The organism is Spirulina major PCC 6313 (genome assembly GCF_001890765.1).
GTDB classification, from domain to species: Bacteria; Cyanobacteriota; Cyanobacteriia; order Cyanobacteriales; family Spirulinaceae; genus Spirulina; species Spirulina major.
The window spans coordinates 2,233,051-2,288,582 of the sequence record NZ_KV878783.1; the positions used below are offsets into that span (position 1 = coordinate 2,233,051).

Genomic DNA, 55,532 nt, shown 5'->3' on the forward strand with positions numbered 1-55,532 from the left:
TTTATTTGAAAAAAGTGCGTGAGGGGGTGCATCGGGGCCCGCAGTTGATTGTGTCACGGGCGGCGGCGGGCCTCGTGGTGGAACTGTTTGCCACGGAAGTCCCGGAAATTGAAGAAGAAATTGTGCGGATTGTGGCGGTGGCGAGGGAAGCGAATCCCCCCTCACGCTATGTGGGGCCGCGCACCAAAATTTCCGTGGATACCCTGGAGCGGGATGTGGACCCGGTGGGGGCTTGTATCGGGGCGCGGGGATCGCGGATTCAAGCGGTGGTGAATGAGTTGCGGGGGGAAAAAATCGACGCGATTCGCTGGTCGCCTGATCCGGCCACTTATATTGCCAATGCCCTCAGCCCGGCTAAAGTTGATGAAGTCTTGCTTGTGGATGCCGAAGAGCGGCAGGCGTTGGTGTTGGTGCCGGAAAATCAGCTTAGTTTAGCGATCGGGAAAGAGGGGCAAAATGTCCGTTTAGCCGCTCGCCTGACGGGGTGGAAAATTGACATCAAGGATACGGCTCGCTATCGTGCGGAGTTTGAGCATCGGGCCGGTGCTGGGGTGGGTGTTGGCGAAGAGGAATAGGGGCGCGATCGCGTCGTCTGTCGGTCGCGGTGAGGGTCTCTACCCACGGATCGGTTGAGTTCAGAGTTGAGGAGGAAAACGGTTTGCATCAAAATTATCGACGGTGTTTAGCCTGCCGCACCTGTGGGCCGAAAGTGATTTTTTGGCGAATTGTCCGCCTCCATCCCACTCGGACGGTACAATTAGACGAAGGGATGGGGCGTTCTGCGTACCTCTGTCCGACGGCGGATTGCTTGCAAGGTGCTCAAAAAAAGAATCGCTTGGGGCGATCGCTTAAAACCAATATTCCCGACGCTATCTATGATGCGCTTTGGGAGCGACTGAATCAGTCGTCCTCATTGGCGGACTGTCCGACTGTCAAGAATCCACAGAACTGACTAGGATAGAACTAAGACTTTCATTGCACTGTAGGAATGCAGACAGTGAGACCAGACAAACCTCCAACCCGAACCACAGCAGACCATTCAATCACCAAACACCAGCACAATACTCACCTTTTTGAAAACACACACGGGGCATAGTGGATGAACAACGGAAAAACGAGAATTTACGAACTATCCAAAGAGTTAAATTTGGAAAACAAAGACATCATCACCATTTGTGAAACTCTGAAGATTGCGGTCAAAAGCCACAGCAGCACAATCACCGAAGAAGAGGTGACTCAGATTCGGGCGGCGGCCCAGAGCTATCAACCCAACCCTCAAGACCAAGGGGCGATCGCAACCCCAGCCATCAAAAAAGCTGAACGCGGCCCCCGCAAACCACAAATTCGGGGCATTGTCCGTCATCAATCTGAGTCTGGCACCCTCAACAAACCCAAGACTCCCCCCGAAGCCACCCCAGATGACTCCGAAGCCGGGAGTGATGCTCGACTCATTTCGCCACCCAGCCGTCCCAGCAAACCGGCCAGTGGCAAAACCGCGCCCTCTCCCCGACGACCCGATAGAGGCGACAAAGGCGACAGTCCTAGCCCCTCCGGCGGCAAACCCAAAAACCCCGCCCCACCCCCGGAACGTCCATCAGAACGCATGGCCAGTCGGGACAACGCCCCTAGTAACGATGACGACAGTTCCCTCGAACTGCTCTCACCCCCGGCGCGGCCCAGGAAGCAGAAAGCAGCGCGAACCACAGGCAATGAACTCCCAAGCGCCAGTTCTCCAGCCAAACCGGTCAAACCCAAATTACCCCAACGGGATCGGCGCAGTTCCCCGGCTGCCTCAGAAACAGCCCCCGCTGCTGCCGCGCCGCGTCCGAAAAAACCCGATGTGGTGCAACTGGTTAAGCCCAAGGCGAAGCCGGAGTCCGTCGATCTAGACGATCAGGATGATGACACCATCACCCCCGACGATGCACCGCAGAAAACGCTCCTCGCGCCGCCCGAACGCCCCCAACCCAAACCCAAGCGGCCTAGCACCCGCAAAGGCAAAGATTGGGACGAAGAGGACGATGATGCCGATAAAGCGAAACTTGGTAAGGCCGCGAAGACCAAAACCGGCACCAAAGGGAAGCGGAAACCCCTCCTGATCGAGGATGACGATGATGAATTTGATCTCGATCAACAGGGTGAAGACGATACCTCAACGGCGGTGAGTATCTCCATTGCCCGGCCACCGAAGCCCAACCAGTCCAAATCCAACACGCCGCAAATTATGCCCAAGGGGCGTAAACCCAGCCGGCCGACGAAGGATCGCTCTGAATCCAACAATCGCAATGCTGCCCGCGAGCAACAAAAAGCGGCGGCGAAGCCACCGGAAGTGGTGACCCTGACCGGCAGCATGAGCATGCGGGAACTGTCTGAACTGATCAAGATTCCAGAAACGGAAATCATTCGGGATCTCTTTACGAAAGGAATTGCGATTAACATCACCCAAACCCTGGATCTAGAAACCTCCACCAAGGTGATCCAAGAGTTGGGGATTGAAGTGGAAACCCCTGAGGCGAAATCGGCAGCCACCAAGAGCGAAATGCTCGATCTCGATGATCTCGAAAACCTGCAAACTCGTCCTCCGGTGGTGACGATCATGGGTCACGTTGACCATGGGAAAACGACACTCCTCGACTCGATCCGCAAAACAAAAGTGGCTCAAGGCGAGGCCGGTGGCATCACCCAGCATATTGGTGCGTATCACGTTGATGTGGAGCACAATGGCAAGGTGCAGCAGGTGGTGTTCCTCGATACACCGGGTCACGAAGCCTTTACGGCGATGCGGGCCCGGGGAACGAAAGTCACCGATATCGCGATTTTGGTGGTGGCGGCCGATGATGGCGTGCAACCCCAAACCCGTGAGGCGATTAGCCATGCGAAGGCGGCGGGTGTGCCGTTGATCGTGGCGATTAACAAGGTGGATAAGCCGGATTCAGAACCCGATCGCATTAAACAGGAACTGACCGAACAGGGGTTAGTGCCGGAAGAGTGGGGCGGTGAAACGATTATGGTTCCCGTCAGTGCGATCAAGGGGGATAACCTCGATACCCTGCTGGAGATGATCCTGCTGGTGTCGGAAATGGAAGAACTGTCGGCGAATCCGGATCGACCGGCTCGCGGTACGGTGATCGAAGCGCACCTCGATAAGTCGCGGGGGCCGGTGGCGACGCTACTGATTCAGAATGGGACGCTGCGCGTTGGCGATAGTGTGGTGGCAGGGGCAACCCTGGGTAAAATCCGCGCTATGGTGGACGATCGCGGCGATCGCGTCGAATCGGCCACGCCATCCTTTGCGGTGGAAGTTCTGGGGATGAACGATGTGCCCTCAGCCGGGGATGAGTTCAGCATCTTCGCCAGTGAAAAAGAAGCGCGGGCGGTGGCCGATGAACGGGCCGCCGAACGACGGGAAAATCGTCTCCAGCAGGCGATGTCCCGCCGCGTGACCTTGAGCAGCTTGTCTGCTCAGGCCCAAGAGGGTGAGTTGAAAGAACTCAACCTGATTCTGAAAGCGGATGTCCAAGGGTCGGTGGAGGCGATCGCGGCCTCCCTCGAAAAACTGCCCCAAGGTGAAGTCCAAATCCGGATGCTCTTAGCGGCTCCGGGTGAGATTAGCGAGACGGATGTGGATCTCGCGGCGGCCTCTGGCGCGGTGATCATCGGGTTTAATACTGACCTGGCATCGGGCGCGGCCAGTGCTGCGGATCGTGAAGGGGTGGATATTCGTGAGTACACGATTATCTACAACCTCTTGGATGATGTGCAAGCGGCGATGGAAGGTCTCCTCGAACCGGAAGAAGTGGAAGAATACCTCGGTACGGTGGAAGTTCGTGCGGTCTTCCCGGTGGGTAAAGGATCAGTGGCGGGGTGCTATGTGCTCTCCGGTAAGGTGATTCGGAACCGTCGGATGCGGGTGATGCGGGGTGACCAAGTCATCCACGATGGCATCATGGATTCGCTGAAACGGATCAAAGAGGATGTGCGTGAGGTGAATGCAGGTTACGAATGCGGGATCGGCTCGGATAAGTTTAACGACTGGCAAGAGGGCGATCGCATCGAAGCGTACCAAATGATCATGAAACGCCGTACCCTCTCCATGGTCTAATGCCCATTGCGATCGCGTTCTTGTCGGAGCGCGATCGCTCATTTTTTAGATTGCACCATGACTTCTTTTCGTTCCGACCCGTACCTGTGGCTCCACCTCTCGGGCCTTGCGGCTGTGCCCCTCTGGCTCTTCGTCGCTTGGTTAGGCATTGCCGCCGGCTACCCCATTGCCCCGACGCTGCTCGAAATGATTCTGCTCGTCAGTGTGGGCATCGTGCCGATTCTCGTGATGCAATGGAAACGCCCCTTTTCCCCCTTTGGCCTGTTGTTGTTGTCCCTGCAACCGAGTCAACTCAGCCTGGAGCAGCGCAAAATGTTGCAGCGCCTCCAGAGCAATCGCACCCACATTTTGACCGGCTTGGGCGTGATTCCGATGATTTGGGTGATCGGTCAACTCTATGCCCTCGCTCCCTTGGCCCAAAGTGCGACCCCGATTCCCAACCATGTTTTAGGGCTGGGCGTTGCAGCGATCGCCCTCCTCGCCGCTAATCTGTTCTGGCAAGTACCCCTCAGTGTGGTGGGGGTCCTACTCACTCGCCCGTCCCAATTTGACGCGACCGAACCCTATCCCGTCGCCGCAATTTCTGCCGCCTTCACCAGCCCAGGTTTTCCCGTCCAAAAGATCTTACCGGTCGTCTCGTCGGCCAGTCCTGCCGTTGCTCCCCCTCCTGCCCCCGTCTCGACAGCACCAGAGCCTGAGGAATCAGAGACTGATGCGATCGCTATCCCAACCCCTGACGATTCACCAGACCCGTCAGAACCACCCTTAGCATCCGTCAAGACCGCCGTTGAAGCCTCGGCATCTGTTGAACCAGCCGCTGCCGTTGCGGAAACAGCAGAGCTTCCCGCCGAAGCAGAACCCACCACCGCAGAGGAAGCATCGGTAACAGACGCAGAGTCAGCAACTGCCGCAACCACCCCCACCGCAGACGAATCCGCAACGGATGAGATGACATGACGGGATCACCCGATTGTGATCATGATCCGTTTTGTGTTCCTTGCATCATAATGAAGCTCTAGACTACAGTATGGTTGATGAGAAAGTGTAAACCTTTGTAACCTTCGGAGGTGCAAATGTCGAGTTCTACGGTTCCATCTGCCGCCTGGGCTAGTGACCAAGATGTCTGGCCTAGCCTCAAACAAGCGATCGCCAACAGTTCAGGTTTTGGCCGGTGGCAAAGCTTAAAACAAGCCAGCGATACCCCCCTCTCGGATAATTTGGACGAGCAAGTCCGTCGCTATTTGCGGGAAACCTTAGCGACCTTAGCCTACTAGTTGATTCATCCTCCTTGATCGGGATCGGGTTCGGGATTTGGTGTGAGGATCGACCCCGATATAGCAACAACCCAGCATCCTGATTGAGTCCTACACATCATGGTAAAAATCATTCACCGTCGCGCCCTACCCCCTCAGTCGGTTTACGACATTGGTGTAGAGCGCGACCATAATTTTCTACTGCCATCGGGGTGGGTCGCGTCCAACTGCTTCAATAAATCCCACTCCACCGCCTACGCCTACGTCACCTATCAAACGGCGTACCTGAAAGCTAACTACCCGATCGAGTACATGGCAGCGTTGTTGACGAGCAACAGCGGCAATAAAGATAAGGTGGAAAGCTACATCAACACCTGTAAGCGGATGGGAATTAACGTCGAGCCGCCGGATATTAACCGCTCCGATGTGGACTTTACCCCTTGTGAAGCGTCGATTCTGTTTGGATTCTCCGCTGTGCCGAGCTTGGGGGATGGCGCGATCGAAAATATTCTCAATGCCCGGTCGGCCGCGGGGGGCGCGTTCCAATCCTTCGCGGACTTTTGTAGTCGGATTGACTCGCGCACCGTGAACCGTCGCACCATTGAAACCCTGATTAAATGTGGCGCATTCCAAGGGTTGAATGACAATCGCAATCAGTTGATCGAAGCGATCGATACGATGCTGGCCTGGGCGCAACAGCAGGCCAAGGATCGCGATAGTGGTCAGATGAGTCTGTTTGGCAGTTTAGACGCGACGACGGCGGCCAGTAATGGCTTTAATGCCGCGCCGACGCTGCCCAATGTGCCCGATTTCCCGTCGGCGGAAAAACTGAAGCTCGAAAAAGAATTACTGGGGTTCTACGTGTCTGAACATCCTCTCGATGCCCTGCGTCCGGCGTTAACGGTGATGGCTCCGATTAACCTGGTGGATTTGGGGAATTATGGCAAACGTCACCGCCTCAGCACGATCGCAGTGGTGAATACAATCCGGGTGATCAACACGAAAAAGGGCGATCGCATGGCCTTCCTTGGCCTTGAAGATCAATCCGGGGAAGCCGAAGGGGTAATTTTCCCCCGTACCTTTGAAACCCTAGAACCGTTGCTCCAAGAGGATGTCCCCTTTATCCTGTGGGGCAAGGCGGATCGGCGCGATGATAAAGTGGCGCAACTGTTGATCGACGATGCCGAACCCGTCGAAGTGGCCCAAATGATCCTCGTGGAATTGACCCCCCAACAAGCCACCGATCCCAAAGCCCAAACCACCCTCCGCAGTATTCTCAATTCCCATAGCGGCGAACAGCAAAAACAACACGCCAAAGTCCCCGTGATTGCGGCGATTGGCGATGGGAGCGATCGCAAATTTGTCCGCCTCCCGCAACAACTTTGGTCCCAAAACTATAACAGCGTCGTCGCCGACCTCCAAAAGAACCACTACAGCGCCCAAGCTCAACCCCTAATGCCGCACCGCTCACCCTAACTGGCTGAAATCTATGACGTTACATCAGATTAAAGACCTTGCCCAAACCCTGGCCCCGCGTCTGATTGAAATCCGCCGCCACCTCCACGCCCATCCGGAACTCAGCGGCCAAGAATATCAAACTGCGGCCTATGTGGCGGGGGTGTTGTCCTCGTCGGGCTTGCAAGTGGAAGAAGCTGTGGGCAAAACCGGCGTGGTGGGTCACTTAACCGGCCAGAATAGCGACTCGCGGGTGTTGGCGATTCGGACGGATATGGATGCCCTGCCGATCGCCGAGCGGACAAATCTTGAGTTTGCCTCGCGCCATCCAGGGGTGATGCACGCCTGTGGCCATGATGTGCATACGACGGTGGGCCTAGGGGCTGCGATGGTGTTGGCCCAACTCCAGGACAAGCTACCGGGGACGGTGCGGTTTTTGTTTCAACCAGCGGAGGAAATCGCCCAAGGTGCAGGCTGGATGGTGCGGGATGGGGCGATGCGGGATGTGACCCATATTCTGGGGATGCATGTGTTTCCGTCGATTCCGGCGCGATCGCTCGGTGTCCGTTACGGGGCATTAACTGCTGCCGCCGATGATCTGGAAATTTTTATCCAAGGGGAATCGGGCCATGGTGCGCGTCCCCACGAAGCCAAGGATGCGATCTGGATTGCCGCTCAGGTGATCACCACCCTCCAGCAGGCGATTAGTCGCACCCAAAACCCGCTGCGTCCGATTGTGCTCACCATCGGCCAAATTAGCGGCGGTCGCGCCCCCAATGTGATCGCCGATCAGGTGCGGATGGCGGGAACGGTGCGATCGCTCCACCCCGAAACCCATGCCGACCTGCCCCAATGGATCGAGCATCTCGTCACGAGCATCTGTACCCAATACGGGGCTACGGGCGAGGTCAACTATCGGCGCGGTGTCCCCTCGGTGCAAAATGATCCCGCCATGACCCAATTGCTGGAACAGACCGCCGTGGATCTGTGGGGGCGCGATCGCGTTCAACTCTTGCCTGACCCCTCCCTCGGTGCGGAAGATTTTGCCCTCTACCTCGAACACGCCCCCGGCAGTATGTTTCGCCTCGGAGTCGGTCGCCCTGATCAATCTAATCCGCCCCTGCACCATCCAGAATTTTGTGTGGATGAAGATGCGATCGTCACGGGGGTAGTCACCTTCGCCGCCGCTGCTTGGAACTATTGGCAGTTCCACGGTTAGCCCACCTCTATACAACGTATGGAAGTATCCATGCTTATGGTTTAATGAAAAAATCCCAACGCGGGAGTTGGGATTTTGTTCGGTAATGAGATGAGCAGAGCACTGGTTCAGATTGCACGCCGATCCAGTGCTCTCTCTTCATTCATGAAAAAATCGAGTAGATTGCTCGCTAGGGGAGAACCTACATTAAGCCCCAGAAGTGCAGCAATCCTTTACCGCTGGCGAGTTCAATGATCAGAGCAGTGGCGAAACCAATCATGGCAAGGCGGCCATTCCAGTTTTCTGCACCTTCGGTAAATCCGAACTTGAAGTTGTTGCGATCTTGGCTTTCCATAGTATGACCTCTTTGGATAAGAACTTGAGTGCTTTATTTGTAAAGCATCTGTAATTAAATTTAACGAAAATCCCTAAAACCTGCAACAATGCTTCACCTTTAGGTTATGAATTGATGATGTATCGCGATCGCCACAGCGGTTCAGGCATTCGCAGCCTTAGCAAACAAGGGGCTGAAGCCGCTTTGTCTGTTTTGATGCATGGCTGGCGGCTAGACCTCTGATCGGGGGAATGTGCGATCGCACAACTGCCGCGCTGCTTCTTGCAATGCCCCCGTGGATAAATCCGTGAGGGTGATCCGGTGGGCCTGGGGGGGGAAATGTCGCGCCATCGAGGTTGCATAGGATGGGTCGTAATGGGTGATGAGGAGATCGGCAATCAGGGCGGGCCATTGAGCCGCATCAATCCACTGATTCCACTGGGTAATTTTGTCGCGTCCGTAGCGGCGTTGGAGGCGAGCGAGTTGGGTTTTGAGGAAGTCTGGCTGTTGGGTGAGGTGGGGATAGGTGGCGAGGAGAAAGTCTACCCTGGCGGTGAGGGGGGCATAGAGTTCGATGCAAGTGCCCTGCTGCATCTGATGCCAGAGGGCGGGCGGGAGGTAGACCGTGCCGATCTTGTGGCTTTCGGCTTCCACCCAAACCGGTTGAGCGGGGTCGAAGTGGCTGAGGGTGTGATGGAGAATGCTGTCAAAACGTTTTTGGCTGGGCTGGGGCTGGTGGGGTTCGCGGCCTAGGAGAGAGCCGTGATGGTGGGCGATCGCTTCTAAATCCAGCACTTGCGCTTGGGGATTACTCTGGGCAAGGTGGTGCAGTAGTTTCGTTTTGCCGCTGCCGGTGAGGCCACAGAGAATGCGGAACTGGAACCGGGTCGGCAAGGTGGTTAACTGGTCTCGCACATGGGCGCGATAGGTTTTATATCCGCCCTCAATTAGGGTGACTGACCAGCCGATTTGCTGCAACACGAGGGCGAAACTGTGCGATCGCATTCCCCCCCGCCAACAGTAGATCAAGGGGTGATAGTCCGCCGGTTTCGTCGCGAAATGATGGTGAAGATGGGTCGCAATATTCGCCGCCACATAGGCCGCCCCCCGTTTCCGCGCTTCAAACCCCGACACCTGTTGATGCAGCGTCCCCACTTCTGCCCGCTGTGCATCGGTCAAGACGGGTAAATTAATCGCTCCCGGTAGATGGTCGTCGGCATATTCAGAGGGCGATCGCCCATCGACCACCTCACTATAGGATTCACACCACGGCATCGCCGTCCAACGGAGCGGAGCAGGCATTACTAATATTGACCCATAAACGCTATTTCCATGACGGGCTTATTACCACTAAGTTGTCCAGTCTTCTACCTTAAGAGTATCAACACGATTGAACTCGCGAGTGTTGTTAGTAAAACGAGATCTAACCTGAGCGCATGAGCTGCGATCCGCGTTGAGTATTGTTTGACGGCTTCACCGATAATTTCTAGCAGTTTGACGATCGCGAGCAATTTCTCGCGGTTCTGCTGAAATTCCACGAACGATACGCCTTGCATGAACTGTTCAATCTCAGTGATCGCCCTGGCAATATCCTCCACAAATGCACCGACAGAACGCGGATTTATAGGGGGATGGCCTCGGCTAGGATGCGATCGCGCCACTGGGGTTTTAAGCTGGGTTGCGTCACCACATCAACGGCCAACCCCCACAGATGGCTAAGGTAGTCGCGCAGTTCAGACAGCATCCACAGGGTCGGCGCATTGCTGGTTTCGGTTTGTTCGCCCCGTGCATAGGAGCCAAACACGGCAATCTGAGTAATCCGAAAATGCTCTCGTAAATAGTCGCGGTGGGCTTGTATCTGGTCGCGCACCTCTTGCAGGGTTTTCATCGGTCTCGCGGTGGGTTTCTCGCCATTCTAACCAAGGGGGGCGGGGTTATTCTTCCTCTACGCGATCGCCGAGGTAGAGTTTAACGAAAGGTTTGGCGGTGGCGGGGTTGAGGGGTTCAGGACAGCAATTTGATCAAGTCGTCTTTACTGAGGGCTGCATCGCGCAGGATTTTCAGGAGGAGTCCTTTACCGAGAGTTTTACCGGCATGAGTCGGAACGGTGACAACACGCCCATCGGGGTGTTTGAGGCGAACATGACTCCCTTTTTGGCGAATGAGGTCAAACCCAATTTTTTGGAGGGCTGCCATCAATTCTGTTCCAGTAATCGGGGGAAGTTTTGGCATCACACGACGACGGTTTGCACGCCAATGAACTCGTTCACTGAATCATCGTCCATTTCTTCTAGACAGAGTTCAATCACTTCGCGGATGTTGACCATCAGTTCTTCGATGGTTTCGCCTTGGCTGTAGCAAGCTTTGAGTTGGGGGACTTCGCCTACATACAGTCCATCTTCATCGCGTTCGATGATCACGTAAAATTCTCGATTGGCTGGCATGAGGATCACGGTTTGGGGGGTGAGAATTTTTGTCGCATCTTTTGGGCTTGGGCGAGGATGCGATCGGTTTTTTGCAATATGGTTTTGCGGCGTTGTTGAAATTCGGCTAATTTTTGCTGACAGTGCTGTATCTCTTGCTCTGGGCTGAGGGTCTGTTCTGTGGCTTGCTCGTGATTCATCGGTGGGCTGCTTTGGTGTTTTCGCTATTTTAACCAAGGGGGGCGGGGTTATTCTTCCTCTACGAGGTCGCCGAGGTAGAGTTTCACGAAGGTTTTGGCGGCGGCGGGGTTGAGGGTTTTGAGGGCTTCGACGATCTGCACGACGGTTTCGGAGTTGGGGTCGCGGCTATCGTTAAACCACCGATAAACGTTCGCACGTTCAATACCCAGTGTCTTAGCGAGACGATACTGGGTGATTTCGTATTGTTCGAGAGTTTGTTTTAGTGCTTGGTTGGCTCTGCCCATAGCCGTTAATGGTGTCAGATTTTAGGATAGAGTGAGCAAATAACAGGGGCAATGTCCAGCCATGCCGATCCAGGATTTAGCATTCTACTGTAAAAAATTCGCAAAGCTGCGCGTAGACCGAGCGCGAGGCATTGCCCCCCATAAGCCCATCCTGTTACTCGCAGTTATGGAACTGATCGAGCGGGGAGAAATCACCCAAAACCGCATCTATCCAAGCCCCGGATTGATTGCCGCATTTTTAAAATACTGGAGTTATTTAGGCTCCGAGAATCATCATTCTCAGATGTATTTACCCTTTTATCATCTCAAGGGTGATAAGTTTTGGCATCTTTGCACTAAACCCGGTTTAGAAGACATTCTCTCTAGTTTTAAGCCGAAAAGTTTAGAGACCCTTAAAAAGGTGGTGGTCTATGCGTATATGGATGATGAATTATTTTTATTAATGTGCGATCAAAATTCTCGTCACACCTTGATAAACACACTCATTGATGCTTGGTTTTCAGATAAGTCTGATCAGTTGCCAAAACTGTTTAAAGTGGATGCGTTTCAAACCTGGCAAAACCGATTAAAGGAAAGCGGTGGCACAATCTACCGTGTTGAAGACCTCGAAGATGAGCAGCAAAATATTGTCAGAGATGCGGCATTTCGGCGGGTCGTGGTATCCATTTACGAGCAACGCTGTGCATTGTGTCGGCTCCAAGTCATCGCGCCCAACGGTCAAGGCATCGTAGACGGCGCACACATCCGCCCCTTCTCAGAGTTTCACGACGATCGCATTGTTAACGGTCTCTCACTCTGCAAAAACCATCACTGGGCCTTTGATCGTGGTTGGTTCAGTATCGATCCAGATGGTTATCGTGTGGTGGTTGCATCCGGTCTTCAGGAGGATTCACCGAACGGAGCCGGGTTGAAGTCATTCCACGGGGGCGCGATCGTACTTCCCAACCGACGCGATTATTACCCCGATCCGGTTGCGTTAGCGTGGCATAGACAGATAAGATCTAAAGTAACCAAAAATTTTAGTAACGCTAACTTCTAAGTTCAAACATAATAGAATATGAAACCTTCTATCTATGACAGTACAGCAATAAGTAGACCAGGCTTGAAATAGTCAACTATAATTCTGTTGGCAAATCAAGCTCAAGCCCTTGCCAGATAAGGAATACAGTCAAATTCACATTTTACAGTCTGCATGGGCTTTTCTACCCCGACCTACTTAGCATCTTTTTAAAGAACTAAGAAAATCATACAGATACAACGTTACCAACAAAAAAATACACATGGAATTCATTAGAGTTGAAAATCTAAGATGCTTGTCCGACACAGGTAAAATAAGAATAAAACCACTCACTATATTGTTAGGGCAAAATAGTTCGGGAAAAAGTACATTTCTTAGAGCGTTTCCTTTATTCAGACAAAGCATTGAGGTAAGAACAAAAGGCCCTATTCTTTGGACAGGAGACTTTGTCGATTTTGGTGAATATAGTGATGTAAAACAATTTCAGAATGACCAAGGAAATATCGCGTTTTCGCTTGGATTTTTACTGGAAAACACAGCAATAAATGTCAATTTAATGGAAGATGAAGAAAGATTCTTTTTTTACGCATCCAGAATGTTGAATATTATTCAGTCTGGAGGCTTACTTCTTGAAGCAAGGATTAGCTTGATTGAAGATCATAACAAGGAATCAACAAAGATTCATGCACTACAAGTACATATTGGAGATAACTCAATTCAAATAGAAACCGATAAAAGTGGTGCAGTGCGTAAATTTTTAGTAAATTCCACAGATATGTTAAGCTCTGATATACACTATGTTTTAACTGATAGAGATACTTGGTCTATATTACCTCAAATTGAAGAAAAATCTTTAGACAAGAAAGAAAAATCAGAAATCTCTGATTCAGCAGATTCACTAAATTTATTATATATTTCCAGAATAGTATCTCGTGGATTAACAAAGACAACAGAAAAGCTTATTGAAAAGGCAAAAAGTTTGGATAATTCTCGAACTGGATTAGAGAAAATAATAGAAATGGTTGTTTCTTTTGGAATTGGTGATTCTCAAAGTATGTTAGAAGATATCAAGAAAATAAAAAATTGCACTAAGACATGGACAAAAAACACAAGCTCTTGGAGTCTTGAAAGCCAAGATTTTCGGACATTGAGAGACTTGATTATTGCCATGAGAGTTCCACTCATTCTAGAAACATTAGACCATAAAATCAAAGACTACTTTACCCATGTTATATATATCGGGCCTGTTCGAGCAACAGCTTTAAGGTTTTATAGGACTCAAGCTTTTGCGGTTGAAGAAATTGATCCGCAGGGACAAAATCTTGCAATGTTTCTTCGTAATTTAAAAAAAGAAGAAATGAAAAGATTCAATAAATGGACTGAAACAAATCTTGGTTTTTCAGTACATATAAATAATAGCAAAGGATTAGTTTCAGTTGAAATAAAAAATTCAGATGGCAATCAATTTAATATTGCGGATACTGGATTTGGATTTTCTCAGCTACTGCCAATTGTCACACAGTTGTGGTATCTTATCGATCAACCTAAAAGAAACACTCGGCGTAGGCACACTTTTCTTTCAAGAGATAAAATTATAACTCTTGCAATTGAACAACCAGAACTACATCTTCACCCTCGTCTTCATAAATTACTTGCTGACGTTTTTGCTCTTGCTGTCAAAGAATCGAGAAAACAAAATAGAAGCTTAAAAATATTAATAGAAACTCATAGTGAGGTACTAATTAACCGTTTAGGGATGTTAATAGAGAAAGATCCTGAGCTATCTAAGGAAGTTAATATAGTTTTATTTGAACCTAGTGATGATCCAATGAAAACTTCTGTTAGGACTACAGGTTTTACACGAGATGGGTTTCTGGAGAGCAGTTGGCCACTCGGTTTCTTTGATATGGAGTAAAAGCATGTAAAGAATCATAGTTAAGATATCGAATTTTATATAGTCACTAAAACCGATGTTGATCAACATACACAAATCTATATTGAATAATGTCTGTAGTTCTACCGTAAATTCACTTGAACTTTTAGCATGTGCTCATCGTGAAGGTAAACATGTAATCATGGCTTCAAATCGAGAGACATTATCTTCTATCACTCAAATTCAAGAACTATCTTCTACAGCAATTGCCACTTACAAGAGAATTCTCTATGAGCTGACTACTATAATGGTCTACTTTTCTATAGTTAAACGATATATTGAAGTAGTTTATCCTTGTTATTCAAGTTCGGTAAAAGAAGATTCTGGTAAAACCATAATTCAAGTTTCTCCCAGCTTTTTTAGCGATTCTAGTCAAATACAAAAGACTATATTTCTTTGTGAAAATTTAGATGATTCAAGATTCTATAAGTTCATTGTAAAATGTTTTCTGATCCATAAAAATCAATCACGTGTAAAAATTACATTCAATGAAAGGGGAGGAGGAGGACATACAATTAGTCAAGAATTCAAAAAAATACGAGACTCTAATCCTAAACAGTTAGGCATTTGTATCGTAGATAGTGATAAATTTTTCCCAAAAAGTAAGCTAGGAAATACAGCATGTACAATCAAAAAAGAGTGGAGACCTGAACATGATTTGCATGTATATTTATGTGTTTTGAAGTCTAGAGAAATAGAAAATCTAATCCCTTGTCAAATTTTCTTTGACTATATTTCAAAGCAACAAGGAGACAAAGATAGAGAGTCTTTTTTGAAATTTCTGAAATTCGTCAAAGATCAAAATATATCTGATATCAAAATGTTTATTGATATAAAATGTGGAACTAAATTATTTGATATTTTTGAATCTAAAGAAAAGCAATGGATATCCAAGATATTAAAGCTTCAGGGTGCTTCTTTCACCGCTCTTGACGAAAATTGTTTAAGTGCTTCAAGATGTCTGAAAAATCAATCTAAAGCATGTTCTTGCCTTATATGTCCACGCTTTGGCGAGCATACTATGGCCAACATAATTAACTATATTGACAATGAAAGTAATCACAAGATATATCAGTCATGCAAAGCAGAATTAGTCCAAGATGGTGTAATAAATGAAGAATGGGAAGATATTGGACAATTAATCTTAGACTGGTGTATAGCAACAGAAGGAAAAATCACTTGATGTTGTGAATAAATAGAATCGAAAGTCGAAGAAAAACACGAATTTGAAGACAGCTTGCCCCGGATTTATGCCGAAAGCACCGGCGAACCCTTCCCCTTTCCCGAAGGCGAAACAGCGCGGCTCTTGGGAACCGAAGAATGGTAAGTCCTCGAAGAAATTTGCACCGATGCCATGCACCTAGAACTGATGGCCAAACTCCTCGACACCGAGCGGAAATATCGCACCAAAGGCAAGCGAATCGGGATTTTCGATGACCTAGAGAAATGTTTTCACACCAGTTCCCGCACCGAAGCCGAAGCCATCCAACAGGCCCAAGATCGCTATGCCCTCAAAGGTGCGATCGCTTCCGGAGACCTCCACACCGTCCGCCAGCTTACCCTCAACCACGCCCCATCTAACAACAAACCCACCACCTGGGGCGACGCAAAATTCGGTAAAAAATCGTGATTTTCCAACGCCTAACCCTGCAAAACTTTGGCCCCTATGCCGGTTGCCAAACCCTCAACCTCGCCACCGATGCCACCCAGCCGATTATCTTGATCGGCGGCATGAATGGCGGCGGCAAAACCACGATCATGGATGCCCTGCGCCTCGTGTTGTACGGTCAACGCGCCCAATGTTCTAACCGGGGCAACCTCGCCTACAGCGACTTTTTAAACCAGTGCATTCATCACCACACCCCACCCCGCGCCGAAGTTGCGATTGAACTGGTGTTTGAACACGCCCTAATCGGTGAGCCGGTGCATTATCGCCTGCGTCGGGCGTGGGAAAACCACGCCACCCCAAAAGAAACCCTCAGCGTTTTTACCACCCATCTGGAGACACAAACCGAAATTCCCGATCAAGCCTTGGCGAAAATTTGGGACGAACGCATTGAAGATTTATTACCCTTGGGAATTTCTAATTTATTCCTCTTTGATGGGGAGCAAATTAAAGAACTGGCCGAACAGGAGACCCCGCCCCCCGATGTGATTAATGCGATTCAATCCTTGCTGGGGTTGGAGTTGCCCGATCGCTTGGGGTTGGATTTGAAAATACTGCGCGATCGCAAACAAAAAGCGATCGCCCAACAGGACGAACAAGACCAACTCCACCGCCTCGAAACCGAAATCGACCAACACCAACAGGCCTATCAAAAAGCCTATCAAGACCTCGGCAACCTCCAAAACCAAATCGACAAAGCCGCCAACGAATTAGAGATCGCCACCCAGATGTTTAACATTCGCGGCGGTGAAATTAGTGCCCAACGCGCCACCCTCGAAAGCCAACTCCAGCAACTCAACCAAGAAGCCCAACACCACCAAGATCACCTCCGCCAATGGGCCGCCCAAGTTCTCCCCTTGGGGCAGATTGCGCCCCTCTTAGAGCGAGCGCGGCAACAGGGTCATGGGGAATTGAACGCTGCCCAAGTTGCGATCGCCCACCAACAGATCAACGACCACGATCGCGCCCTCCTCGACTTCGCCCAAACCCAAAATATTCACCCCGAATCCTTACAACAACTCCGGGACTTTATCACCCAAGAACAGACGAAACGGGAAAGCGCGATCGCCCAGATTCAGCCCTATTTAAACCTCGATGCCCAAACCCTCCAACGCCTCGATTACCTGCTTAAGCACCAGCTCCCCCACGCCCAAGCAGAGGTGAAAACCCTTTGCGATCGCCTCGAAGTCGTCGCCATTGAAATCGACAACACCCAGCGCCAACTGGCCGCCGCTGCCACCCCAGAAGAATACGCCCAACTCGGCGCGACCCTCAGCCAAGCCGCCGCCCATCACGCCACCCTCACCGCCGCCCACCACACCCAAACCCAAACCGTCAAACACCTGCGCGACACCCTCAACACCAGCAAAGCCCAATTGCTCAACTACAGTAATGCGATCGTCTCCCGGCAAAATGATCAGCACATTTTAAAATCTATCGATCGCGTTCAAAACACCCTAATTGAATTTCGCGATCGCCTCAAACTCCGCAAAGTCGATCAGTTAGAATCCGCCGTCACCGAATGTTTTCGCTATCTCCTCCGCAAAACCGACTTCATTAGTCGCGTCACCGTCGATACCGAAAAATTTACCCTCACCCTCTACAACACCACCGGCCAAACTATCCCGAAAAAACGCCTTTCCGCCGGAGAAAAACAAATCCTCGCCACTGCCTTTCTCTGGGGCCTCGCTCGCGTTTCCGGTCGCCATTTACCCGTCGCCATTGATACCCCTTTGGGCCGCCTTGATTCTTCCCATCGCCACAATTTAATTGAGCGTTATTTCCCCGTAGCCAGCCATCAAGTGATCCTCCTGTCCACGGATACGGAAATCGGCGCGATCGAAGTCGAACAACTGCGCCACAACCAAACCATCACGCGAGAATACCGCATTGACTACGATCCGATGGAACGGAAGAGCGCGATCGCGCCGGGGTATTTTCCCAATCTAGATCGCGTCACCACCCCCAAACTCTAGTGCAGCGTCAATTCTAAGAATTAGGAGACTCGTAGGGTGCTGAAGCGCGAAGCGTAACGCACCGTCACGTTGAGCTAGGCTAAAATCAACACAATCAGCGGCGTTCAATGCGTGAGTTATGAATCAAAAACTAGCGGAATCATTAGCGGGGGCAGTGGCATCCTTGTCGCCGGACGACTACAACACCTTTCAAACGTCATTCATTCGGCAAGCTATTCAAAAAACGCCGGGTGTCTGTGGGGGTCATGCCCGGATTCGGAATACACGCATTCCAGTTTGGACAATCATTTCGTTACAAAAACAAGGGGCAGATGCACAGGAAATTCTGACAAACTTTCCCAGCCTAACACCGTTTGATATATTAATCACCCAGTCCTATTACGATCAAAATCAAACAGAAATTGATGATTTACTTGTAGCGTATCATCATGACGATGAATCGGGTATTTGAATTATATGCCAACGAAAATTTGGCTTTCGTGATGGTTGAACAATTACGCCACTTGGGTCATGACGTGCTCACCTCTCTAGATGTAGGCAATGCCAATCGAGCGATCGCAGATGACGATGTTTTAAGGTATGCCACCACGAATCAACGAATTGTTGTGACCTTCAATCGTGATGATTTTATTCAACTCCACAAAAGCGGCATCAGCCATGCCGGTATCATCATTCGTAAAGATGATCGCGCCTATATTGAACAAGCGATCGCTTTGCATGAGTTTCTTTGTCAGCAGCAGAGCATGGAAAACCGTTTAGTCCGTGTTAAACAACGCAATCAACCTAAAACCCGAAACCCAATTTTTACCATTCAAGAATATTCACGCTAATCCTTTTCCATCCTTCATTTTTCCATCATGCAGCCACCGATTCACCGGATTCAACTCAGCCAAACCGCCAAAGATCATCTGATCAAACTGAAGCGGATCACGAAAATTGATCAATGGAATAGTCTCTGTCGCTGGGCCTTCTGTCGCTCCCTGGCCGAACCCCATCCGCCGTCCCCGGTGCCGATTCCCGCCGATAGTAATGTCGAGATGACCTGGGCAACCTTTGGCGGCGAGGATGCTGAGGTGCTGCTGATTGCCCTCAAGCAACGTTGTTTTGAGGATGGCTTTAGCCTTGACCCGGAGACCCTGGCGCAACAGTTTCGCCTCCATCTCCATCGCGGTATTGGCTATCTAGCAGGTGACCCGGATTTGAAAGGGATTCAGGACTGGGTGCAGCGTTAGTCAGTTAGTCGGGGGCGATCGCGCAGTTCGATCAATCCGACGAAGCCGGTGAAAAAGGTATAGAGGGCGGCGGGGATGGGGTGTTGGCCGCGGGAGGGGGAGAGGGCGATCGCGATGCCGCTTTCGACCAGATGAGCCGCGATCGCGAACCGTTCCAGCCAGAAAATGGGCGTTAAACCCGCCGGAACCGCCATGCCCACGACTGCCGCGTAAAGATGCCACGCCTCCAAACCAAGGGCACTGAGGATCAAGAGGGTGGATAGGATTTTAATCAACCGCAAGATTAGGAGACGCATGGGCCAGGTTCGCTCAACTAGAAACCAAAAAATCTGATTATGACGCTTGAATCATCCGGATCGGCACGGGTCAAACCAGAACGAAGTAATGGTAGATGCACCCTGATTTTTCACCCCCTCCTTTGTCTCCCCTGAAGATTAAGGAGGGGTTTTTTTGTTAGGGCAACACGTCCATCGATTGAATCAACCATTGACCGCTTTCACGAGTGACCGTATAGCGCACCCGGAGATTGTCGTCGTAGGAGGCGGCTTCGTTGGGGACACCGTTTTGATATTCCGTCGCCACTTCTCGCACGGCGGCTTCAATCATGGCTCGGTCGGGGTTGGTGTCGTCGGTGTTGACGGTTTCCACATTTACGGTGTGCTCGTATTCCCGATAGACGTTGCGGGCTTCAAAATCTTGGGCGAGGCGTTGCCATTGGGTGAGGATGGGTTCCGCCAAAATGAGGGAAAGTTCAGTGGTGTCGTGGTCGGGACTGAAGGCGATCGCTTTCACATTCAGCCAGGTTTGGACAATGTCTTCTCCGGTGGTGAGGTCGAGGGGGGTTTCAGCGGCGGGAATCGCGGCGGGGGTGGCCTCGGCGGGGGGCGGGGCGACGGGTTCCGGGGGGGGCATGGGAGATGTTTCCGGGGCCGGGGCTTCGATCACTGCCGCCGGACGGTTGAAGATCAGTTGCCACAGTTGATTCACCACGAAGCCGAGAAGCGCGATCGCGAGTACCCCCCCCGCACCCACGGCAATCAGGCGACCCGTGTTGAGATTGCCGCGCCGGGGCGAGCGTTGCGATCGCCGCGCCACCGGCACATCAGCAGCAGACTTCGCCGCCGGGTCACGGGGAGAGGGGGGACGCGGGGGCGGGGGGATCGGGACAGCGGGATTGGTGGCCGCTGCGGTGGCCGTGGCGTAGGCGGCCGCGGCGGAACTGGCAAAATCGGCGGCGGTGGGGGCGGCTTCGGTGGCGGTCAATTGGGCTTCCACCGCAGTCCATTGGTTTTCGGAATCAGCGGGGCTGGGTTCGCTGGGAATCGCTTCGAGATAGGCTTGGACTTGGTCGTTGGCGAAGTAATCCTTCAGGGCGACGGTGCGATCGCTCAAATCCCGAAAATGGGGAAACACTTCCGTTTGTAACCACCGTTCACCATAGAGACATAACCCCGGCAACAAATCCGGCGCAGCTTGGGACTGTTCCCGAATAAACGCCAAGGGTTCATAGTCTTGGCTCAACTCCAACGCCCGATTCGCCGCCTCAGTCTGCCCCAACAGCAGCGCACAAACCGCCTGCTCTAAGTACACATCCTGCCGCCGTCCCAACCGCGCCAGCCAGTCCTGCGCCTGGGTAATATACTGCGGCTCACCGTAGGCAAACCCCCGCGCCAACAGCGCATAGACCGCTAAATACATCGCTACCGCCGACGGGCGACGGGCTTCGGCCTCAAACAAGTCTTGCTGTTCAGCGGTGGTGAGGTAGTTGCGAATCTGCTGAATAAACCGGAGAAAATCATCCAGGCTTAACCCCGATTGATCATCACCGCTGCCGTCAATGCCGCCGCGATCGTCGAGCATTTCACCGAGTACCTTCAGGCCCCGCTGCCGTGCGTCGTGATTCTCCGGGTCTTGGGTGAGGAGTTCGAGGATGCGGTAGGGGCGAAGTTTATAAAGGTCGGCTTGGATTTCGCCGCGAATATTGGGAAAAAGGCCTTCCCGGAGGAGAATGTCTTGGCCGTAGTGGGTGGTTTGGGCGGCTTGGTCGGAGTGACCCTGTTGCCATTGTTCGCGGCCCAGTTCCAGACAGGCGAGGGCAATGGTGAGGACGATATCCGCCCGGCTGAGGCGATTGTTAACGAGTTTGGCTTGGTCGGGGGGCAGTTGGGCGTGGGGGTCAATCAGGGGTTCGGCCAGTTGCAAGACGAGTTCGTACTCGCCGAGTTCGTGGAGGAGGAGCAACGCCCCGATCAGTTGTTCGGCATCGAGGTCGAGGCTGGGGGGGCTGGCGGTTTGGTTGCCTTCGGGATAGGGGGTGTTGAGAAATCGCGCATCGTATTGCGATCGCTCCTCCTCATTGGCGAGCACCGCATAGGCTTCGTCTAAGAGTTGTTTGCGGGTATTAATCGCCAGATCGCTATATTCACGGCGCGGTAACTGTAGGGCGCGATCGTGGTAAGCCTGACTAAGTTGCTGCCCATCGGCTTGGATGGGTATCCCCAAGATTCGGTAATAATCGAGCGGAATTCGCACAGTCAGCTCTCCTTGGGACGAAGTGATGAACGGAATGGCCAAACTCGCTCGCCGCTAACCACACTGGATTAACTCAATTTGGCGTTTCAGACCCTTTCTCCAAACTCTAGGGTAGAAATGGCGATCGCGAGTTTTAACCTAGTCATCTTAACATCCAACTCTGCGTTGCGATGGGCTGAAATCCTTGGGTTTGAGCAATCCTCAAACTTGGCGATTTCGTGAAAAATGTTAACAGTGAACATTTTGACAACGCAACTTGTTATATTGGAATCAGGGGAAATTCATCGACGCACGCTCTCAATTTCCCACCTTGGCAATCCAATCCACCCCAGCGATCGCGCATTAGGTTGCGATCGGGGCTTAACTCTCGATCCTCGACGAGTTAGGCGGTGGCGTTGGGGCCGCTCACAGCAAATCGGAGGTCTCTATTCTCATGAAATACTCAACCGTACACCATTCAGCCCATCACTTCCATCTCGACGATCTACGCCATGAACTGGCCACCTTCGTCAAATCCAGTGCCACCACCCTGGCCAACACCGTCACCACCTTCTTAGTCCAGCCCAGCGAACCCCACATTCAACAGCGGCGATCGCCCCAGGGCCACAACGACTGGCAAGTCTTTGATCCCCGCAGCCATGAAACCTACTATTTCGACAATGAACACGAGGTGCGGGCATGGCTTGAACGCCGTTACAACCATTGATTCGAGTCTGTGGCACAATAACCACAGTCCCTCAATGATTTGGTAGCGTCTGCGTGAATATCGCCTTTATTATTGACCCAATCGCAACACTCGATCCCACCCACGACAGCAGCGTGGCAATGATGGAGGCGGCGCAGCATCGCGGCCACACCGTTTGGATCACCACCATGGGCAGCCTCACGATCAAAACCGGGTCACCCTGGGCCCAACTCACCCCGGTCACCCTTGATCCCGTGCAACTCGTAGCGGGCCATTGGCACGCCCCTGATCCTTGGTATCGCTTGGGTCAAACAGTGTTTCAATCCCTCACCACCATGGATGTGGTGATGATGCGCCAAGATCCGCCCGTCACCATCCCCTATCTTTATGTCACCCAGATCTTAGACCTCCTCGATCCATCCCAAACCCTCGTGATTAACCGGCCTCGCGGCGTTCAGGCAGCCAACGAAAAACTCTACGCCCTGAATTTTCCCGACGCGATCCCCACCACCATTGTCACCGCAAGCAAAGCGGTGATTTTGGACTTTTTAGCCGAGCAGGGATCGGTGGTGTTAAAACCATTGGCAGGGAAAGGGGGCGAGGGGATTCTCTTTTTGCAAGAGGGCGATCGCAACACCAACTCCCTGATCGAAATCAGCACCCAATGGGGCACGATGCCGATCATGCTCCAGCAATATCTCCCCGCCGCCACCGAGGGCGATAAACGGATCATCCTGCTAGACGGAAAAGCGATCGGTGCTGTCAACCGCATCCCCACCGGCAGCGACTTTCGCGGCAACATGGCCGTCGGGGGTCGCGTCGCCACCGTGGACATCACCCCCCGCGAGCAAGACATTTGCGCCATGGTCGCCCCCCGCCTCCAAGCCGACGGCCTCTACTTTGTCGGCCTCGATGTGATCGGTGGCCACCTCACCGAAGTCAACGTCACCAGCCCCACTGGTATCCGAGAAATTGACCGCCTCAACGGGGTGTCCTTAGGGGACCAAGTGATTGCCGGGTTAGAATAAAAACGGAGCTAGACCCATGACCATTTCGCCAGAAAACGAGCGCGGCTGGGCGATGTTTTGCCATCTGTCCTCCTTACTCTGGATTCCCCTCGCCGCGATCGGTCTTCCCATTCCCTTTGCCAGCCTCGTCATCCCCCTGATCGTCTGGTCAGCCCGTCGCCGCGAATCCAACTTCATCGACTACCACGGTCGCGAATCCCTCAACTTCCAAATTTCCATGCTGATCTATGGCTTTATTTTGGTGCTGATCGGCTTAGGAATTGGAGTTTTTGTCATCTTGGTGTTCGGATTTGAACAATTTAATCCCAACGATCCCACCGCCATCGTCGGGGCAATGGCCGGAGCCTTCGCCTACATCGCCTTTTTGATCGTTTGGGCCGCAATTCAAACCATCATCGTGGTGATCATCGGAGTGCAAGCGGTGCAGGGAAAAAAATCGCGCTATCCCCTCACCATTCGATTCATCCCAGCCAGCAAGTCCTTGTAGTTGAGCGTCTAGCCATTCAGGCACGATGTTGACCCTCAGCCCCCGCAACGTTTCCGTTTTCGAGTCGCCTAATCCCTCACCCCTTCCTCCCATGACTTCATCCCCCGTTAACCTCCCCTATTTTGACCGCATCCTCCAACTCCTCGCCGCTGGTGACCCTACCGCAATCACCGCCTTCGGTAAGCACGTCCATTGGGGCTATTGGGAAGACCCCAGCCACGCCCAAAACACCCCCGCAGACTTTCGCCACGCCGCCGAACAACTCACCCACGAAGTCTACAGTGCCGCTTTGGTGGGCGATGGGCAAACAGTTTTTGATATCGGCTGTGGTTTTGGCGGCACGATCGCCAGCCTCAATGAACAATTTACCGGCATGAATCTGACCGGCCTCAACATCGACCCCCGCCAACTTGACCAAGCCCGGCAAAACGTCACCGCCCGCCCCGGTAATCAAATCACCTGGGTGGAAGGGAACGCCTGTGAATTGCCCTTTGCGGATGCATCCTGCGATCGCATCCTCGCCGTGGAATGTATTTTTCACTTTCCCGATCGCCGCCAGTTCTTCCAAGAAGCATGGCGCGTCCTCAAACCCGGCGGCTATCTCGCCCTCTCCGACTTTGTGCCCCAAGCCTGGTTTTTGCCCGTCACCGAACTCAACAGCACCCTCAGCAACGATTCGGGCTTTTATGGTCAATCCAATGTCCAATACAGCATCGAAACCTATCGCCAACTCGCCGCCGATCTTGGCTTTCAGCCCCACATCGAGCGCGACATTACGGAAAACACCCTCCCCACCTACGATTTCCTCATCCAAACCGGAGCTAAAAACGGCATTGATTGGTCACAATGGTCTGCTGCGACCCAAACCCTGCTCATTGCCCTGGTTAGCCGCTTACATCTCGTGAAATATCAAATTCTGTCCTACCAAAAACCGATCGCATAATACACGACTTGATTTAAAACGCCTGCTGTTGTTGTTGCCACACGCCCCGCATGAGGCGGATTTCGCCAAAATCGTAGTCGGGGCCGAGATGCTCGCGAATTTGGGTGAGGCTGCGATCGCCATGGGTGGGCATCACCTTCAAAATCTCGGCCTGACGCTCAGGTGACACAAGGCGATCTACGTCGATCACTTCCCCCACAGCGATCGCCTCACTGAGATGCCCTAAAATCGTGCTATCTTTCAGGCTACGCTGGGCGGCAATCTCCGCCACAGTGAGACCTTGGTGATAAAGGTGGAGGGTATGGGCTTGAGTGGCGGTGAGGCCATGCCGAGGTTGGATGGTATCGGGGTCTTGGGGTTGCAGGGCGAAGAATTGACGGATCAGATCCACAAAGGTTTGTCCGTAGCGTTGACGTTTCACCGTCCCGACTCCGGACACACGGCTGAATTGATCGAGAGTTGTAGGCTGTTTTTTAGCCATGGCGCGGAGACTGGAGTCGGAGAAAATGAAGTAGGGGGGGACACCCTGCTCATCGGCCAGTTGTTTGCGAAGGTGGCGCAGTTCGTCAAAGAGGAGTTCAGCGGCGATCGCTGTTTCGCTGGTTTCTGCGATCGCGCGTCCTCCACTGCGGCGCGGCACGGCAATCTTGACCGGGCGTTGATGGCGCAGCACTTCCCAGCTGTTGTCATTGAGAAATAGCACCCGAAACCCATCGGTGGTCTCACTCACAAGGCCCTGATGGAGGAGCGATCGCGCCAACAGTTTCCAATCTTCGGTGCTGCGGTCTTTGCCGATGCCGTGGGTGGAAAGGCGATCGTGACCGTACTTTTTCACCTTCTGATTGAGTGATCCCCGCAGCACATCGATAATGTGCGTCGTACCAAAGCGTTGCTGACAGCGGGCCACACAGGAGAGCAGCTTTTGCGCCTCCACCGTCCAATCCTCCACCGGCGGCGGGTTACAGCAATTATCACAGCCCCCACAATCACCGGGAAACTGTTCGCCAAAATAGCCCAATTGGATCGTACGGCGGCAGTCCGTGCCCTCGGCATAGTCAAGGACTTGTTGCATCTGTTGGCGGGCGATGCGGCGTTCGGTTTCGTCGGGTTTTTGGTCGATTAGGTATTCGAGGCGGGGAATGTCCGAGAGGCTAAAAAAGAGAATGCAGTTTGACGGCTCCGCATCACGACCGGCCCGCCCGGATTCTTGGTAGTAGCCTTCGAGGTTGCGGGGCAGTTCGTAATGGAAGACAAACCGCACATCAGGTTTATTGATCCCCATCCCAAAGGCGATCGTGGCGACGATAATCTGCACATCGTCCCGGATGAAGCGGGTTTGATTTTCGGCCCGCTGTTGGGCATCGAGACCTGCGTGGTAGGGCAGGGCGGCAATGCGATCGCGCTGCAACCGTGCCGCCACCTCATCCACCTTGCGCCGACTGATGCAATAAATAATCCCAGAGCCGCCCTGCTGTTCCCGGATCGCCTGGAGCAGTTGGCCGTAGCTTTGTTTTTCCCGTTTGCGGACTTCGTAGTAGAGGTTGGGGCGGTTGAAGCTGGCGAGATAACGATGGGGATTCCGGAGGCGCAGTTGGGAAAGAATATCCTGCTGGACGCGGGCGGTGGCGGTGGCGGTGAAGGCCAGCATCGCAATGTCGGGGTAACGCTGGCGCAGGAAATTGAGGCGGCGATATTCGGGGCGAAAATCATGGCCCCATTCGGACACACAATGGGCTTCATCAATGGCAAACCCACTGATCCCCACCGTGGTTTTGACGTGATCTAAAAAGGGTAAAAAATTGTCATTCACCAAACGTTCCGGGGCGGCGTAGAGGAGTTTGATTTTGCCGTTGAGGATGTCGGCTTGGCGCGATCGCATCGCCTCACGATCCAAACTACTATTCAAAAACGTCGCCCCGATCCCGTTATCCACCAGGGCATCCACCTGATCCTGCATCAAGGCAATCAACGGCGACACCACCACCATCAACCCCGGCTGCAACAGGGCCGGCAGTTGAAAACACAGAGATTTCCCCGCCCCCGTGGGCATAATCGCAAGCAAATCCCGCTGTTGCAGCGCCGCTTCAATGATCTCGCGCTGTCCGGGTCGGAAGGTGTCGTACCCAAAAAATTCCTTCAGGGTACTTTCAAGATGATTAACGTGGTACATCGCTACTGAATTTAGCCCGTGCAGGTTTATTCTACACCCTTGCCTTCCCCCAATCGCCTAGGGGGTGTGGGGCGTTTCGGTGGCGGATTGGGCGCTGGGGGTGGCATGGATCGTCCATTGCAGGGCGATGGGGAGCGCGAGACAACCGAGGGCGATCGCCATCCCCACCACCAGCAGCTTTTGAAACCCGTCTTGATGGTGATCGAGGCGGTCTTCGGTGTAGTCAATATGGTGGGTGAGTTGGGTTTGCACATCAAACAAGTCATAGCGATGAACGGCCACCTCCCGCTCCACCGTTTCCAGTTGTTGGGCCAACGTCTCCTGCTCTGATTGGATTGGGGCCAAGGCCTCGCGCACCTTGTCCGCCACATGGGTATCTAAATCCCCTAGAATGAGCAGCAACTGTTGCCGGATGAACTGTAATTGACGATCAACCCGCTCCTCGCTGGCTTCAATTTGGGCTTGGGTCTGCTCGGTATAGGCATTGAGTTTGGCTTCGAGTTGTGCGATCGCCGCCATCACCGTTGGTGTCTGCCCTGGGGAAGGATTAGACCGCACCACTGACAACGGCGCGGCTGAGGTTGGCAACACCTGCACCTGCTGCTTGAGATGATGAATCGTCTCAAACAAATCCGCCACCAAATGGGGCGCATCGGGAGCCGGTTTAGATCGTTTAGATCGTGATGAACCGAAAGACTTTAGGGGGCCGGTCATACCGTAAAATCGCTCCTCATCTTGATGGTGGTCAACGGTTGGGGTCAGGCGAGGCAGAAAGACCCCGAAAAAATTCTGTAGCTTACCTGCTAGGGTATCAAAGGTAGTCCTGCGATTTTGTTCAACGCAGTGAACCGCGAGTCCACCGCAGTACGATGGAGGATCGGTGATCTCGCCTTCCCAATTCGGGTTTCTTCGATAAAATTGTACAGAGTTTTTTCAAGATCTCAATTATTTTGCCTGCCATTATTAACTCCCGACTAACAGGAGGTGTATAACTATGTCTACAGAAATTCTAGATCGGCCCTCTGTGGTCCAAGACACATCAACGGTGCGCAAACCTGCCCCCCGTTACCGCGTGTTACTCCATAATGATGATTTCAACTCGATGGAGTATGTGGTGCAAACCTTAATGCAAACCGTGCCCAGTCTTACCCAACCCCAAGCCGTTAGTATTATGATGGAAGCCCACAACAGCGGCGTAGCGTTGGTGATTACCTGCGCTTTTGAGCACGCGGAATTTTACTGTGAAACGCTGCAAAATCACGGTCTGAGTAGCAGTATTGAACCCGACGAATAAATTTTGGTGACATTACCCTATACGAAAATTGCTGCACTCCCCGTTTTCTGGCGCGTGGGAGTGTTTCTGTTGGGATTAGCCGTGCTCTGGGTTCCCCTAGCGTTACCGCTGCATCTCCTGCTCCGTTCTGACCCCAACACCGAAACCATCGCCACGATGGGGCTGTTGTTTATCGAGTTTTTCGTGCTTGTGTGGTTTTGGGGGCGACGGGTGAAACAACGCGATCGCCCCTTTGCCTATTACGGTTTGGTCTGGACACGCCAAAATGGTCTCTATTGTCTCCATGGTTTGGCCCTCGGCACGGGCATGACGATCGCGCTCTTTCTGACCATGGCAGCCTTTGGCTGGGTGGAGTTTGTGACCGCCGATTATGTGGTGCGGGTGATGGTTGAGGGCCTTGGGGTAGCCTTGGGGGTGGGGCTGGCGGAAGAGTTTGTGTTTCGGGGCTGGTTATTGGATGAACTGGAAACTGACTATTCCCCCTCGGTGGCGTTGTGGGGTAGTGCGGTACTGTTTGCGATCGCCCACTACCTCAAACCCGTGGCCGAAATGATCCGCACCTTTCCCCAATTTCCCAGCCTCGTCCTCCTCGGCCTAATCCTCGTCTGGGCCAAACGTCAAACCCAGCACCGCCTTGGCCTTCCCATTGGTCTTCACAGCGGCCTCGTGTGGGGGTACTACATCATCAATGTTGGGGCATTGGTACAGTACCGCGATCGCGTCCCCCCCTGGGTCACCGGCATCGATCGCAACCCCCTCGCCGGCCTACTCGGCATCACCTTCTTGATTGTCCTCGCCCTCTGGGTGCGTCGGCGCGGCGATGGAATCTGCGAGGATCGGCCCCAGGGGACGAGTTAACGTCTGGTCGCACCACATTTGTAATTGTGCGATCGGCGCATTCGGCTCCAAAAACGAAAACAAATGCTTCGCCTGTAACCGCCCCTCCAAATCGATCACAAACTGAGCCGGCAGCGGCGCACCCAAGGCCTGCCCCGTCTGAAACAGCCGAAACACATCACAACTCGGATTACTCAACACCGGCAGCTTCAGCCCCAAATCCTGCACCACCCGCTGACTTTGCCGCGTATCCGTACTCGTCACCAGCAACACCGCAATCCCCTGCGCCGCGAACGTCTCATACTGCTCATTCAACGCCACAAGATGGGGGTAGCAGAGGGGGCAATAGTGGTTTTCGGTAAAAATGCGGGTGAAGTCCAGCAAAACCGGATGTTTCCCCACAAAATCCGAGAGCTTCACCGTCGTCCGATTCGCCACATCCGGCAAGAGAAAATTAGGGACACGCTGCGATCGCTCCAGTCGATTCGTCGCCGGAATCGGCAGCAGATTTTTCAAAAACCGAGCGTTAAACAATCCTTGGAGTTTCAGGGCTTGCATGGCATACAACAGCGGACAGTCTGCCCGCCAGGATAGAGCGATCGCACCAATCCGATCCGCTAACTCTTCGGACGGGGGAATTTTGAGGCAGCCGGGAACTGTAATACAGGTTCATTTTTCAGGGCTTCACGCATGAAATCACGCCAAATCGGAGCCGCGTAGCCCCCACCCGTCACCCCTTTCCCCAGCGGTCGATAATTATCATTCCCAATCCAAACCGCCGTCGAAAGTTGCGGCGTATACCCCACAAACCACACATCCCGCTCCGAAGTCGTCGTACCAGTTTTTCCCGCCGCCGGACGACCCAAATTAGCCTGGGGTGCTGTGCCGCCCCCTTGGACAACGCCTTGCAGGGACGACGTTAACGAAGCAGCCGCCCAGGGATCAAGCACCAAGCGAGGCTTAGGGGTATTGTCGAGAATGACATTACCACTGCTATCGGTAACCCGCACAATAATCGTCGGGTCAGAATGCCAGCCGTTACTCGCAAAGGTGGCATAGGCTCCCGCCATTTCCATTGGCGTAACCCCAATCGACCCCAAGGGCAGGGACACCACCGGATCAAGGGGGCTTTTAATCCCCAAGGTGCGACAGATTTCAATCACCTTATCAATGCCCACGGCTTGACCCAATTTCACCGCCGGAATATTCCGAGACTGAATCAGGGAATCTCGCACCGACATTGCCCCGGCAAAACTGCCCCCGTAGTTTTGGGGTTCGTAGTACGCTGACCCATCGCGGTATTTCACGGGGGTATCTTCCACGACGGAATAGGGGGTATATTTACCGCTAGCGAAGGCAGTGTAGTAGACGAAGGGTTTAAAGGCAGAACCGGGTTGGCGGAGGGATTGAATGGCCCGGTTAAATTGGCTTTCTTTGTAATTCACCCCCCCGACGAGGGCTTTGACGAAGTGGGTGCGGGGATCAACGGCAACGAGAGCCACTTGGTCAGCATAGAGGCCACGGGCGCGGAGACGTTGATGGGCTTCGGCGACATTTTCTTCCGCCATTCGTTGGAAGGAGTAGTCAACCGTGGTTTGGACGCGCATGCCACCTTGGAGGACAGCATCTTCCCCAAAGCGGCGTTGGAGTTCGCCGATCACGGCTTCGGTGATGTAGGGAAGTTCGCTACTTTTCCAGGCGGTGGGTTGGCCGATCAGGAGGGGGGTGGCGCGGGCTTCTTGGGCTTCGGCGGCGGTGATCCAGCCCAGCCCTTCCATGCGGGACAGGACGAGGCTTTGGCGGCGCTTGGTTTCTTGGTAGTCGATGAAGGGGCTGTAGTCTTCCGGGGCTTGGATCAAGCCCGCCATGACAGTGGCTTCGGCAAGGTTGAGATCGGCGGCGGATTTTTTAAAGTAGCTTTGGGCGGCGGTTTCCACGCCGTAGCTGTTGTGACCCCAGTAGATGTTGTTGAGGTACATCTCTAGGATGTGGTCTTTGGCGAAAATTTGCTCGATCCGAATGGCGAGGACGGCTTCGGCGAGTTTGCGGGAAATGGTGCGATCGCGGGACAAAAAGAGGTTTTTCACCAATTGCATGGTGATCGTAGACCCCCCTTCCACAACACCACCACTGCGCCAGTTGGCGACGAGGGCGCGGCCGATGCTGTTGGGGTTGATGCCGTCGTGGAGGTAGAAGTGGCTATCTTCGATCGCAAGAACAGCGCGTTTGAGATCGGGGGAAATCCGTTCGAGGGGGACAACTTCGCGGTTGTGCTCGCCGTGGAGACTGTCGAGGATTTTGCCCTTCACGTCGTAGATGTAGGTGGTTTCGGTGGGGGCGAAGTTTTTGAGTACCCGCACATCGGGCAGGTTGCGAAAGCTGATGGCGAGGCCCACCAGCCCACCAGCGATGATGGAGCTACTAAGCATGGTGATGCCCAAAACAGTTCCACCGGCGACTTTAGCAACCCCAAGTAAAAAATTATCAGGGGTAGAACGGGGATTTTTGGAGTCCTGCTTTTTCCGAACAGTGCTAGTCGCCACAGTTATTTTAGTTCCTCACTCTAATGATGAATCGATCATCTCAATTGCCCTTAGCAAATCCTAGGATGAGGGCGATCGCTGCCCTGACCTTGACTCTGAGCTAACATAAGACCTCTCTTTTTTCAAGGTTGGCCCGTTTACTCACTGTATCTTATCGTTAGATGCTGGGGATTGGCGTTAAACATTACAGGATTTTTGCACATGGGATCAAGACCCCTAAGCTTGAGTCTCCGGTTCTGAGTCCTGTCGTGCGATCGCACCCTTTCACGCATCCCTGATTTATTCACCTCGTCTTTAAACTACTCCCCCCATGCTTCCGGTGACTTCCCCCTCAGAGTTTCAATGGCTGCAACGCGGCACTCAGGAAATTTTTCCCCATGCGCCCGATTCCCATGATCCCAATGAACAGTTAATCGCTCGCCTGCAACAGGGCGATCGCCCCCTGCGCATCAAGCTCGGCATTGATCCCACCGGCTCAGACCTGCATTTGGGCCATAGCATCCCCTTTCGCAAACTCCGCGCCTTTCAGGATGCCGGCCATACCGCAGTGGTGATCATTGGCGACTTTACCGCCCAAATTGGCGACCCCACGGGCAAGTCCGAAGTGCGCCGCCAACTGACCCCCGAACAGGTCAAACTCAACGCCCAAACCTACCTCGATCAATTGCGGCCAATTCTTGATTTCGACACCCCCGGCCGGCTCGAAATTCGCTACAACTCCGAATGGTTAGGGCAACTGGATTTAAAAGAAATTTTAGAACTGCTGGCTACGATGACTGTGGGGCAAATGTTGGCCAAAGAAGGGTTTGCGGAGCGGTATAAAAAAGAAAATCCGATCTATCTCCATGAGTTCATGTATCCCTTGATGCAGGGTTATGATTCGGTGGCGGTGCAAGCTGATGTAGAACTGGGGGGAACTGATCAAAAATTTAATCTCTTGGTGGGGCGAGATTTACAACGGCAATTTGGGCAAGCGCCGCAATTTTGCCTGTTGTTGCCCTTGCTGCTGGGGTTTGATGGGGTGAATAAAATGTCGAAGTCTCTCAATAATTATGTGGGACTGACCGAAGACGCTTTAACCATGTATTCCAAGCTAGAAAAAACCCCCGATGCCTTGCTGAGGAGTTATTTCGAGCTACTGACGAACACCCATTTAGACCAGTTGCCGGACGATCCCCGCACTGCCCAGAAGCAATTGGCCCTTGATGTGGTGGGGCAATACCACAGCCCTGCCGCCGCCCAGGAGGCCCAAACGGCGGCCCAAGCGTTGGTGCAAGGCAATCAGGCCAGCGGTGATGCCGTGCCGGAGTTTAGTTTGGCAACAGTGGAGTTTCCGGTGAAGGTGTTTTATCTTCTCAGTGCGACGGGACTGTGTAAGAGCAGCGGTGAGGGGCGACGGCAAATCCAAGGGGGGGCGGTGCGTTTAGAGGGCGATCGCATCACCGATGTTAATTTAGAATTCGCCACGTCCCAAGACCTCGATGGTAAGGTGCTCCAGATGGGCAAGAAGAAGTTTATCCGCCTCGTTCCATAGGATCACGGGAGATTATCGGGTTATGAGTTTGAGCGATCGCATTATTGTGCCGTTGGACGTGCCGGATCTCAAAGCCGCGTTCGATTTATTGGATCAACTGCCAGAGGTGGGGTTTTGGAAAGTCGGTCTAGAGCTATTCATCGCCGCCGGGCCGGAGATTTTGGCGGAGTTGAAACGCCGAGGTAAACGGATTTTTCTGGATCTCAAACTCCACGATATTCCCAACACCATGGCCGGGGGAGTGCGATCGGCCCAAGCCTATGACGTGGACTTCCTCACCATCCACGCCCCCGCCGGTCAAGCGGCCCTCAAAGCCGCCGTGGATGCCGTTGCGGATGCCCCCCTCAAACTCCTCGCCGTCACCCTGCTCACCAGTTTGAGCGCCCGCGATCTGGCCTTCGATCTCCATGTTTCGCTTGAACTGCCGGACTATGTCCTCAAGATGGCATTACTCGCCCAAGCCTCCGGCGTACCCGGCATTGTCTGCTCACCCCACGAAGCCGCCCAACTCCGCCAAATCTGCGGGCCGGACTTTCTCCTCGTTTGTCCCGGTGTCCGTCCCCCTTGGGCCACAGCGGGAGATCAACAACGGGTGATGACCCCGGCCCAAGCCTTTCAAGCCGGGGCGAGCTATCTGGTGATCGGTCGCCCGATTACCCAAGCCCCTGATCCCCAAGCCGCTTGGCAACGTTTAGGGGCGAAACTTTGACGGTTGAAACCGGAAGGATTGGGCGCAGGGGTGAGAAATCTCGATGTTGCCTTCGGTAGTCTAGACACACGCAACCTATTTAGGAGATCTGTAGCAATCATGGCCCAAGGGAAAGAAACAGCCGCATTGGTTTTGTCGTTGGCCATTACGGGCGCGATCGTCGGGGGCGGTGTGTGGTGGGTGATGAGTGGTTCAAAATCCTCTGGGCCGGGGGAAACCGGGTCAAATCCTCCCGCGACCGACTCGAATCCTGCCGCGACGAACAGTGGCACAGTGGCGATCAGCACAGGGGATCGGCTGATCACGTCGGTGACGACCCCGGATAAACAGGCCGCCGTCGCGGCGATCGCCCAAGGCGATTTTGCCGCCGCCATCCCCCGTCTTGAAGCTTCGTTACAAGCCACCCCCAATGATCCCGAAGCTCTGATTTATCTCAACAATGCCCGCATTGGTACGGATGCATCCTACACCGTGGCGATCGCTATTCCGGCCGGAACCAACGCCGATGCCGCCCAAGAACTCCTGCGCGGGACAGCCCAAGCCCAGGCCGAAATCAATCAGGCCGGGGGGGTAAATGGCACGCGGCTGAAGGTTGCGATCGTCAATGACAACAATGATCCCACCCTGGCCAGTCAAGTGGCTCAAGCCCTGGTGGATCGGCCCGAGGTGCTGGGTGTGGTGGGGCATTTCGGCAGTGATACCAGCGCAGCCGCCGCCCAGGTCTATCAAGCGGCGGGATTAGTGATGATTTCCCCCACGAGTACCGCCACCCCCCTCGCAAGCCTCGGCAATTTTATCTTTCGCACGGTTCCCAACGATGCCGCCACCGGGAAAGCCCTCGCCCGCTATCAAGTGGAGCAACTTCAAACCCAAAACACCGTGGTGTTTTATAACAGTCAAAGCGATTACAGCAATTCCCTCAAGCAGGAATTTAGTAATGAATTGGTGTTTGAAAATGGGCAGATTGTCGGGGAATATGATCTCAGCAGTGGCATTGACCCCGTCCAGGCCCTGAATGAGGCGCAACAACAGGGGGCGCAAGCGATCGCCCTCCTGCCCAACTCCGAAACCCTAGACCCAGCCCTGCAAGTGGTGCAGGCTAATGGTCGTCGCTTGCCGATCCTGGCGGGGGATAGTGTCTACAATTTCACCACCCTAGAAACAGCCGGAGCCAACGGAGTGGGAATGACCCTCGCTGTGCCATGGCAAAGTCAACAGGGCAATGGTGAAACCTTCGCCGCTGCGGCGCGGGAACTGTGGGGCGGGGACGTGAATTGGCGCACGGCCATGGCCTACGATGCAGTGCAGGTGTTCCAAGCTGCCCTCCAGCAAAATCCGACGCGGGCAGGGGTGCAGAGTGCGATCGCCGCCCAATCGTTCCAGGCCACCGGGGCTAGCGGTACGATTCGGTTTGTCCAGTCGGGCGATCGCAACCAAGCTGCTCAACTCGTCACCATTGCCCCCGGCAATCGTTCCGGCACTGGCTACGACTTTGTGCCCCTCACCCCTTAACCCGCCAGCATCACCCGTGACGTTATTTGCTCTCTTCCTAAACTACCCATGGCTCGTAATCTCAAAGAAACTGCAACGCTTTTGCTCACGCTGGTTTTAACGGGGGGAGTGGTTGCGGGTGGGGTGCTGTGGCTGGGTGAGCGGATGCAAGGGGATGAATCGGCAACCGTCCAAGATGTGGACGGAGCCTTCGATAGTCGCTTCAGTCGGGGAGAACGGTGGCTGATTACCGATAACATCACCCCGGAAAAACAAGCTGCCCAAGCGGCGATCGCCGCCGGTGATCTTCCCACAGCAATTCAACAATTAGAAGCCTCCCTCGTGAAGCAACCCAACGACCCGGAAGCGTTGATTTATCTCAATAATTTGCGGGCCGATGGTCAACTCGTCCACCGGATCGCCACCGCTGTCCCCATTGGCAGTAGTCTCAACGCCGCCAAGGAACTGCTGCGGGGCGTGGCCCAAAGCCAAAACCAGATCAACCAAGGCGGCGGGATTAAGGGGATTCCGCTACAGGTGCTGGTGGTGAATGATGATAATGATCCGGCGGTGGTGCAAGCCGTGGCCCAAGCCTTGGTGGAGCAGCCGGAGGTGTTGGCGGTGGTGGGGCATTTTGGTAGCGATAGTTCCTTAGCGGGGGCAGAGGTGTATGAGGCGGGGCAGTTGGTGATGATTTCGCCGACGAGTACATCCGTTGCGCTCTCCACCGCCGGAGATTATATTTTTCGGACAGTACCGAGCGATCGCTTCGCCGGGAGTGCCCTCGCTCGCTATCAACTCGACACCCTCCAAACCACCAAAGCCGCAGTTTTTTATAATGCCGAGAGTAACTATAGCCAATCGCTGCGGGATGTCTTTATGACCGATCTTGCCTCCCAAGGGGGGGAAGTGGTGACGGAATTTAATTTCACCGCGCCGGACTTTAACGCCGAAGCGGCGCTGAATGCCGCCCGTGCCAATGGGGCCGAAACCCTGATGCTCGCGCCCAATTCGGCGGTGTTTGAGCAGATGGTGGCGGTGGTGACGGCGAATCAAGGAGCATTACCGATCCTGGCGGGAGACAGTGCCTATAAACCGGAATTATTAGCCACAGGGGAGGCCGGCACAGGGATCATCATTGCAGTACCATGGCATATTTTGGGTGACCCGGATGCGACGTTTCCCCAAGTAGCGCGAGACCTGTGGGGTGGGGATGTGAATTGGCGCACGGCCATGGCCTACGATGCGGTGCAGGCGATCGCCCAAGGGATTGCGATCGCCCCCAGTCGCACCGGCTTAAAAGAGACACTCCTAAGCACCACCTTCACCCAGGGAAGCCAAGGCGAGATTAAGTTTTTGCCATCGGGCGATCGTAACCAAGCCGTCCAACTGGTCACAATTGAGCCAGGAACCCGCACCCAGTACGGTTACGAGTTTGTCCCTGTTACACCCTAACCCCAGCACAACCACCATGACCCCAAAAAACGAAACCCTTCCCCTCATCCTCGCCCTGCTTGTCACTGCTGGAATTCTGGGGGGCGGCATCTGGTTTTTCACCCAACGCACCGGCTCGAACCTCATCCCCACCCCTGACACCGCCACCAATCCCAACCCCGCCGACGGAGCCGCGCCCCCCACCAACGGGACAGCCGCCAATTCGTTCCCCGTCCCTAGTGAAGTCCCCGCCGGAACCCAACTCTGGATCGACGGCTCGACGAGTATGGCGAAAATTAACGCCGCCTTCACCAATAGTTTTAAAACCCAATTTCCCAGCGCCAGCACCACCATCCAAGCCCAAGGCACAAGCAAGGGGATTGAAAGCCTGATCGCCGGTCAAATCGATTTAGCCGCCTCCTCTCGTCCCCTCACCGCCGCTGAACAAAACCAAGACTTACAGACCGTTCCCGTTGCCCCGGATCAGCTAGCCTTTGTCGTCAGTGTGGATAACCCCTATCGAGGCGGCTTAACCCAAGCACAGATTCAGGGCATTTATACCGGGCAGATTACGAACTGGTCTCAGGTGGGTGGGCCGGATCAGCCGATTCGGGCGCTGAATCGCCCAGCGGTGAGCGGAACCTATGCCACTTTTAAAGAGGTGGTCTTAGGGGGCCAAGAGGCTAGCGGGTCGAATGTGGTGACGATGGAGCGGGATGAAACCACTGGGATGCTGCAACAGTTGCAAATGAACGGGATTGGCTATGCCACGGCCGCCCAAGTGGAGAATCAGCAGACGGTGCGCATGGTGCCGATTAACAATTTTAATCCCAGCGATCCGGCCTATCCCTATCAGCGCACCCTGTACTATGTGTATAAAAATCCGCCCAATCCGGCGGTGACGGCATTTTTAGGGTTTCTCAATACGCCAGAGGCTCAAGCCGCGCTCCAAAGTGCGCTGTAATGTCTGGTACCCCGACAATACCCCTAGGGTTTTCAAGATCCCTGCACCCTAGCCCCGATTTTAATCATTTGGAGAGGAGATGTATTCATGATGCGCCAAGTCAATTTTGTGTTGATTTTTTTGGTTTGTTTAGCGATCGCATTTTTCTGCCTGGAAAATACTAACCCGATCACGGTGCAGCTTCTACCGGGAAAAACCGTCGAAGCTCCCCTCGCCATTGAACTGTTGATCACGATGGGGGCGGGGGCGACCTTGGCTTGGTTGTTTAGCCTCTGGGTGAAGTTGCAGCGACAAATTAGCGCGATGCAGGATTACAAACAGGTGCAGGTGCGCGATCGCCGCATCACGGAACTGGAGCAGGAACTCCAACGCTACAAGGCGGAAATCAAGCAGCAAAAACTTCCCCCAGCCGATGAGGCCTAGGGCTTGACATCGATGGGACTGAATCAATCATGAACCCTGGGAGGTAACAGTTCGCCGCAATGCTGATGGACGGCGGCGATTCGCTCCCAAAGCCAGGGGTATTGCTCCAGGTAGGGGGGGACGATCGCCAACGGAGCCAATAGAGCAGCGGCGGTAAGATCGGCGAGGGTGTAGCGATCGCCCACGAGAAACGGCCCGGTCTGCCACGGCGTTAACACCTGATTCAAGGCCAGATCCAACCGTTGCCGCGCCAAGCGGACAGCCGCTGCATTGATGTTGTATTGACGGCACACCAGTTGAATCACCAGGCCATTCACCCATGAGGTATCGAGGTGTTTCCCGTCCTGGGCGCGATAGTCGTAATAAACAAAGCGGGTGGCCACGCCAATACTTTCATCGAGCCAATCTTCGAGCCATTGCACCTGGCGATCGCCCTCAGGATCACCGAGCAACAAGGGGGGATCGGGATAATGCTGGTCTAGATACTGGGCGATCGCAGTGGAATCGGCGATCGCCTCCCCATCCGCCGTTCCCGATGGGCAGAGCACCGGCACCGTGGTTAAACCCGTCAACGGTTTGAGGCGGACTAGGTGCAAGCCCGGTGTCAGGTTTTCCACATCATACGGTATCCCCTTGAATCCCAACATTAGCCGTGCTTTGCGGCAATAATGGGACGTACTGAATTGTAAAAGCAGCATGATTGTTTCGGCCTCCATTTTTCTCTGCCCAGGGCTAATTCTAGGGACTCTCGTCCCCCCTCGCCCTTGATGGCGATCGCAAAAATCGCTCCGTTCCCTGAATCCAATGATAGGATGGGGGCGCATTAGAATAGAAATCATCAATTGCCAGTACATCGAAGGATTGACTATGATCGCTTCTGTCCAACGCTATCCCTCCCATCGGGCATCGCACCGTCGCCGTGCTGCCACCGCCCAACGCCCGGATGTACCGCGTGCCTTCCGTGAACCCGCCGCCGTGGATAGTGGCAAAGTGATTCGTCATCCTGCGATGCAAGGGGCAGCGGCGATCGCGCAACCCAACACCCCCGCCCCCCTCACCCTCGTTCCCCCCGCCACACCTTCCACAGCCCCCCAAGCCCCCGCCAAACCCTCCCGGCGTGCCCGTCAGACCACGACCCCCAAAGTCCCCCTCTGGCTGCGCACCCTCTTAATCATTCAACAAGGCTCATCCATTCTCACTTTTTGTCTCGCCACCGCCGTCCTGATGGTGTACGGCTCAACGGTATACATCCAACAGGCCTGGAGCGAAGATTTTCGCCACCTCGAACAACTCCAACGGGAAAAACGCGAACTCACCACCGCCAACGAGTTAATGAAAAACCAATTGGCCCAACAGGCCACTGCGCCCGAAAATAACCTCGTTGCCCCCAGTCCAGCCAATACCATCTTTCTCCCCAAGGCCACGGGCCAACCGGCTCAACCCGTCTCCACCCCCACCGCCCCCTTGGTCAGTTTCACCGCAGATGCACCCTTGGGCTATTAAGGCCCTGCCTGCCCTATGTCCAATCCTGACTTCCCTGCAACGTCCTCCCCACCGGATTCCTCCACCCCGCCCTTGACCCCGCGCCCCTACCGTCTTCAACCCCGACGGTTGTGGATTGTCTGGGGCCTGCTCGCTGCGAGTTTGGCGGGGTTAGGATTCAATCTATATCGATTGCAGATTCTACGCGCCCCTGACTTGATGGAACAGGCGCGGAATCAGCAAATGACCTATATGCGCCCCTATATTCCCCGCCGTGAAATCGTGGATCGAGCCGGGAATATCTTAGCGACGGATCGCCTGGTCTATACGCTCTATGCCCACCCCAATCAATTCCCCGTCAGCCGTGAGGCTATGGCGCAGCAGTTAGCCCGTCCCCTTACCCAAGATGCTGAGGCGTTGTTGAGGACCCTCAAGGTGCGGGATAGTGGCATTCCGTTGGCGGCGAATTTGTCGGAGGAAACGGCGGATCAAATTCGGGATTTAAAGCTGAATGGGTTGGAGTTGATCCGTCAATATTCCCGCCTCTATCCTCAGCAGGAATTGGTGTCCGATGTGGTGGGGTATGTGGATTTAGACCATAAGGGGCAGGCGGGGTTGGAATATACCCAAGAGAAGGCCTTGGAACGGAATCTGCGCACGCTGCAAATGAGTCGGGCGGGAAATGGGGCGTTAATGCCGGATCATATTCCGTCGGGGCTGTTGGGGTTTGATGATCAGCGTTTGCAACTGACGGTGGATATGCGGTTGCAGCGGGTGGCGCGATCGCTCCTCAAGCAGCAGGTGGAAACCTACAAGGCGAAACGGGGGGCGGTGTTGGTGATGAATGTTAACGATGGGGCGCTGTTGGCCTTGGCGTGCGAACCCACCTTTGACCCCAATGAATATTCTAAATTTGACCTGACCCTGTTTAAAAATTGGGCGGTGACGGATCTCTACGAACCGGGATCAACGTTTAAGCCGATTAATATTGCGATCGCCCTCGAAGCGGGAGCGATTCAATCCAATGACACCTTCTACGATGCTGGCAAAATCGAGATTGATACCTGGGAAATTACCAACCATGATTACGAATCCGTCGGGGGTCGCGGCGATCTAAACCTAGGGGAAATTCTCAGCTATTCGAGCAATGTGGCCATGGTGGACTTGGTGCAACAGATGGACCCCAAGGTATACTACGAGGCGCTGAAAAACCTCGATCTCACCGTTGCCCCAGCCATTGAACTTCCCGGAGCGGCGGCGGGACAACTCAAGTCTGCCGACCAATTTATCTATTCTCCGGTGGAAGCAGCGACGACGGCCTTTGGCCAAGGCTTTTCGCTGACACCGTTAAAATTAGCCCAACTGCAAGCGGCGATCGCCAATGGTGGGCTGCTCGTCACGCCGCATCTGGTGCGGGGCTTGGTGGATGCGGAGAATACCCTGGTGTGGGAACCCACGGATCACCCGGTTAAGCGCGTGTTTTCCCCCGCCACCACAGAGGTGGTGCTCGATCAAATGGCGGCGGTGATTGATGCCCCCAGTGGACAATCGGCGCGGATTTCGGGCTATCGTCTGGGGGGAAAATCGGGAACAGCGGAAAAGGCGAGTCCTGACGGGGGCTATTTCAGCGATCGCAAAATCGTCAGCTTTTTCACCATCCTCCCCCTCGAAAGTCCGCAATATTTAGTGTTAGTGGTGATTGACGAACCCCAAGGCGAAGACCTCTTCGGCTCCACGGTCGCTGCGCCGTTGGTGAAGTCCGTCACAGAAGCGTTGATTGCGATTGAAGGGTTGCCGCCCTCGTCCCCCTAACCCGGTATTCCTGCCCAAAAACAGGGCTAATCCTCACACCGTCAAGGCACACAACAAGAGGGAGCAGATGATTCTGCTCCCTCTTCTCAATGAGTCCATTGCTCTCAATTTGGGGGTAGTCTTAACCGTTACGCTTTTGACGCTTGCGAGCGGCAGCAATCATGCTCGATGCCATCAAACCGGCTGTGATCGTACCGGGTTCTGGAGTGCCCACTGCTGGTTCACCTGCCATCTTGAAGTTCACGCCATCCCCTGTGCCACTGGCGGTGTCGTTACCAAACTTCAGGGTGATCGATTTGACATCAAAGAAGGTTTGAGACACTAAGTTGCCATCTCGACCCTTGGCAACATAATCCGGGGTGAGGCTAACCCCATTGATTGCCAAGGCTCCCGTGGTATTTGTCGACTCCGTATCAAAAAAGTCAATGGTCAACGCCGAAATAACACTGGCAAATGTGAACTCAAACGTACCGACTTCGAGTTGTCCTTTTTCTTCGGCGTAGCCAGTGCTTTCGTTATATTCTGACGGGCGGAAGAAGAAGCCGCTAAAGTTCGTCCCGGCATCTTTTTGCTGGAAAACAGTTTGACCGCCGTTATAGGTGCTCTTGGTGGCTAAGTTATCAACAAAAAGGCGGCTGCGGCTGCCGGTGCTGCTATCGGTTAGGGAAATAATACTTTCAAAGATGGGATCAATGGCAATACAGCCATCGTAACAGCCTAAACCGACGTTGATCTCGCCTTCTTGCTGGGGTACGAAGTCATAGGCAGATGCGGTGGTTGCGATCGCACCCCAAGAGAGGGTTGCTGTGGCGGCAGCGAGAATAGTCTTAACGGTAGAGTTAAACATAATATTAAGGACTGAACAACTTGGACTACACCACTAATATGCAGAAAAACACGATCAATATCAATCAATACTGGGTAAAGAATGGTGTAAATCTTGTAAAGCTTTGATGAAATACAGCGATCCTAAATCAATCGGAGATCTTATCTCCTCATAAACAGGCAAGGGGCTTAAGCCCCTTGCCTGTTTATGAATCAAATCGGATTGCGATACACGAAAAGTGGGCTAATGATCGGTTTTTACGGACAAGAAAATACTAGGATTTGAGGATTTATTTTTTCTCTTTTAGCTGAATAATGATTGCCTCCAAGACAGGGTCTGATCGACGGGTGCGGTGTCTAGCGGCTTTAGGGGCGCTAAAGTGGGATCATCGAGTTGTTGAACAGAGATCAATGGCTTCAGTTGCGTTTGAACGGATGCGTCTGACCTCCCATGCCGCAATTCGGCAGCGTCTCCGAGATCATGACCAGCAGTTGCGATTATTGGCGGGGCGGCGCGATCGCTGTCGCACCTGTTGCTACTTTGCCCGGTCTGCTTTCCTCCGCTGCGCTGTTCATCCCCTCGGAGACCCGCAGACCTGCCCCCATTACAGTCCAACCGACCCCAACGACCCCTAAAAAAAGATGGACAAGCGCGATCGCTCATCCATCCCTTGGTTAACTGAATGATCGTGATGGCTAATTGGGCCCGATAGTGGGAGCCATGGACACCTCTGCGATCGCCGGCGGTGGGGTTTTCGCCGTCTCTACCAAAGTGGGAACGTGACCCCGCACCATGGCGGTGAGTTGGGTTAGGGTGCTGTCGTAGATTTGGGTGGCGATTTTGGGATAGAGACCAATGCCGATGATCGGCACGAGCAACGCCCCAATGATGAACACTTCGCGGGGTTCCACATCCACGAGTTTTTCATGGGACACTAACTCTTTGTTTTCTTCGCCGTAGAAGATTTCCCGCAACATCGAAAGCAGGTAAATCGGCGTGAGGATCACCCCCACAGCGGCAAGGATCACCACAATCACCCGGAAGGTGGTGCTATAGGCATCACTGGTGGCAAAGCCCACAAACACCATTAATTCCGCCACAAAACCGCTCATCCCCGGCAGGGCAAGGGAGGCGAGGGAGCAGGCCGTCCACATGGCGAAGGCTTTTTTCATTGTTTTGCCCACACCGCCCATTTCATCGAGCATCAGGGTATGGGTGCGATCGTAGGTGGCACCCACCATGAAGAAGAGACTCGCGCCGATCAGCCCGTGGGAAATCATTTGCAGCATCGCGCCGCTCATCCCCAGTTCTGTGAAGGAGGCGATCCCAATCAACACAAAGCCCATGTGGGAAATGGAGGAATAGGCGATTTTTCGCTTCAGGTTGCGCTGGGCAAAGGAGGTGAAGGCGGCATAGACAATATTGACCACCCCCAAAATAATCAACACTGGGGCGAATCGCGCATGGGCATCGGGGAGCATGCCTACGTTCATCCGGATCAGAGCATAGCCGCCCATTTTGAGGAGAATCCCGGCGAGGAGCATGTGGGCGGGGGCGGTGGCTTCGCCGTGGGCATCGGGGAGCCAGGTATGGAGGGGGAAGATGGGGAGTTTGACTCCGTAGGCGATCAGGAAACCGGCGTAGAGAATGAGTTGTAGGCCGAGACCGTAGTCTTTGGCAGCGATCGCACTCATATCAAAGGTGACCGTATCGCCGTAAAACGCCATCGTCAACGCGGCAGCCAGGATGAACAGCGAACCGCCGGCGGTGTAAAGAATGAACTTGGTTGCGGCGTAGAGGCGTTTTTTCCCGCCCCAGATCGACAAAATTAGGTACACCGGCACGAGTTCCAATTCCCACACCAGGAAGAAGAGCAGTAAATCCTGCACGGCAAAGACGGCGATCTGACCGCCGTACATCGCCAACATTAAAAAGTAAAAGAGCTTCGGTTTGAGGGTGACGGGCCAGGCGGCCATCATCGCCAGGGTGGTGATAAACCCGGTCAAAATCACCAAGGGCATCGAGAGACCATCAACCCCCACTGACCATTTCAGGTCAATGTCCGGAATCCAGGTGTAGCTTTCCACCAGTTGCAAGCCGGGTTCGGAGAGGTCGTAGCCGGTGTAGAAGGCGTAGACGATGAAAACAAAATCAATCAACCCGACGATCAGGGAATACCAGCGCACGGTTTTCCCGTCTTTGTCTGGGATGATCGGGAGCAAGAGGCCCGCCACCAAGGGAAACAAAATGATGACGGTCAGCCACGGAAAATGGGTTGCATTCATAACAAGTCTGGTATTAGCAAGGGGGTATCGGGGGGTGGAGATGGGGGCAGCGGGAGACGCGATCGCATCCCGCCACTGTGTTTCTAGAGACTAGAGACCACGACAAACCCTAATACCGCCGCGAAAATAATCAGGGCGTAGAATTGGACGCGACCGTTTTCAAAGTACTTCAACCCTTGACCCGTAACCACGGTGACGAGGCCGGTAAAGTTGACGGCTCCATCCACGACGCGATAGTCAATTTCGAGCATTTGCCGCGCAATGCGGCGAGTGCCGACGACGAAGATGCGATCGTAGAGTTCATCAAAATACCATTTGTTGAGGGAGAAGTTGTAAAGGGGTTGGATTTTCTGAGCGATCGCCTTCGGATCGATCGCCTTTTGGCTATACATCAGGCCAGCCAGGGCAATCCCGATCAACCCAATGCCAACGGAAGAACCCGCCATAATGAGAAACTCAGTTTGGTCAAACTCGGCCAGGGCGGCGATCGCTTCACCGGGAGCATGAACCAGATGTTCAAAGCGATTGTGCCACGGCACACCCGCTAACCCGATCAGGGCTGAGGGAATCGCCAAAATCGCCAAGGGCAAGGTCATCGTCCAAGGGGATTCGTGGGGTTTGGCATCATGGTGATCGCCGTGATCATCAGAACCACCACCAGCGATCGCACCGGCCGCCGCCATTAACTCACCTTGAATCGCGGTATCCGTACCCCGGAATGGCCCCTCAAAGGTGAGGAAATACATCCGGAACATATAGAACGCCGTGATCCCCGCCGTCAGCCAGCCCACGAGCCAGAGGGCCGGATTCGCCCCAAAGGCTGACCCTAGAATTTCATCTTTTGACCAAAACCCAGCAAAGGGCGGAATCCCACAGATTGCCAAGTTGCCAATTAAAAAGGTGGTGGCGGTAATGGGCATATATTTTCGCAAGCCCCCCATCAAACGCATATCCTGAGCCAACACCGGGTTATGGCCCACCACCGCTTCCATCCCATGGATCACCGAGCCGGAGCAGAGGAAAAGCATGGCTTTGAAGTAGGCATGGGTCATCAGGTGAAAGAGACCCGCCGAATACGCGCCGCAGCCCATGGCCATCACCATGTAGCCCAGTTGGGAAATGGTGGAATAGGCGAGGCCTTTTTTGATGTCGTTTTGGGTGATGGCGATCGATGCACCCAGGAAGGCGGTTAAGGCCCCCGTCCAGGCGATCACGTTCATCACGAGGGGGAAGGGTTCAAAGACGGGATACATCCGCGCAATCAAAAACACGCCCGCCGCCACCATGGTGGCGGCGTGGATCAGAGCGGAAATGGGGGTGGGGCCTTCCATCGCGTCGGGCAGCCACACATGGAGGGGGAATTGGGCGGATTTGGCCACGGGGCCCAGAAAGACCAAGATGCCGAAGAGGGCCGCGAGGCCACCGGCCAAGGCTCCGGATGCCACCAATTCCTCAAGGCGTTCACCGATGACGGCAAATTCAAAGCTGCCGGTGGCCCAATAGAGGCCGAGCATGCCGAGGAGGAGGCCAAAGTCGCCAACGCGGTTGGTGACGAAGGCTTTTTGGCAGGCATCGGCGGCGGCTTTGCGATCGTACCAAAAGCCAATCAGCAGGTAGGAGCACATCCCCACCAATTCCCAGAAAATATAGACTTGCACAAGGTTGGGGCTGATCACCAGTCCCAACATTGAGGCACTAAATATACTCAAGTAGGCATAAAACCGGACATAGCCGGGATCATGGGCCATGTAGCCGTCGGTGTAGATCATCACCAAGAGGGCGACACTGGTCACGATCGCTAACATGACCGATGTTAGGGGATCAATGATGTACCCCATAGTGAGCCGAAAACTACCGGCGGCGGCCCATTCAAAACTTTGGGTGTAGGGCGCATGGCCTTGAAGTTGACTCCAAAGCAACGCGAAGGACATTGTCATGGCCACGCCAATGAGGACGAGGATGACGACGGCGTTAAGTTGGCGCAGTTTATTGGTTACGTTGTTGACTGATATGAGGCCGATTCCCACCAATGCTGCACCGAAGAGGGGCAACACGGGGATTAACCAAGCGTAGTCGTAGAGGAATGATTCCATCACAAATGCTAGTTGCTTATCCTTGTTGCAGAATACCGCTACCAATTGTGACACATGGCGTTATTTAAAGATGTGTTAACGTCTGCGATGGGAATTTGAGCTTGGGCTATGGGACTGGGGGGCGGGGGAGGGCGATCGCACCATCACCGCACCATCACCGCACCATCAAAGAAGGCAATCAGTTTTAGACTGATTGCCCCGGCCACCAACGACAGATCACGATTTAGTTTGGGTCATTGCTCACCGTGAAGGTTAGAGCGAAGGCGTGAGCAGTTGAAGACTGGCCTGGCTTAGGCTCCGATAGAGTTCATCTCGCCCTGGAAACCCTTCGAGGCGATAGATCAACTCACCTTGAGCGAACAGGACTAGGGTTGGTAAAATTTTGAGGCGATATGTTGCGGCCAGCTTCAAATTTTCATCCGCATTAACGCGAGCAATTTGCAGGGGAACTGGAAACTCGCCTTGGGTTTTTAAGAGGGTCGGTTCGACTAAGTGGCAGAGTTTACACCAAGGGGCCCAAAAGTAAACCATGACAGGGTTGCGGGCAGCGAGAACATGGCGATCAAATGTCTCGTCGGTTGTATTGAGCATGATAAACAGATTTATTAAAGTCTTTGGGATCATGCTACATCGGATTTCAGGGATCGGCTAGAGAAAGTCTGTTGAAATCGACAAGCTTAAATTTATATAAAAAATTTGGAGATCAGCGCCTCTTGATGCAGTGAGAATATTGGCATTTTTAGCCCTTTTATCCTTACAATCAGTTTAGTTTTATTACTTTTTGTAAACCTATGCCGAAAGCAGTCCTCAATGATGTTGTCCTTGCCAGTAGCGATCGCTGCCAACAAGTCGAAGGCAACTACTACTTCCCCCCCGATGCCCTGAACTCGGATTATTTTACGCCGAGTACAACCCACACCCATTGCCCCTGGAAAGGCCAAGCCAGCTACTACACCGTGACCGTTAACGGCACCGAGATCAAAGATGCCGCCTGGTACTACCCCGCCACGACAACGGAGCGGGCGAAGGTGATCGAAGGATACGTCGCGTTTTATAAAACCAAGGTCAAAATCGAAGCCTAACCCCTAGACAATCTTGAGGTGGGGGCGATCGCAATCCAAAGGCTTACCGCTGCTGGGTTGCGATCGCCCCCACTCAACTGAATAACTGCGAGTCAGTTCCTGTCACTAGATCATCGAAACGAGAGTCAGATCACCTAGACCAGTTCAAAGGTCAAGCCGTGCTCTGCTTGCAGATCATAGTTGACTTACTCCCCCGTTTTCTAAACGGGGGATTCTGGGATCAAACAGCAATAGCAGGCAACGCCTGTCTGACATCACCTAACCCAATGGCTGAAGCCCCAGCCACTTTAATATTCATCGCCGCATTCTCATCCCGGTCATTCTCTGCCGAGCAACTGGGACACCGCCAATGGCGAGTCTCTAAATCCAGATGCTCCAAAATATGACCACAACTTGAACAGGTCTTGCTCGAAGGGAACCAGCGGTCAACATAGACCACCCGCTTCCCCTTCTTCGTCGCCACCCACTCCAGGATTTGCAGAAACTCCCGAAACGCCAAATCACTCACCTTACGCCCCCAAAGCCGCTGCATCGCCTTGAGGTTCAAGGTTTCAAAACACAGCACATCAAACTGATTCGTCAGGCGGTGAGCCAACTTCCAGAACCAGTCCCGCCGTCGATGGGCAATATCTTCATGCTTGCGGGCTAAGTTCAATCGGGCACGTTCTCGATGGGCTGAACCCTTTTGCTTACGGGACAACTCTCGACTCGCTTTGCGAACTGCATTGAGTGACTGCTTGAAGAACAAGGGGGCATCAATCTTGAATCCCTCAGAACAGGTCAAGAAGGTCTTAAGTCCAAAATCAAAACCAGCAATGTTACCTGTCTCGGTTTTGACTTGGGGTTCTGACAGGGTATCTACCGTGACAATCATGAACAGTTCTCCCAAGGGAGTTCGTTTAATCGTCACGGTCTTGACCTTGCCCTCAATGGGGCGAGAGTTCCAATATTGATAGACTTTGTTCCCAATCCTGACCCGGTTGCCACCGAGGAATTTGTACCCAGCTTGCTTGAGGGTGAAGGATTTGTATTTTCGGGTTTTCTTGAAGTTGGGCGGTCGAACGCTTCTATCTTTGTGTTTGAAGAACAGTTGATACGCTTTCTCAATTCGTTGGCAGATATCCTGTACGGCTTGAGAACCCACCTGCAACCACCAGGGGTTCCGTTTCCGAAGCTTGGCGATGTGTTTTTGCAGTCGGGCGCAGTTCAAGTGCTTGCCCCACATTCGGTAGTACCGTTTGTGGAGGGCAACACAATGGTTGTAGATACGCCCTGCGGCATTGATTGTCCGCTTGAGGTATCTATTCCGCTTATGCTGGTAGAGCTTGAACTTGAGCGTTTTCATGGTTGCTATGATACCTCGGTATCACGGCTGAATAAATTCAGCCCTTCGCTTATATCCCCCGTTTGGAAAACGGGGGCTTTACGCTTTACATCAGTAACTATCACCATTGTTGACTTCTCCCCGGATTAAAATCACGGGGATTCCCAATCATCACTGATCAGGGTTTCTGCTTCATAGCACCTGCCCTGATTGACGGACAAAAGATTCAGTCAGGGGAGTAAGAAAAAGAGCAAAACTGGAATTCAAGGCGATAAGAGCGTTGCCGATGCTGAGGACGAGAAGCCATAGCCGGTTCAGGGTCAGAATTAGAAAAGAAAGCAACAAGCCGAATCAAGCGCCAGCCCTCAAGGAGAGCAGTACGAATCCACTCAAGACCGATACGAAAATAGCTATTGCCGCGAAACCAATGGGGGTCAACCCAGCGACGCTTGCCCGATTGGACAACCTCAAGACCCTGAGCTGAGACATAGAGAGTCGCCAGAGCCAGAATGAAGCAGAGACGGGAAAGAACACAAACTGAGCGAAGTTGGGAAGATTGGAGGTGCCAACCCCCAGACTGGTCATCGAGAAACGCCTCCTCGATATCAAACCGGAGACCATACTCAGCAAAAGTCTGGAGGTGGGTCGGTTCATCACTGACAACCGCCCAAAACTCGCCATTGACATTGTTGCGACCGAAAATGACATGAACCGGACCATACCATTCACCTTTGTGAAGTTTGACGTTGTGCCAGCAGAGGGCTTCACCGGGTTTGAGATGAAACGCTTTTGGTTGGCTCCAGCCCTTGGCAGAGTGCCAAAGCCAGGTATTGCTTTTGATGCGGATGCGATAATGCCAGCCGAAGGTGCGCACCAGCGTCATAGTCTCCGTCTGCACAAAGCCACGGTCAGCCAGCAGCACCACCTTCACCCCTTGCGGTAGGAGTCGAGCGACATCTTGGAGCAGTTCTCGGTAGGTGTTGGCGGCAACCGAGGCACTGGGATGAGCCAACACACGCCAGCCTAGGGGTAAAGCACGACCGCGATGCACCACAGCCACCCGAATCAGACAATACTCATCCCAAAATAGTGAGGTGTCTAAGCTCAGGTACATCACCTCATCCTGCCAATCGGCTAAGGCGGCTTTGATGATGGGTTTGTAGAGTCGATGAATATTGATGCGGCTATTGCCCAGCCAGCGTCGGACTCGCCGCTGTTTACTTTGGGCAAACAATCCTCGACAGGGCAGATACGGCAGCCATTTCGTGAGGTTGACTGCTCCGGTTTGGATGACGGCGATGACCATCCAGATGCAGGTAGTCAGGTGGCTCAGATGCGCCCAGGGGATGTCTTGACCCAACCAGGTTTTCAGGGCATTGTAAATTTGGGAGTTTTTTTCACAGTTCTCCAGAGTTTTGTTGTGGTAACTCAATTCTAGAGGACTGACTCCCATTTCTTAATTCTCTGTATTTCAGTCAGGGCAACCTCTTTAGCTATCCCTACCACTTCTTTTGTCAGTCAATCAGGCACCTGCCTTCCGAGATTTACTCTCTTCAGGTCTTACAGTCACTCCACAGACTAACACCGCTAGCCCAACGGCTTTACAGATGCAGTAGGTGGGAGAAGCCAGAAACGTATACTTGTATCGCTGTCTGGAGTATGTCACGGTGATCATGATCGTGGAGTGCGATGCACAGCAATGATCCCAACAGCCTATTGGGGGGGAGGATCGGGAGCCACTTCGGGGGCTGGCTCTGATTCTGTGGCTGGTGGCGTGGGGGTCACACCGCAATAGGTTTGGAGGGTGCGGATCGTGTCCGCCACGGTGAGGCTCGATTTTTCCACTTCAACGGAAAATTGATCAATGGCGGTGGCGAGTTGGTCGAGTTTAATCCGACCTTCAGCATCTAAATTCAGTTGGCTCACTTCATTCAAAACCCCCGATGCGTCTTGAATTAAGTCACGGTGATGCCCGCCTTGTTCTACATAGGTTGCTTGGAACGTCTGAAGTTCTTGATCTGCTACTTTGACGTTTTGAATGGCTTCGATGTAGAGGGTGATATCCTCGGCAATTTTGTTAAAGGCGGTGGACATTTCCTGGGCAGCTTGCTTGAACTCGTCAAAACTCTGGGCCTGTTCAAAGGATTCAGAGTTTTTCATTTGCTCATAGAAGTTTTGATCAATTGATTCTAATTTACTGATTTCAAGCATCAGCTTATTACATTGTGTGACTTTACTTTCGCCACAGCTTGAGAGTCCTATTCCTAGACAGAGTCCAAGAATCATCATCTTGTTGATGGGGGGGGAGAATAGTTGAGTAAAAAGTTGCACCATAGTTTTTGATTCACCGTCCCTGCAATGACGCACCTTGGAACACAGGAGTTGCCATCATTTAAGAAGGGGTTTCTAAGGGGCGGCAAAAGTCCTCTAATCCTGTTTTTAACACATACAAAATGACCGGTGTGGCTAAGGAGGGGGGGATCAGGTCAGAATTGGCAACGGCGATGATTGTTTTGTCGATCGCACCGGCGGCGAGGTTTTGGCGGGGAATGTCTTGGCAGATCACAGCGCGACAGCGTTTCGCGAGGTCGGCAAGCCAAGCGGCGTTGTCTTCTTGGGGTTGTTGTCCGGCGCGGATGGCGAGGGAGATGGTGGCATCTGCGAGGTTCCCTTCGCAGTCTTCGATTTCGGTGAGGGCTTTGAGGGCGGGCGGATAGCGGTTGAGTTGGGTGCGAAAATGTTCGATTTCTTCGGGGCTTAAGGTTGCCATTGTGGATTATGCTGTCGATGGTATTCTCTACGATAGCACCATGCTTTCTAGCCTTCGTGATCAGTTAATTGTCTCGTGCCAAGCTCCGGCAGATTCGCCCCTCCATGCGCCGGAAATGATTGCGGCGATCGCCCAGGCGACGGTGAATCAAGGGGCGATCGCGGTGCGGATTGATAGCCCCGCCCATATTGCAGCGGTGCGCCAACGGTTGCCCCAGATTCCGATTATCGGTCTGTGGAAGCAGATGATCCCTGGCTGTGCGGTGTATATTACGCCGCGTTTAGAAGATGCGATCGCGGTGATTGAGGCGGGGGCGGATATTGTGGCCATGGATGCGACGCGGCGCGATCGCCCCGGTGGGGTGACAGTGGCGGAGTTGATCGCGGCGATCCATGATCGAGGTAAGTTAGTGATGGCGGATGTGGATGATTTTGCCAGTGCGTCTGAGGCGATCGCGGCCGGGGCGGATCTCGTCGGCACCACCCTCTACGGCTACACCGAAACCACCGCCAACCAAACCCCACCGGCTTGGGATCTGCTCCGCCGTATCGCCCAAGAACTCGACACCTTCACCATTTGTGAAGGCGGCATCGCCACCCCAGAGATGGTGCGCCAAGCGTTGGATGGCGGAGCCGATGCCGTGGTGGTGGGCACAGCGATTACAGGAATTGATCTACGCACCCAAGCGTTTCGAGCGGTGTTGTGAGATGGGGTGGCGGCACAAATGGCAGACGGCCCAGCGGTTGTCGCGGCAGGATTGGGGCTGGTTTCTAGGGGCCATGATCCTGTTGCCGCTGGTAGCGGTGTTGGTGCAAGGGTTGGGGTTGCGGCGGGCGCAGCACTGTTTGCGAACCTGTGGGCCTGATCCGGGTCGGATCGAACCTTGCTTATCGTTTCTTCAAATCAAACGCTTGGCGGCGATGGTGACTTTGGCGGATCGCTACAGTCGGCCCTGGAGTAATTGTTTGCGGCGATCGCTGACTCTGGCCTACGGGTTACGGTGGTACGGCGTGGCGGCGGATTTACGCATTGGCATGCGTCGCCATCAGGGCCAGATGGAAAGCCATGCTTGGATTGAATGGCGGGGGATGGTGTTGGGCGATCGCGCCGACATCGGCCAAGACTACCGCGCCTTTGCCCAGACGATTCACCCCGATTGACCCAACTCCCGCGATCGCCCATAGGCTGCCTGCACCGCCTTAATGACTGCCGAACGAAACCCATATTCTTCCAGTGCCGCCACCCCTGCGATCGTCGTGCCCCCCGGACTGGTGACTTGATCCTTGAGTTGGGCCGGATGCAGATCCGTTTCTCGCAGCAGTTGCGTTGTGCCGTACACCGTTTGGAGGGCGAGTTTCTGGGCAATGGCACGGGGTAAGCCCGCTGCCACACCGCCATCGGCCAGGGCTTCAATCAGGAGCGCCACAAAGGCAGGCCCCGATCCCGATAGCCCCGTTACCGCATCCATCAAGCTTTCCGAAACCGTCACCACCTCACCCACCGCCGCAAAAATGCGCTCGGCTTGGGTGATTTGCGTCGCTGAAACCTGCGCATTGGGGGCGATCGCTGTCATCCCTGCACCCACCGTAGCCGGTGTATTGGGCATCACCCGGATCGTCGGTTGTTGGGGAAATACTTGGTTGAGGCGCTCAAGGGTCACCCCGGCCAAAATAGACAAAACCAAGGTCTGGGGCGCAAGCTGCACCGCTGCCAAACTCTGCTGCACCGCGCTAAGCATTTGGGGCTTGACCGCCAGTAGCAGAATGTCCGCCTGGCTGGCTTCTGTGTTGCTCGTGGTGGGGGTCACGCCGTAGCGCGATCGCAACACCTCACCCCGCGCCACCATCGGATCACTGACGATCACAGCACGGGGATCATACACCTGCTCTGCCACCAGCCGCGACAGGAGCGCCTCCCCCATCACCCCCCCACCAATCACACCCAATTGATACACCATGACCCGATTACCTCCTGCTCACTAGGCTCAACAATAACGAAGGGGGTGCATCGTTGCACCCCCGCGATTGGGGACAGGGAACTGTCCAACAGTCTGAATCAACGCGACACCCTACTGAGCGAGACGATTGGGGTCTAAAGACCACGATGCGTTCGGGTTCGGCGCACCAGTACCGGCGCTCATGGTGGGCCGGGTTGTGAGAGGAGAAGCTAATTCCTGGGCAGCGATCGCATTTTGGGTGCTCACCTGCACACAACTCGGGGTAAACAGAAAAATGCTTTCCCCAATCCGCTCTTGATGGCCATCGATGGCATAGGTTCCACCCGCCACAAAATCCACCGCCCGCTGCGCCTCATCTGGGTCAATAATCGTTAAATTCAACACCACCGATTTCCGTTCCCGGAGCGCCTGAATCACTTGGGGCATTTCTTCAAAGGAACGGGGTTCAATGACGACGACTTCTGAAATTCCGTTTGCCGATCCGGGCATTCCTATCACGTTACTCCTTGCTGCTGCGGTTGCGGTTGATGATAAACCAGGGGATGGAGAAGGGGTTTCGGGAGCAGTCATCGCTGTTGAACGATCCCTTGTCCGGCGAGGGCGTTGACGGTCTTCCTCAGCAGCCGGAGCATTCTCCTGTTGATACAGATTTTGGTAATCGTTACCCTCCATATCCTCCTCATAATACTCATACTCTGGTTCATTGTAGCCAACAAGATCCTTGAGTTTATTAAAAATATTCATGGTTGTAATGGTCCCTATCCCGTTCTATAGGCTTAATCATACCAATGCCCTTATTCCTTGTGATCATAAGGTCGCTATCATCATATCTGGAGACCGCCCTCTTGTACCATGAAAACGTTTCTCAGGTCGCTGGATTTGGGGGGCGATCGCCAAAAATACCGCGACCAATGCGCACCATCGTTGACCCCGCTGCAATGGCGATCGGATAGTCCCCGGACATCCCCATGGACAATTCCGTCATCTCCAAGGGAGGGCCATAGGCCGCTGCAATGTGAGCCGCTGCATCCCGTGTCTCTTGAAACGCCCTCAGCGTATCCGCCGTCGTCAACCCCAACGGCAAAATCGTCATCAAACCTTGAATTTTCAAGTGCTGACACTGGGCCAACTGGGGTAAATCCGCCGCGAGATCCGCCAACCGCCAGCCATATTTATTCGCATCCTGGCGCGGCTTCACCTGCAACAACACCTGGGGCGATTTTCCCAATTCCGCCGCCAATCGGTCGAGGCGCTGCGCCAGCTTCAAACTATCGCAGGTGTGAATCCAATCAAACTGCTCCACGGCTTTCTTCGCTTTGTTACTTTGCAAGTGGCCGATCAAATGCCAGCGGATGTCCGGTAGATCGTGCAACTCCGCTTGTTTTGCGATCGCCTCCTGAATCCGACTCTCACCAAAATCCCGCACCCCCGCCCCATAGGCCTCCCGCATCGCCGTCGCCGGAAACGTCTTACTCACCGCCAACAGACGCACCTCAGGCGGCAACGTCTGACCAATGGCTGCTAAACGAGAAGCGATCGAAGTCATACCAGAAAAATCACACCATGATCACACTGCACCAAGCCCCACCCCGTCACTGAAACGTTCGCTTATAGATCAAATTCAAATCCTTATAATCCTCCAACGCATTGATGCGCCGCAACTTCCGCAGCCGATTTTCCACCAACAACCGTGCATCCGACCGTCCCAACGGCTCAAACGCTAACCCATGAGTCGCTTGGGAAACAACAAAA

60 protein-coding genes (2 of these 60 only partly in view) are annotated in these 55,532 nt (G+C 53.6%); 33 read left to right on the top strand and 27 right to left on the bottom strand.

The genetic code is table 11. The features are described 5' to 3' along the window. From nusA to SPI6313_RS09720, 7 genes are all read left to right on the top strand, one after another. Positions 1–575, top strand: partial view of a transcription termination factor NusA gene (gene nusA / locus SPI6313_RS09690; RefSeq protein ID WP_072620811.1) — the final stretch only. Its footprint begins 610 nt before the window's first position; 575 of the gene's 1,185 nt are visible here — the last part of the coding sequence; the start codon falls outside the window, past its left edge; it ends in the stop codon at positions 573–575. An 83-nt stretch (positions 576–658) separates the two neighbouring features. Further along, the gene (locus tag SPI6313_RS09695) at positions 659–952 is read left to right on the top strand and encodes a YlxR family protein (RefSeq protein ID WP_072620812.1); all 294 of its coding nucleotides are present in this window, start codon (positions 659–661) and stop codon (positions 950–952) included. A gap of 147 nt (positions 953–1,099) precedes the next feature. Continuing rightward, entirely contained in the window at positions 1,100–4,102 is a 3,003-nt protein-coding gene (gene infB, locus SPI6313_RS09700; protein ID WP_072620813.1) for a translation initiation factor IF-2, read from the top strand. Between the two features lie 57 nt (positions 4,103–4,159). Next, positions 4,160–5,059 carry a low-complexity tail membrane protein gene (locus SPI6313_RS09705; protein ID WP_072620814.1) on the top strand — a complete coding sequence of 300 codons (900 nt, stop codon included), beginning with the start codon at positions 4,160–4,162 and terminating at the stop codon, positions 5,057–5,059. 116 nt (positions 5,060–5,175) lie between these two features. Then, positions 5,176–5,376 carry a hypothetical protein gene (locus SPI6313_RS09710; protein ID WP_072620815.1) on the top strand — a complete coding sequence of 67 codons (201 nt, stop codon included), beginning with the start codon at positions 5,176–5,178 and terminating at the stop codon, positions 5,374–5,376. Between the two features lie 99 nt (positions 5,377–5,475). Next, on the top strand, positions 5,476–6,831 hold the full coding sequence (locus tag SPI6313_RS09715; protein WP_072620816.1) for a helix-hairpin-helix domain-containing protein: 1,356 nt from the start codon (positions 5,476–5,478) through the stop codon (positions 6,829–6,831). A gap of 13 nt (positions 6,832–6,844) precedes the next feature. Then, a complete protein-coding gene (locus SPI6313_RS09720) occupies positions 6,845–8,029 on the top strand; it encodes a M20 family metallopeptidase (protein ID WP_072620817.1) in 1,185 nt (394 codons plus the stop codon). Positions 8,030–8,210: 181 nt separating this feature from the next. Here SPI6313_RS09720 and SPI6313_RS09725 read toward each other — a convergent pair whose 3' ends face one another. From SPI6313_RS09725 to SPI6313_RS09755, 8 genes are all read right to left on the bottom strand, one after another. After that, positions 8,211–8,363, bottom strand: coding sequence for a chlorophyll A-B binding protein (locus tag SPI6313_RS09725; protein WP_072620818.1), 153 nt, complete (start codon positions 8,361–8,363; stop codon positions 8,211–8,213). A gap of 210 nt (positions 8,364–8,573) precedes the next feature. Next, positions 8,574–9,644, bottom strand: coding sequence for a tRNA 2-selenouridine(34) synthase MnmH (gene mnmH / locus SPI6313_RS09730; RefSeq protein WP_072620819.1), 1,071 nt, complete (start codon positions 9,642–9,644; stop codon positions 8,574–8,576). A gap of 65 nt (positions 9,645–9,709) precedes the next feature. Continuing rightward, positions 9,710–9,898 (bottom strand): HepT-like ribonuclease domain-containing protein, encoded by a 189-nt coding sequence (locus SPI6313_RS25370; RefSeq protein ID WP_425443124.1) that lies wholly within the window; start codon positions 9,896–9,898, stop codon positions 9,710–9,712. 65 nt (positions 9,899–9,963) lie between these two features. Then, positions 9,964–10,230, bottom strand: coding sequence for a nucleotidyltransferase family protein (locus tag SPI6313_RS09740; protein ID WP_072620821.1), 267 nt, complete (start codon positions 10,228–10,230; stop codon positions 9,964–9,966). A gap of 116 nt (positions 10,231–10,346) precedes the next feature. Further along, the gene (locus SPI6313_RS09745; RefSeq protein WP_072620822.1) at positions 10,347–10,574 is read right to left on the bottom strand and encodes a type II toxin-antitoxin system HicA family toxin; all 228 of its coding nucleotides are present in this window, start codon (positions 10,572–10,574) and stop codon (positions 10,347–10,349) included. Then, positions 10,574–10,786: a type II toxin-antitoxin system HicB family antitoxin gene (locus tag SPI6313_RS09750; RefSeq protein ID WP_072620823.1), complete on the bottom strand. Its 213-nt coding sequence runs from the start codon at positions 10,784–10,786 to the stop codon at positions 10,574–10,576. The genes SPI6313_RS09745 and SPI6313_RS09750 overlap by 1 nt, the downstream gene beginning before the upstream one ends. Positions 10,787–10,791: 5 nt before the next feature. Then, positions 10,792–10,965, bottom strand: coding sequence for a hypothetical protein (locus SPI6313_RS23490; protein WP_175551112.1), 174 nt, complete (start codon positions 10,963–10,965; stop codon positions 10,792–10,794). Between the two features lie 48 nt (positions 10,966–11,013). Further along, on the bottom strand, positions 11,014–11,250 hold the full coding sequence (locus tag SPI6313_RS09755; protein ID WP_072620824.1) for a helix-turn-helix domain-containing protein: 237 nt from the start codon (positions 11,248–11,250) through the stop codon (positions 11,014–11,016). Positions 11,251–11,311: 61 nt separating this feature from the next. Here SPI6313_RS09755 and SPI6313_RS09760 point away from each other — a divergent pair, with 61 nt between their 5' ends. The 8 genes from SPI6313_RS09760 to dndE all read left to right on the top strand — a co-directional run bounded on the left by SPI6313_RS09760 (position 11,312) and on the right by dndE (position 19,075). After that, positions 11,312–12,289 (top strand): HNH endonuclease, encoded by a 978-nt coding sequence (locus SPI6313_RS09760; RefSeq protein WP_072620825.1) that lies wholly within the window; start codon positions 11,312–11,314, stop codon positions 12,287–12,289. A 241-nt stretch (positions 12,290–12,530) separates the two neighbouring features. Beyond that, positions 12,531–14,183 (top strand): AAA family ATPase, encoded by a 1,653-nt coding sequence (locus SPI6313_RS09765; protein WP_072620826.1) that lies wholly within the window; start codon positions 12,531–12,533, stop codon positions 14,181–14,183. A gap of 160 nt (positions 14,184–14,343) precedes the next feature. Then, positions 14,344–15,384: a hypothetical protein gene (locus SPI6313_RS22885; protein ID WP_139276602.1), complete on the top strand. Its 1,041-nt coding sequence runs from the start codon at positions 14,344–14,346 to the stop codon at positions 15,382–15,384. A 171-nt stretch (positions 15,385–15,555) separates the two neighbouring features. Next, a complete protein-coding gene (locus tag SPI6313_RS09775; protein WP_072620828.1) occupies positions 15,556–15,831 on the top strand; it encodes a hypothetical protein in 276 nt (91 codons plus the stop codon). Next, entirely contained in the window at positions 15,828–17,843 is a 2,016-nt protein-coding gene (dndD, locus tag SPI6313_RS09780; RefSeq protein ID WP_072620829.1) for a DNA sulfur modification protein DndD, read from the top strand. Before SPI6313_RS09775 ends, dndD begins: the two co-directional genes overlap by 4 nt. Positions 17,844–17,961: 118 nt before the next feature. After that, positions 17,962–18,294, top strand: coding sequence for a DUF433 domain-containing protein (locus SPI6313_RS09785; protein WP_072620830.1), 333 nt, complete (start codon positions 17,962–17,964; stop codon positions 18,292–18,294). Continuing rightward, positions 18,272–18,673 (top strand): DUF5615 family PIN-like protein, encoded by a 402-nt coding sequence (locus tag SPI6313_RS09790; protein WP_245788682.1) that lies wholly within the window; start codon positions 18,272–18,274, stop codon positions 18,671–18,673. The genes SPI6313_RS09785 and SPI6313_RS09790 overlap by 23 nt, the downstream gene beginning before the upstream one ends. Positions 18,674–18,700: 27 nt before the next feature. After that, positions 18,701–19,075, top strand: a complete 375-nt coding sequence (gene dndE, locus SPI6313_RS09795) for a DNA sulfur modification protein DndE (RefSeq protein WP_072620831.1) — start codon at positions 18,701–18,703, stop codon at positions 19,073–19,075. Here the strand turns inward: dndE and SPI6313_RS09800 are convergent. Together SPI6313_RS09800 and SPI6313_RS09805 are read right to left on the bottom strand one after the other, a co-directional pair. Next, complete coding sequence (locus SPI6313_RS09800) at positions 19,072–19,371, bottom strand: hypothetical protein (protein WP_072620832.1); 300 nt, start codon at positions 19,369–19,371, stop codon at positions 19,072–19,074. The two genes, dndE and SPI6313_RS09800, sit on opposite strands and share 4 nt — an antisense overlap. 157 nt (positions 19,372–19,528) lie before the next feature. Further along, positions 19,529–21,607, bottom strand: coding sequence for an IMS domain-containing protein (locus tag SPI6313_RS09805; RefSeq protein WP_072620833.1), 2,079 nt, complete (start codon positions 21,605–21,607; stop codon positions 19,529–19,531). A 433-nt stretch (positions 21,608–22,040) separates the two neighbouring features. Here SPI6313_RS09805 and SPI6313_RS09810 point away from each other — a divergent pair, with 433 nt between their 5' ends. From SPI6313_RS09810 to SPI6313_RS09825, 4 genes are all read left to right on the top strand, one after another. Next, entirely contained in the window at positions 22,041–22,313 is a 273-nt protein-coding gene (locus SPI6313_RS09810; RefSeq protein WP_072620834.1) for a hypothetical protein, read from the top strand. A gap of 53 nt (positions 22,314–22,366) precedes the next feature. Next, the gene (gshB, locus tag SPI6313_RS09815; protein ID WP_072620835.1) at positions 22,367–23,320 is read left to right on the top strand and encodes a glutathione synthase; all 954 of its coding nucleotides are present in this window, start codon (positions 22,367–22,369) and stop codon (positions 23,318–23,320) included. Between the two features lie 16 nt (positions 23,321–23,336). Further along, complete coding sequence (locus SPI6313_RS09820) at positions 23,337–23,807, top strand: DUF4870 domain-containing protein (RefSeq protein WP_072620836.1); 471 nt, start codon at positions 23,337–23,339, stop codon at positions 23,805–23,807. A gap of 91 nt (positions 23,808–23,898) precedes the next feature. Beyond that, the gene (locus tag SPI6313_RS09825) at positions 23,899–24,750 is read left to right on the top strand and encodes a class I SAM-dependent methyltransferase (RefSeq protein ID WP_072620837.1); all 852 of its coding nucleotides are present in this window, start codon (positions 23,899–23,901) and stop codon (positions 24,748–24,750) included. Between the two features lie 13 nt (positions 24,751–24,763). Here SPI6313_RS09825 and recQ read toward each other — a convergent pair whose 3' ends face one another. Both recQ and SPI6313_RS09835 read right to left on the bottom strand, forming a co-directional pair. Beyond that, positions 24,764–26,920, bottom strand: a complete 2,157-nt coding sequence (gene recQ / locus SPI6313_RS09830) for a DNA helicase RecQ (RefSeq protein WP_072620838.1) — start codon at positions 26,918–26,920, stop codon at positions 24,764–24,766. Between the two features lie 57 nt (positions 26,921–26,977). After that, positions 26,978–27,634, bottom strand: coding sequence for a hypothetical protein (locus SPI6313_RS09835; protein ID WP_072620839.1), 657 nt, complete (start codon positions 27,632–27,634; stop codon positions 26,978–26,980). A gap of 280 nt (positions 27,635–27,914) precedes the next feature. On the opposite strand from SPI6313_RS09835, the gene clpS reads away from it, so the two are divergent. After that, on the top strand, positions 27,915–28,214 hold the full coding sequence (gene clpS / locus SPI6313_RS09840) for an ATP-dependent Clp protease adapter ClpS (RefSeq protein ID WP_072620840.1): 300 nt from the start codon (positions 27,915–27,917) through the stop codon (positions 28,212–28,214). A gap of 6 nt (positions 28,215–28,220) precedes the next feature. Then, on the top strand, positions 28,221–29,072 hold the full coding sequence (locus SPI6313_RS09845; RefSeq protein ID WP_072623078.1) for a CPBP family intramembrane glutamic endopeptidase: 852 nt from the start codon (positions 28,221–28,223) through the stop codon (positions 29,070–29,072). Here the strand turns inward: SPI6313_RS09845 and SPI6313_RS09850 are convergent. Next, the gene (locus SPI6313_RS09850; protein ID WP_072620841.1) at positions 28,980–29,609 is read right to left on the bottom strand and encodes a peroxiredoxin family protein; all 630 of its coding nucleotides are present in this window, start codon (positions 29,607–29,609) and stop codon (positions 28,980–28,982) included. The two genes, SPI6313_RS09845 and SPI6313_RS09850, sit on opposite strands and share 93 nt — an antisense overlap. Before the next feature lie 59 nt (positions 29,610–29,668). Further along, positions 29,669–31,594, bottom strand: a complete 1,926-nt coding sequence (locus SPI6313_RS09855) for a PBP1A family penicillin-binding protein (RefSeq protein ID WP_072620842.1) — start codon at positions 31,592–31,594, stop codon at positions 29,669–29,671. A gap of 310 nt (positions 31,595–31,904) precedes the next feature. On the opposite strand from SPI6313_RS09855, the gene tyrS reads away from it, so the two are divergent. From tyrS to SPI6313_RS09885, 6 genes are all read left to right on the top strand, one after another. After that, on the top strand, positions 31,905–33,128 hold the full coding sequence (tyrS, locus tag SPI6313_RS09860; protein ID WP_072620843.1) for a tyrosine--tRNA ligase: 1,224 nt from the start codon (positions 31,905–31,907) through the stop codon (positions 33,126–33,128). 22 nt (positions 33,129–33,150) lie between these two features. Then, on the top strand, positions 33,151–33,837 hold the full coding sequence (gene pyrF, locus SPI6313_RS09865) for an orotidine-5'-phosphate decarboxylase (RefSeq protein ID WP_072620844.1): 687 nt from the start codon (positions 33,151–33,153) through the stop codon (positions 33,835–33,837). A 99-nt stretch (positions 33,838–33,936) separates the two neighbouring features. Further along, positions 33,937–35,349 (top strand): ABC transporter substrate-binding protein, encoded by a 1,413-nt coding sequence (locus SPI6313_RS09870; RefSeq protein WP_072620845.1) that lies wholly within the window; start codon positions 33,937–33,939, stop codon positions 35,347–35,349. Between the two features lie 48 nt (positions 35,350–35,397). Beyond that, complete coding sequence (locus tag SPI6313_RS09875) at positions 35,398–36,783, top strand: ABC transporter substrate-binding protein (protein ID WP_072620846.1); 1,386 nt, start codon at positions 35,398–35,400, stop codon at positions 36,781–36,783. A gap of 16 nt (positions 36,784–36,799) precedes the next feature. Further along, positions 36,800–37,726, top strand: a complete 927-nt coding sequence (locus SPI6313_RS09880) for a phosphate ABC transporter substrate-binding protein (RefSeq protein ID WP_072620847.1) — start codon at positions 36,800–36,802, stop codon at positions 37,724–37,726. An 87-nt stretch (positions 37,727–37,813) separates the two neighbouring features. Then, complete coding sequence (locus tag SPI6313_RS09885; protein WP_217650559.1) at positions 37,814–38,149, top strand: LapA family protein; 336 nt, start codon at positions 37,814–37,816, stop codon at positions 38,147–38,149. Positions 38,150–38,172: 23 nt separating this feature from the next. Here SPI6313_RS09885 and SPI6313_RS09890 read toward each other — a convergent pair whose 3' ends face one another. Next, on the bottom strand, positions 38,173–38,847 hold the full coding sequence (locus tag SPI6313_RS09890; protein WP_072623080.1) for a glutathione S-transferase family protein: 675 nt from the start codon (positions 38,845–38,847) through the stop codon (positions 38,173–38,175). A 169-nt stretch (positions 38,848–39,016) separates the two neighbouring features. On the opposite strand from SPI6313_RS09890, the gene SPI6313_RS22320 reads away from it, so the two are divergent. Beyond that, the gene (locus SPI6313_RS22320) at positions 39,017–39,652 is read left to right on the top strand and encodes a hypothetical protein (protein ID WP_084668967.1); all 636 of its coding nucleotides are present in this window, start codon (positions 39,017–39,019) and stop codon (positions 39,650–39,652) included. Positions 39,653–39,667: 15 nt separating this feature from the next. Beyond that, positions 39,668–41,443 carry a peptidoglycan D,D-transpeptidase FtsI family protein gene (locus SPI6313_RS09900; protein WP_084668968.1) on the top strand — a complete coding sequence of 592 codons (1,776 nt, stop codon included), beginning with the start codon at positions 39,668–39,670 and terminating at the stop codon, positions 41,441–41,443. 121 nt (positions 41,444–41,564) lie between these two features. Here the strand turns inward: SPI6313_RS09900 and SPI6313_RS09905 are convergent, their stop codons facing one another. Continuing rightward, positions 41,565–42,290, bottom strand: coding sequence for an LEVG family PEP-CTERM protein (locus SPI6313_RS09905; protein WP_072620849.1), 726 nt, complete (start codon positions 42,288–42,290; stop codon positions 41,565–41,567). A 389-nt stretch (positions 42,291–42,679) separates the two neighbouring features. On the opposite strand from SPI6313_RS09905, the gene SPI6313_RS09910 reads away from it, so the two are divergent. Next, positions 42,680–42,904: a DUF6464 family protein gene (locus SPI6313_RS09910; RefSeq protein ID WP_072620850.1), complete on the top strand. Its 225-nt coding sequence runs from the start codon at positions 42,680–42,682 to the stop codon at positions 42,902–42,904. Positions 42,905–42,964: 60 nt separating this feature from the next. On the opposite strand, the gene ndhD1 is transcribed toward SPI6313_RS09910, so the two are convergent. From ndhD1 to SPI6313_RS09925, 3 genes are all read right to left on the bottom strand, one after another. Beyond that, positions 42,965–44,554 carry a photosynthetic/respiratory NAD(P)H-quinone oxidoreductase subunit D1 gene (gene ndhD1 / locus SPI6313_RS09915; protein WP_072620851.1) on the bottom strand — a complete coding sequence of 530 codons (1,590 nt, stop codon included), beginning with the start codon at positions 44,552–44,554 and terminating at the stop codon, positions 42,965–42,967. Between the two features lie 83 nt (positions 44,555–44,637). Further along, a complete protein-coding gene (locus tag SPI6313_RS09920; RefSeq protein ID WP_072620852.1) occupies positions 44,638–46,647 on the bottom strand; it encodes an NAD(P)H-quinone oxidoreductase subunit 5 in 2,010 nt (669 codons plus the stop codon). A 252-nt stretch (positions 46,648–46,899) separates the two neighbouring features. Further along, positions 46,900–47,271, bottom strand: coding sequence for a thioredoxin family protein (locus tag SPI6313_RS09925; RefSeq protein WP_281248383.1), 372 nt, complete (start codon positions 47,269–47,271; stop codon positions 46,900–46,902). Between the two features lie 167 nt (positions 47,272–47,438). On the opposite strand from SPI6313_RS09925, the gene SPI6313_RS09930 reads away from it, so the two are divergent. Further along, the gene (locus tag SPI6313_RS09930; protein WP_072620853.1) at positions 47,439–47,729 is read left to right on the top strand and encodes a DUF427 domain-containing protein; all 291 of its coding nucleotides are present in this window, start codon (positions 47,439–47,441) and stop codon (positions 47,727–47,729) included. 220 nt (positions 47,730–47,949) lie between these two features. On the opposite strand, the gene SPI6313_RS09935 is transcribed toward SPI6313_RS09930, so the two are convergent. From SPI6313_RS09935 to SPI6313_RS09950, 4 genes are all read right to left on the bottom strand, one after another. Next, positions 47,950–49,074, bottom strand: a complete 1,125-nt coding sequence (locus SPI6313_RS09935) for an RNA-guided endonuclease InsQ/TnpB family protein (RefSeq protein ID WP_072620854.1) — start codon at positions 49,072–49,074, stop codon at positions 47,950–47,952. Between the two features lie 205 nt (positions 49,075–49,279). After that, positions 49,280–50,506, bottom strand: coding sequence for a transposase (locus SPI6313_RS23495; protein ID WP_175551102.1), 1,227 nt, complete (start codon positions 50,504–50,506; stop codon positions 49,280–49,282). Positions 50,507–50,766: 260 nt separating this feature from the next. Then, a complete protein-coding gene (locus tag SPI6313_RS09945; protein ID WP_139276604.1) occupies positions 50,767–51,213 on the bottom strand; it encodes a hypothetical protein in 447 nt (148 codons plus the stop codon). A gap of 232 nt (positions 51,214–51,445) precedes the next feature. Next, positions 51,446–51,823, bottom strand: coding sequence for a hypothetical protein (locus tag SPI6313_RS09950; RefSeq protein WP_072620856.1), 378 nt, complete (start codon positions 51,821–51,823; stop codon positions 51,446–51,448). Positions 51,824–51,863: 40 nt separating this feature from the next. Here SPI6313_RS09950 and SPI6313_RS09955 point away from each other — a divergent pair, with 40 nt between their 5' ends. After that, complete coding sequence (locus SPI6313_RS09955; RefSeq protein WP_072623083.1) at positions 51,864–52,529, top strand: putative N-acetylmannosamine-6-phosphate 2-epimerase; 666 nt, start codon at positions 51,864–51,866, stop codon at positions 52,527–52,529. 1 nt (position 52,530) lies between these two features. Beyond that, the gene (locus tag SPI6313_RS09960; protein WP_072620857.1) at positions 52,531–52,983 is read left to right on the top strand and encodes a lasso peptide biosynthesis B2 protein; all 453 of its coding nucleotides are present in this window, start codon (positions 52,531–52,533) and stop codon (positions 52,981–52,983) included. On the opposite strand, the gene proC is transcribed toward SPI6313_RS09960, so the two are convergent. The 4 genes from proC to pipX all read right to left on the bottom strand — a co-directional run. Then, positions 52,971–53,780: a pyrroline-5-carboxylate reductase gene (gene proC, locus SPI6313_RS09965; RefSeq protein ID WP_072620858.1), complete on the bottom strand. Its 810-nt coding sequence runs from the start codon at positions 53,778–53,780 to the stop codon at positions 52,971–52,973. The genes SPI6313_RS09960 and proC overlap by 13 nt on opposite strands. 111 nt (positions 53,781–53,891) lie before the next feature. Next, positions 53,892–54,524, bottom strand: a complete 633-nt coding sequence (locus tag SPI6313_RS25090; protein WP_072620859.1) for a cell division protein SepF — start codon at positions 54,522–54,524, stop codon at positions 53,892–53,894. Positions 54,525–54,645: 121 nt separating this feature from the next. Then, on the bottom strand, positions 54,646–55,326 hold the full coding sequence (locus SPI6313_RS09975) for a YggS family pyridoxal phosphate-dependent enzyme (RefSeq protein ID WP_072620860.1): 681 nt from the start codon (positions 55,324–55,326) through the stop codon (positions 54,646–54,648). 46 nt (positions 55,327–55,372) lie between these two features. Continuing rightward, positions 55,373–55,532: the 3' portion of a transcriptional coactivator PipX gene (pipX, locus tag SPI6313_RS09980; RefSeq protein ID WP_072620861.1), read on the bottom strand. The gene runs 113 nt beyond the window's last position; only the last 160 of its 273 coding nucleotides appear in the window; its start codon lies beyond the right edge, outside the window; the stop codon is at positions 55,373–55,375.

What these genes read in the sequence shown, in the direction of transcription:
- SPI6313_RS09800 (WP_072620832.1), bottom strand. Translation starts at nt 19,371, where the DNA reads ATGCGTCTCCTAATCTTGCGGTTGATTAAAATCCTATCCACCCTCTTG.
- mnmH (WP_072620819.1), bottom strand. Translation starts at nt 9,644, where the DNA reads ATGCCTGCTCCGCTCCGTTGGACGGCGATGCCGTGGTGTGAATCCTAT.
- SPI6313_RS09750 (WP_072620823.1), bottom strand. Translation starts at nt 10,786, where the DNA reads ATGCCAGCCAATCGAGAATTTTACGTGATCATCGAACGCGATGAAGAT.
- SPI6313_RS09745 (WP_072620822.1), bottom strand. Translation starts at nt 10,574, where the DNA reads ATGCCAAAACTTCCCCCGATTACTGGAACAGAATTGATGGCAGCCCTC.
- SPI6313_RS09710 (WP_072620815.1), top strand. Translation starts at nt 5,176, where the DNA reads ATGTCGAGTTCTACGGTTCCATCTGCCGCCTGGGCTAGTGACCAAGAT.
- SPI6313_RS22320 (WP_084668967.1), top strand. Translation starts at nt 39,017, where the DNA reads ATGATCGCTTCTGTCCAACGCTATCCCTCCCATCGGGCATCGCACCGT.
- SPI6313_RS09825 (WP_072620837.1), top strand. Translation starts at nt 23,899, where the DNA reads ATGACTTCATCCCCCGTTAACCTCCCCTATTTTGACCGCATCCTCCAA.
- pyrF (WP_072620844.1), top strand. Translation starts at nt 33,151, where the DNA reads ATGAGTTTGAGCGATCGCATTATTGTGCCGTTGGACGTGCCGGATCTC.
- SPI6313_RS09870 (WP_072620845.1), top strand. Translation starts at nt 33,937, where the DNA reads ATGGCCCAAGGGAAAGAAACAGCCGCATTGGTTTTGTCGTTGGCCATT.
- recQ (WP_072620838.1), bottom strand. Translation starts at nt 26,920, where the DNA reads ATGTACCACGTTAATCATCTTGAAAGTACCCTGAAGGAATTTTTTGGG.
- SPI6313_RS09765 (WP_072620826.1), top strand. Translation starts at nt 12,531, where the DNA reads ATGGAATTCATTAGAGTTGAAAATCTAAGATGCTTGTCCGACACAGGT.
- SPI6313_RS09910 (WP_072620850.1), top strand. Translation starts at nt 42,680, where the DNA reads ATGGCTTCAGTTGCGTTTGAACGGATGCGTCTGACCTCCCATGCCGCA.
- SPI6313_RS09945 (WP_139276604.1), bottom strand. Translation starts at nt 51,213, where the DNA reads ATGAAAAACTCTGAATCCTTTGAACAGGCCCAGAGTTTTGACGAGTTC.
- infB (WP_072620813.1), top strand. Translation starts at nt 1,100, where the DNA reads ATGAACAACGGAAAAACGAGAATTTACGAACTATCCAAAGAGTTAAAT.
- SPI6313_RS09740 (WP_072620821.1), bottom strand. Translation starts at nt 10,230, where the DNA reads ATGAAAACCCTGCAAGAGGTGCGCGACCAGATACAAGCCCACCGCGAC.
- proC (WP_072620858.1), bottom strand. Translation starts at nt 53,780, where the DNA reads ATGGTGTATCAATTGGGTGTGATTGGTGGGGGGGTGATGGGGGAGGCG.
- SPI6313_RS09960 (WP_072620857.1), top strand. Translation starts at nt 52,531, where the DNA reads ATGGGGTGGCGGCACAAATGGCAGACGGCCCAGCGGTTGTCGCGGCAG.
- SPI6313_RS09835 (WP_072620839.1), bottom strand. Translation starts at nt 27,634, where the DNA reads ATGACCGGCCCCCTAAAGTCTTTCGGTTCATCACGATCTAAACGATCT.
- SPI6313_RS09785 (WP_072620830.1), top strand. Translation starts at nt 17,962, where the DNA reads ATGAATCAAAAACTAGCGGAATCATTAGCGGGGGCAGTGGCATCCTTG.
- SPI6313_RS09885 (WP_217650559.1), top strand. Translation starts at nt 37,814, where the DNA reads ATGATGCGCCAAGTCAATTTTGTGTTGATTTTTTTGGTTTGTTTAGCG.
- tyrS (WP_072620843.1), top strand. Translation starts at nt 31,905, where the DNA reads ATGCTTCCGGTGACTTCCCCCTCAGAGTTTCAATGGCTGCAACGCGGC.
- clpS (WP_072620840.1), top strand. Translation starts at nt 27,915, where the DNA reads ATGTCTACAGAAATTCTAGATCGGCCCTCTGTGGTCCAAGACACATCA.
- ndhD1 (WP_072620851.1), bottom strand. Translation starts at nt 44,554, where the DNA reads ATGAATGCAACCCATTTTCCGTGGCTGACCGTCATCATTTTGTTTCCC.
- SPI6313_RS09880 (WP_072620847.1), top strand. Translation starts at nt 36,800, where the DNA reads ATGACCCCAAAAAACGAAACCCTTCCCCTCATCCTCGCCCTGCTTGTC.
- SPI6313_RS09975 (WP_072620860.1), bottom strand. Translation starts at nt 55,326, where the DNA reads ATGACTTCGATCGCTTCTCGTTTAGCAGCCATTGGTCAGACGTTGCCG.
- SPI6313_RS09850 (WP_072620841.1), bottom strand. Translation starts at nt 29,609, where the DNA reads ATGCAAGCCCTGAAACTCCAAGGATTGTTTAACGCTCGGTTTTTGAAA.
- SPI6313_RS09705 (WP_072620814.1), top strand. Translation starts at nt 4,160, where the DNA reads ATGACTTCTTTTCGTTCCGACCCGTACCTGTGGCTCCACCTCTCGGGC.
- SPI6313_RS22885 (WP_139276602.1), top strand. Translation starts at nt 14,344, where the DNA reads ATGGCTTCAAATCGAGAGACATTATCTTCTATCACTCAAATTCAAGAA.
- SPI6313_RS09790 (WP_245788682.1), top strand. Translation starts at nt 18,272, where the DNA reads ATGACGATGAATCGGGTATTTGAATTATATGCCAACGAAAATTTGGCT.
- SPI6313_RS09760 (WP_072620825.1), top strand. Translation starts at nt 11,312, where the DNA reads ATGCCGATCCAGGATTTAGCATTCTACTGTAAAAAATTCGCAAAGCTG.
- SPI6313_RS23490 (WP_175551112.1), bottom strand. Translation starts at nt 10,965, where the DNA reads ATGAATCACGAGCAAGCCACAGAACAGACCCTCAGCCCAGAGCAAGAG.
- SPI6313_RS09950 (WP_072620856.1), bottom strand. Translation starts at nt 51,823, where the DNA reads ATGGCAACCTTAAGCCCCGAAGAAATCGAACATTTTCGCACCCAACTC.
- SPI6313_RS09920 (WP_072620852.1), bottom strand. Translation starts at nt 46,647, where the DNA reads ATGGAATCATTCCTCTACGACTACGCTTGGTTAATCCCCGTGTTGCCC.
- SPI6313_RS09720 (WP_072620817.1), top strand. Translation starts at nt 6,845, where the DNA reads ATGACGTTACATCAGATTAAAGACCTTGCCCAAACCCTGGCCCCGCGT.
- SPI6313_RS09715 (WP_072620816.1), top strand. Translation starts at nt 5,476, where the DNA reads ATGGTAAAAATCATTCACCGTCGCGCCCTACCCCCTCAGTCGGTTTAC.
- SPI6313_RS09775 (WP_072620828.1), top strand. Translation starts at nt 15,556, where the DNA reads ATGCACCTAGAACTGATGGCCAAACTCCTCGACACCGAGCGGAAATAT.
- SPI6313_RS09725 (WP_072620818.1), bottom strand. Translation starts at nt 8,363, where the DNA reads ATGGAAAGCCAAGATCGCAACAACTTCAAGTTCGGATTTACCGAAGGT.
- SPI6313_RS09955 (WP_072623083.1), top strand. Translation starts at nt 51,864, where the DNA reads ATGCTTTCTAGCCTTCGTGATCAGTTAATTGTCTCGTGCCAAGCTCCG.
- SPI6313_RS25090 (WP_072620859.1), bottom strand. Translation starts at nt 54,524, where the DNA reads ATGAATATTTTTAATAAACTCAAGGATCTTGTTGGCTACAATGAACCA.
- SPI6313_RS09900 (WP_084668968.1), top strand. Translation starts at nt 39,668, where the DNA reads ATGTCCAATCCTGACTTCCCTGCAACGTCCTCCCCACCGGATTCCTCC.
- SPI6313_RS25370 (WP_425443124.1), bottom strand. Translation starts at nt 9,898, where the DNA reads ATGCAAGGCGTATCGTTCGTGGAATTTCAGCAGAACCGCGAGAAATTG.
- SPI6313_RS09905 (WP_072620849.1), bottom strand. Translation starts at nt 42,290, where the DNA reads ATGTTTAACTCTACCGTTAAGACTATTCTCGCTGCCGCCACAGCAACC.
- SPI6313_RS09930 (WP_072620853.1), top strand. Translation starts at nt 47,439, where the DNA reads ATGCCGAAAGCAGTCCTCAATGATGTTGTCCTTGCCAGTAGCGATCGC.
- SPI6313_RS09890 (WP_072623080.1), bottom strand. Translation starts at nt 38,847, where the DNA reads ATGCTGCTTTTACAATTCAGTACGTCCCATTATTGCCGCAAAGCACGG.
- dndE (WP_072620831.1), top strand. Translation starts at nt 18,701, where the DNA reads ATGCAGCCACCGATTCACCGGATTCAACTCAGCCAAACCGCCAAAGAT.
- SPI6313_RS09925 (WP_281248383.1), bottom strand. Translation starts at nt 47,271, where the DNA reads ATGATCCCAAAGACTTTAATAAATCTGTTTATCATGCTCAATACAACC.
- SPI6313_RS09935 (WP_072620854.1), bottom strand. Translation starts at nt 49,074, where the DNA reads ATGAAAACGCTCAAGTTCAAGCTCTACCAGCATAAGCGGAATAGATAC.
- SPI6313_RS09820 (WP_072620836.1), top strand. Translation starts at nt 23,337, where the DNA reads ATGACCATTTCGCCAGAAAACGAGCGCGGCTGGGCGATGTTTTGCCAT.
- SPI6313_RS09755 (WP_072620824.1), bottom strand. Translation starts at nt 11,250, where the DNA reads ATGGGCAGAGCCAACCAAGCACTAAAACAAACTCTCGAACAATACGAA.
- SPI6313_RS23495 (WP_175551102.1), bottom strand. Translation starts at nt 50,506, where the DNA reads ATGGGAGTCAGTCCTCTAGAATTGAGTTACCACAACAAAACTCTGGAG.
- SPI6313_RS09810 (WP_072620834.1), top strand. Translation starts at nt 22,041, where the DNA reads ATGAAATACTCAACCGTACACCATTCAGCCCATCACTTCCATCTCGAC.
- SPI6313_RS09875 (WP_072620846.1), top strand. Translation starts at nt 35,398, where the DNA reads ATGGCTCGTAATCTCAAAGAAACTGCAACGCTTTTGCTCACGCTGGTT.